Origin of the sequence: Pontibacter oryzae (assembly GCF_003576375.1) — a bacterium.
Lineage (GTDB): Bacteria > Bacteroidota > Bacteroidia > Cytophagales > Hymenobacteraceae > Pontibacter > Pontibacter oryzae.
In genome coordinates, this window is record NZ_QWGE01000002.1 from 346,029 (window position 1) to 403,699 (window position 57,671).

Genomic DNA, 57,671 nt, shown 5'->3' on the forward strand with positions numbered 1-57,671 from the left:
CTCGGGTTGCTTTGGATTACTTTTCCGGCTTCTACAATCATAGCTGCTTCAACACCCTTTGACTGTTGCTCCGGCGTAATGCCGAATACAATGCCATACATGGTGGTGCAGGCTCCCCGCCAACGATGGAACGCGAATTTCAGCTTGCCCCATAGGTTCATATTGCCATTTACATGCTTAAACAGCGTGTTTAATTCTGGGATGGCAATAAAAAAGCCCACTGGTTCCTCGTTGTAGTAAGCAAACCACATAATACGCTCATCAATTACGGGCTTAAGCGTGTTCATAATAATGGTGGCTTGCGCCTCGCTCATGGCCTTTACGCCTTCGTGCTTTGCCCAGCCTTTGTTATAAACCGTTCTAAAATCCTCTGTGTATTTTTTCAGGTCTGATTTATCCATGTGTTGGAACCGGTAGCCTGGGTCAGCCAGGATGCGTTTTGCCTTTTCGTTATACTTTTCAGGAAGCGGGTCATCCACTTTCCGGTAGTAAGTAAATTGGCGGAAGTATAACCCGAAGCCATAGTTCTCTAGCAGTTTTTGGTAGTACGGAAAGTTGTAGTGCATACCATAGGTTGGCGGGTAAAAACCGTCTACCAGCAGGCCCCACCACTTGTCGCGGTCCCCAAAGTTTATTGGGCCGTCCATGGCTTCCATGCCGCGCTCCTGCAGCCAGTTTCGGCACGCATCGAAAAGCATGTTGGCTGCTTCCTGGTTGTCTTCACAATCGAAAAAGCCCATGCCGCCGGTTGGCTGCTCAAAAGTGCGGGCCGTTTTTTTGTTGATGAACGCGGCGATGCGCCCAATCGTCCTTCCCTTGCCGTTTTGAAGAATCCAGCGTGTTGCCTCCCCATCGCGGAGCAGTTTGTTCTTTTTCGGGTCAAAAACGTTGTTGATGTCTTTGTCTAGCGGGCGGATATAATTCGGGTCTTTTTTGTACAGGCGCACCTGCATCATCAGGAACTCTTGCGCGAGTTCGGGGGTGGTTACCTCTATCAGTTTCATTGGTTATCTCTGGATCAGGACCGCTAAGTAAGTCATTATCCCCAAAAAAAGGAAGCGCATTTGCTGTCAGGTTACTAAAAGCCCGGTAAGTATGGCCAGCCCAAAGCTCATCAGTGTGCCGATCAGGATGTACTCCGTTAGCTGCATGTCGTGCTTGCCTCGCAGGTCGCCGAAGCGAAACACGGATTTAGCCGCCAGCAAAAAGCCTATGGCCTCCCAGTGCCCCTTCAGTATAAACGTGAGCACCAGCAACCGCTCTATTATGCCAATCCACATGCCGGCTTCTGCCAGGCTGGTTTTAGGCTGTGCTTCGCGATTGTCTTGCAAATGTGTTAGCGGGTTCGGCTTCCAATGGCTGATGAGGGTTTTGATGAGGATGGATGCCGGCTTGGTCACAAACAAGTACGCCGTGACAAGTTGCCAGGGCAGCACAATGTCGTTTAGCGCTTTCCACACCTGTATGCGTGAGAAAAGTACAGCGGTCACCACAAGTATAAGCAGGTGCAATGCCTGATCTAGCAGGAACCATACTTTGCTTTGTTGTGGATAGCGTTTCTGTAGGGCAGTTTTTGCGATGTCTATCAGCAGGTGCGTGCCTGCAATGGCCGCCGCAAAAGGCCAGAATGCAAATTGCCATACTACCAGCCAGGCCAGCAGGCCATGAACAAGGGCATGTGCATACATTAGCGGCGAGCGCCAGGTTTTTTGCTCTTTCTGTGCCACCCATTTGTTCGTTTGGAGCACAAAGTCTCCCATCAGGTGCACAAATACCAGTTTTAACAGAATTGGGCTACTCAGCATGGCACAGGGCTTTTAGCTGGTTTCTAAAGTATGATTCAAAGTTCAGAATAAGCTCTATGTGTGATTTGGCCAGGCGCCAGTTGATGGTAGGCTGCGTGAGCGACAATTGTTCTGCCAGTTCTTTCTGGGTCATCTCAGGGTGCATCATTCGGTAGTATGCAATCTCGTTTATGGGCTGGCTCCAGTCGTTCATCAGTGTTTCCACCAGGGGCAGGCTGGCGGCCATACTTTCATTCAGCGCTTCCCAGGCGGTGCTTATCTTTATTTTCTGGCCAGATTCGTTCAGCTGGTCTAGCGTGAGGCCCGACAGTTGGTATGCCTCGCCGTCAGATTCGCGCACTGAGTTGGTTTCATGGCCAGCTTGTCCAATACCTATAGCAATGCGCACGTCAGCTCCCTGCTTGTAGAACTCCGGAAGTGCCCTCAAACCCGACCGAATCAGTAGCGCAGCCCGCAGCACATGCTCTGGTTGCTGCCACTCTACCTGAAAGCTATCGCCCCGGTATACTTCCCACTTCAGCGGTTGCTGCTCCTCCTGGCTTAAAAAATGCAGGATCTCTTTCAGTCGCTCTAGCCACTGGGTTTTATCCTTTATTATCCGCGAGTTTACCACATCGCCTGTTAATACTGCTAATATATTTTTTTTGCGCATCAACTAATAGATATGAGCATCTATACTTTCCTAATATAGATTTATGAGTCTATAATTAATAAATATAGATGAAAGTGTCTATAAATGAAAGAATCAGGTTAGAAAAAAGCGGAAAAGGCTTAAAATAAAAAAGCCTCCAGATTTCTCTGAAGGCTTTCTCTTAAAATGAGCCCCCTGCCGGGATCGAACCAGCGACCTACTGATTACAAGTCAGTTGCTCTACCAGCTGAGCTAAGGAGGCTTGTACTTATGTTGAACTAAAAAGCAGATGCAGTACAAACATTTGCTTTTGGAGTTGAGCCCCCTGCCGGGATCGAACCAGCGACCTACTGATTACAAGTCAGTTGCTCTACCAGCTGAGCTAAGGAGGCTTAACCTTTATTTTTGAGCTGCTTTATTGTGTTAAAGCGTTGCAAAGGTAGGGCTAAGATTTAATTCTGCAAATACACCCCGCAAAATTTTTCGCCTGACTTTACTAAGCTTTTGAAAGTCAGGCGAAAAATTTTTAACCTCTAAAGGCGTCAAGCTGGTGTTGCAGTTGCGAAATGCGTTTTTGGGCATCGGCAATGCGACCCTCATATTCCTCACGCAACTTGTCGGCGTTTTTAGAACGGGCAAAAAACTCTATGTTGGTGCGCAATGTCTGTATATCATTTTGCAGTTGCGAAATCTCGCGGCGCAAAGTGTTCTCCCGTTGGTGCAGTTTATGGCCAGCATCCGGGCTGTGTTTGATGCGCTCAACCTGCAGCTTTACAAGCAACTCAGAGCGCTCTTCCGGGTTTAGCTCCGGTACGCACTCCAAGTATTTCTCCATCAGAGAAATAAACTTGTCTTCAGTTTTAGGGCTGGTGCGCTTAGAGCCTTTGTCTGTATCGCGCCATTGCTGTACAAAGCTGTTAAACTCATCAACAGAACCGGTAACATTTGGCTGCGACAGTTTTTCGGTGATCTTGTCGCAGATCTCCATTTTCTCGGCAGAGAGTTTTTCAAGTTCGGCGGAGCGTTCCTGCTCGTGTCCTTGCCTGCGATCGAAAAACTCGTTGCAGGCCGCCCTGAAGCGCTGCCAGATTTTATCGGAGTGCTTGTCGGGAACACGGCCAATGGTTTTCCACTTCTTCTGAAGCTGGATGAGTTTTTCCTTGGTGTTGTTCCAGTCGGTGCTGTCTTTTAAACTCTCTGCCTCTTCGCATAACTGCGTCTTTAGCTGCAGGTTTTGCATTTTCTGCTCATCAAGCGCTTTAAAGAACTGGTTCTTGTGCTGGAAGAATGCTTTATAGGTGCTCCAGAAGGTTTTGTTTACTTCTTCGGCATGCTCCTTTGGCACTAACCCGGCATTATCCCACTCTTCTTTCAGCTTCTGGATTTCATCAGTTTTATCTCGCCACTCGTTGATGCGATCCGTGTTAAAGCCAGAAAACGCTTGCAAACGCTCCAACAGGCCGCGCTTCACGGTGAGGTTCTGGAGCTCGCGTGTTGAGCGCTCCTCGTGGTAAGCGCGGCGGCGCTCATGCACTTTTTCAGAAGCCTGGATAAACTGGTCCCAGATAGGGTCGCGTTGTTCGTTTGGCACAGGGCCGATGTTTTTCCACTCTTCGTGCAAATGGCGCAGCTCCTGCAGGGCCTTGTTTATACTTGGCTCGCCCTGAAGCGCCTGCGCCCGCTCAATAAGTTGCAGCTTCGCCTCAAGGTTGCGCTTGCGGTCCAGCTCCTTCATCTCGAAGAACATGCTGCGGTTATTGTAGAAAATGTCGAGCAAGGCGTGATACGAGTTCCAAAGCTCCTGTGCTTCTCCGGAAGGTACCTGGCCAATGGATTTCCACTCCAACTGCAATTTTTTCAGCTCGTCGCCGCTGTTTTTTGTTTCGGCAGACTCTACGAGCTGGCGGAGTTGGCTTAACAACTCTTGTTTGCGCTCTAGGTTTCGCTGGCGTTGCTCTTCTTGGTTCTGGCGCTGCTGGTGGCGGGTGTCACGGTAAGAAGTAAGTAGTTTTTCAAGGTCCTGATGCTCGGGAGAAGTATGGTAATCGAAATCTTCCTCAGTACCTCCCTCCTCTTTAAACCGGTCCAGCGCTTCGTTGCGCTCGGCCTGAAATTTCTGGTCATAGGCCCGCTGCATCTCGTTTATAGTACGGAACTTACGCATGGCATCAGCACTCTTAAGCACGGATGTCATTTGCTGGCGCAGTTCGTTTAGGGGAAGTGCGCTGTAGTCCATGGCTTCATCATCTTCCTCCTCTTCGTCGTCATGCTGCTCGGTGGTAGAGTTCTTGTTTGCAGCCGGAGCCGCGGTTGCTTTCTCACCTTCCGATACATCGGTGTTGGCCTCAACAAAGGCTTTAGTTATTTTTTCGGAAGCGTCGCTTTCCGCTGGGGTGGCCAAATCAGGCTTTACCTCTGGCTGTTCTTCCTTTGATACCTCCTGGTTGTGGTTTTCAGGTGTATTGCCGTTCTCTGATACTGCCTCTGGCTTAGTGGCGGCAGTTTGATTCTCTGTTTTGTTAGCCTCAGCTCCGGTAGTGTCCATATGCTCTTTATCGGTTGTTATGTCTACTGTGTTTGGTAAAACGGTTAAGCGTTTTAGTTCAGGCGAGGATCGTCTGGATAGTTGCTCAGCACCTTAAACTTCCCACCCATCTCGCGCAGAATGCTGCGCCAAAGGGTTTCTGTGTCCAAATTAAATAATTTATTCGCAGCATTGTTGTTCACAATCCAAACATTTTTGTCAATCTCCTCCTGTAGTTGCCCGGGCGTCCAGCCGGAGTAGCCCAGAAAAAAACGGATATCGTCTTTTTTTACCTGGCCCGTATCGATCATGGTGCGGAGCATCTCAAAATCACCGCCCCAATATACGTCCTGAGCCAGTTTAACGGCCTGGTGCAGGCCGGGCAGGCGATGGATGTAGTGGAGCGTGTTGTATTGCACAGGCCCGCCTATCCCTAAAGTCATGTCAAAATCATCACTGAACACATCCAGCACATCAGATAGGTTAAGGTTGGAGGCGCGGTTGAGCACCAGGCCAAAGGATCCCTCATCTTCTACATGGCTGCACAGAAGCACTACGCTGCGTTCAAAGTTCGGGTCGCCCAGGTAGGGTTCCGAAATAAGTATGCTGCCATTTTGCGGTTTTATCTCCCTATTATCCGTCATCAATCTATCCTCACGTTATAACTGTTGCAGGTAATTAAATTTGGGCAGGATGCCCTCAAGCTTTAATTTAAGCGTTTTATACTTCTTACGCAAAGCATTTAATATAGTAACAAACGGGTGCCAGATACCTAAACGAATGCAGCCTGTTTAAGTGGCAACCACAATTGCCAACACATGGCCTGGCAGTGTGCAAGTATAAAACTTTAAGAGCAGCGGATATTTTTTTAATTTTGACCAAAACCAGAACCTATGGCACTTTCACAGAACATTGCGGATATCCGAATAAACTATTCACGGCAGGAACTGACAGAAGCTTCCGTGTCGCAAAACCCGACGCAGCAGTTTCAGCAGTGGTTGCAGGAAGCCCTGGACGCTGAAGTGGATGAGCCTACGGCTATGGTGCTTTCTACCGTAAGCGGTACTGGCAAACCATCTGCCCGCGTGGTACTGTTAAAAGGCCTGGATGAGCAGGGATATACGTTTTTCACAAATTATGACAGTCGTAAGGGCCACGACTTGGAAGAGAACCCGTACGCCAGCCTGACGTTTTTCTGGCCTGCGCTGGAGCGGCAGGTGCGCATTGAGGGCAAAATCGTGAAAGTGGCTGCCGCTGAATCCGACACATATTTCCAGAGCCGGCCAAAAGGGAGCCAGATTGGGGCCTGGGCCTCGCCGCAAAGCCAGGTTATTGAAGCCCGAGAGGTTTTGGAGCAGCGCGAGCAGGAGTTCAGCGAGAAATTTGCCAACCAGAATGTGGTGCCGCGCCCTGCGCACTGGGGTGGCTACCGCTTGCAGCCCGATCGCCTAGAGTTTTGGCAAGGGCGCCCAAGCAGGCTGCACGACCGCATCATGTATGTGTTAGAAGGCCACAATTGGGAGATCAAGCGCCTGGCTCCCTGATCTGAAGTATAAACAATCGGGCTTCAGACAGATTTATACTTTGTAAAACGACTACATGGCAGAGATACTACCACTGCGTGCCTGGCGCTATAACCGCAGGCTAAACGATAATATCGACCAACTTACCTCACCGCTGTTTGATGTGGTGTCGGAGAAGCAACGGGAGGCGCTGTACCGCAACCCCATCAACAGCATCCACTTGTCGGTGCCGCGCGGCAAAACACCATCAGAAAGCGCGGCCGCACTGTTGCAAGTCTGGAAAGATAAGGGCGTTTTGCTGCAGGACGAGCTGCCGGGGATTTATGTATACTACCAATACTTCCGGTTGCCTGGCAGCGATAAAGAGTATGTACGCAAAGGCTTTATCTGCAATATAAAAGCCTATGATTGGCATGAGCGCGTGCTGCTTCGCCATGAGAACACGATCCCGAGCGCCGTTAACGACCGCATTGAGCTGCTGGTCAAAACAGAGCTTAACTCGAGCCCCACGCACGGTCTGTATACAGATACTACGTTTGCCCTGGAGCCATACATGGATGAAAGCATCAGGATCCCTATTTACGAAACAGAGGATTACCAGGGTGTGCGCGATGTGCTGGCGGTAATCCATGACCATGAAGTGATTCGCTTGTTCGTGGAAACTATAAAGAGCAAGCAGATATTGTTGGCCGACGGGCACCACCGCTACGAAGGTTCGCTGGAGCACCGCCGAAGTATGATGGCGCAGAACCCGAACCATACCGGTTTCGAGCCATACAACTACCACCTCATGTACCTGACCAACTCCGAGCACGATGATTTACGCATTTTGCCCACGCACCGCCTCTTGCAGCAACTGCCCATGCCAGAGGAGGATTTCCTAGGGCGCTTAGAGGAGTACTTTGTGGTAACGCCAAAGGAAGACCCATACGAACTGAACGAGGTGATTATGGGTAAGCCGTGGGCCTTTGGGCTGTACCTGAATGGCAATGCCTTTAAACTTCGCCTGAAGCCGGAGCAGCATCAAACCATCGACTGGAATTTTCCGGAGGAAGTGAAGCAGTTGGACTTAACAGTGATGCATTACTTTATCTTTGAAAAGATACTGGGCATTTACCGCCAGGAGCAGCGCGACTACAAGGGCCTGAGTTACGAAAGAAATTTTACCGCCTGCATCCGGAAAGTAGATAAGGGCGAGGCGCAAGTGGCATTGATTACCAACGAGGTTACCATGGAGCAGGTCAAGCGCGTCTGCAACAGCGGCGCCATTATGCCCCAGAAATCAACCTTTTTCTACCCGAAAGTTATCTGCGGATTTTTGTTTAGCTCAATCAAAGAAAATGAATTTACAACGGCCACTGCTGCTTGCCTCTAACTCCCCGCGCCGCAAGGAATTGCTGTCTGGGTTAGGCCTGACGTATGAATTATTGCTAAAGGAAGTACACGAAGATTTTCCGGAGCACCTGAAACGCGAGCAGGTTGCCGAGTACCTTGCTTCGCACAAAGCGGATGCTTACAAGGAAGATGTTACAAATGAAGCGCTGATAACGGCAGATACCATTGTTTGCCTCGGCGACAGGGTGATGAACAAGCCAGCCACGTATGAGGAGGCGCGCGAAATGCTGAAAGCCCTCTCCGGCCAGACCCACGAGGTGATCACGGGTGTTTGCATCCTCACCAAAGAGAAAAAAACGGTGTTTCATGATAGTACTAAAGTATACTTTAAGCCGCTATCCGATGCAGAGATCCATCACTATATAACGCATTATAAGCCCTATGATAAAGCCGGGGCCTACGGCATACAGGAGTGGATTGGCATGGTCGGTATTGACCACATCGAGGGCTCATACTTTAATGTGGTGGGCTTGCCGGTGCAAAAACTATATCAGAAACTGGTAGAACTGGGCATTCTTGCAATAACATAGCGCGCGTTTTAAAAAGAAAGGCCAATACAGGCGAAATACCTACCTTTGCAAAAAAATCATACTTGCTCATGTTTAAAAGTATAAACATGCGGCAGTTCTTAAGCAATTACGATGTCACTTACCAAATTATACTTAGCGCCGGGCAAGGAGCACTCGCTGAAGCGCCAACACCCTTGGGTTTTTTCCGGGGCAATCAGAAAAGCGGACGGAGAGCCGGCCGAGGGCGATGTGGTGGAAGTATACTCCAGCAAGCGTGAGTTTTTGGGCATGGGCCATTATGCGCCTGGCTCCATTGCCGTGCGTATCTTTTCGTTTGAGCAGGCCGAGCCGGATTATACTTTCTGGAAAGGCAAGGTTCAAAAAGCCTATGACTACCGCCAGCGCCTAGGCCTGGTAGATAACCCTAACACAAACGTGTACCGCTTAGTGTATGCCGAAGGTGATGGCGTGCCCGGCCTGATCGTTGACTTTTATAAGGATACCGCCGTAGTGCAGACGCATACTGTTGGTATGTATGGCGTGCGCGAGCATGTGTCTAAAGCACTGCAAGAGATATATGGCGGCAGGCTGCGTGCCGTGTATGACAAAAGTGCTGAGTCGTTGCCGGCCAAAGGTCCGGTGCAGGCGCAAAATGGGTACCTATATGGCGAGTCTGAAGGCGGTGTGGTGGTAACCGAGAATGGCAACCAGTTTTTCATTGATTGGGAAACCGGACAGAAAACGGGCTTCTTTATTGATCAGCGTGAGAACCGCGACTTACTGGCGCGCTACGTAAAGGATAAAGCCGTTTTGAACACTTTCTGCTATACAGGCGGCTTCTCGGTGTATGCCCTGAACGCAGGTGCTACGCTCGTGCATTCCGTGGATGTGTCTAAAAGAGCGATCGAACTGACGGTGAAAAACGGCGAGCTGAGCCAGGCACCAGAAAAACACGAAGCTTTCGCTGTGGACACCTTTGAGTTTCTGAAGGGTAAGGAAGATATGTATGATGTGATCGTGCTGGACCCTCCTGCCTTTGCCAAAAGCCAGAAAGTGCGCCACAATGCGCTTATGGGCTACAAGCGCCTGAACGCCGAAGCAATGAAAAGAATTAAGCCGGGCGGTATACTGTTCACCTTCTCCTGCTCGCAGGTAGTAGACAAGTACCTTTTTAACAACACCGTAATGGCTGCTGCGATTGAGGCGGGGCGCAACATTAAAATCATGCACCATCTCTCCCAGCCTGCCGATCACCCGATCTCTATCTTCCATCCCGAAGGTGAGTACCTGAAAGGTTTGGTGTTATTTGTGGAGTAGTATTTTAAAGATACCAAGTATAAAAAGAAGGCCGACCTTAATTAAGGTCGGCCTTCTTTTTATACTTGGTATGAGGGGTATTACGCGTTAAATTTCAGCACACCTTCAGGCAAATCAGTAGGCAGCTCCATACGGATGCGCCATTCTTTCGGGTAATAGTTGTTCATGCGGTTGCCAATCTGCTTTGCCCAGCCAAGTGGTAAGCCGTTGTACTGCAGCAAAAGCCAGTCGTTGCCGTTTGTGCCCAGGTTAATGTCCTCTTTGCGTAGATAACGGAGCGCCTGATCCAGGTTAAGATCCGCCACCTCAAAAGCATCTTTATTTAAATGCTGCGAAAGCGCCAGACCCTGCAGTGGTTTCAGTTTTTTTCCTTTCACTTCTGCCAGTTCAATTCCGGCGTACAGCACATATAGGTTTTGGTATACTTCGTCAGCAGCTTCGAAAAGGTTTTCAGGCAAAGCAGAGATTACCTCGCCGTACTGCAGGAAAGTATACTGCTCAGGTTGCTCCAGCCAGTTCTCTACCAACGTTTTCTCTTTTTTTCCGGCCGGAGTAAGTTTATACTTCTTCTTTCTGCTTTTCCCATGTATAACCTCTTCTGCATCTCCTTGTTTGCGCATTACGGCCATGAAAAAGCCCTCACCCTGTACACGGTGCGGGTAAAACCTGTACCCTTTCACGCCCTGCAGTTCGGTTTGCTCCACGCCCCAGCTTGGGTCAAATTGAAGATTTATACTTTCAGCGCCTTCCTGTTGTGCCAGCCAGGCTATGTTCTCCTCATTTTCTTGCTCGTTCCAGGTGCAGGTGCTGTAAATTAGCAGGCCGCCAGGTTTCAGGGCGTCCCAAACATCCATCAGAATACGCTGCTGGCGCTGGGCGCAAAGCTTTACGTTTTCCTCGGACCACTCTACCACGGCTTGCGGATCTTTACGGAACATGCCTTCGCCACTGCAGGGCGCATCTACAACCATTACGTCAAAAAAATCGGGAAGCCTGCTAAAGTCACGCGGGTCGTTGCTGGTTACTAGTGCATTGCCGCTTCCCCATTTGGCAACGTTTTCGGCTAGTATAGATGCTCGGCTACGAATAACCTCATTCGCCACCAAAAGACTGTCATCGGATATAAGGCTGGCCAGGTGCGTTGATTTACCGCCTGGCGCGCCGCACAAATCCAATACGTGGATTGGTTGTGTGAGGTCTACGCATTGCTTCAGGGCCTGCTCCACAAACATAGAGCTTGCCTCTTGCACATAGTAAGCACCAGCATGTATGGCTGGGTCCAGAGTGAAGAGCGGGCGCTCGGGTAGGTAATAGCCGGCTTCAGCCCACGGCACAGGCATTAATTCTGGCTTAAGCGAAGTTTTGGCCTTGTTTACACGAATACTGACTGGCGGCGCTTGTTGCAGCGCATTCAGGAAATCAGGATAAGCCGAGCCTAGCAGGCGCTGCATGCGCGCGGTAAAAGAATCAGGGAATTGCATGCTGCAAAGGTAGGGCTAAAAAGCAGCTTCTGAAAGTATGGTAAAATGCTAATGCCCTTTTAGCTGGAGCAACTCCTCTACGATAGGAACATCAGCTGGGCACCAGTCATACTGCGTCAGATCCGAGTACTGAGCCCATTGGTAGGCGGTATGCTCAACCAAATTAATTGCCCCATGATGGTACTTGCAGATATAAGGAATGAGCTCGATCGGCCCGCTGGAAGACGTGTAGCGGACTGGGGTTAACCGTTGCAATGGCTGCACATCCAAACTAAGTTCCTCTTTAATCTCTCGGATAAGGCACTCAACTTCGGTTTCGCCGGGTTCTAGCTTCCCTCCCGGAAATTCCCAACGAGAAGGCTCCGGCATTGAATCGCTGCGCTGTGTTACCAACACACGATCATATTGCTCCATAATAGCACAAACAACTTTTATCACAGGCTTGTTTTCTTTAGCGAGTATCTAAAGCTAATAAAATACTGCTAATATATGTGCCTCTTATTACAATAATTCCGCATGTTAAGCGATGCACTTCATAGCTGCCATTTTTTCTCTGCTCTAAAAAAACTATACCCTACAATAATGCAAATAGCCACATTAGTGAGTAGCGGGTAATCCTGCTGTGCCAGCCCAAAATATATTACTTGCACCAGGAAAATGTGGTATGAGGCCTTGCCTAGCTCTGCCAGAAGCCGCAACGGAACTTTGCCGGAGGATGATGGCAACACACGTATGGTGAGCCAGACAAGAAAAGCTGCGTAACCATACGTAAAAACTTGCTGCAATTCCCATGCTGGCCTGAACACTGCCGACAGATCAAGGTTTCCGTAGGCTAAAAACCAAAGCATGGCTATTGAGGAAACGGCTAGCATGGCCAGAATTAGAAAGTAAGGCTGTCTCAACGGTAATTTAACTATCCGCGATAACCAAAGCCCATAAACAATTGCCGTAAAGTATCTCGGGAAAGCTGCATCATGCAGATAGTTGTTCTCATCGAAAAAGCTAAACTCTGTGGCCCAAACATGATACGCAAGCTCGGCGGCAAGCAGTAGAACCGAAGTCACAATCGGTTTTCTACTGAAAGCATAACCAATAATGGGGAGCAACACTATGGACTGCAGTAAAAGCGTGATGAAATAGTTGCCTCTGCCTGTTACAGGGAGCACGCCTACCCATGTATAGCTGTCGAAGGTGAGCACTTCTTCTTCCTGAATCCACTCCCAAGCCAGCCCGATCGGTACGCACAAAAGAAAAACGATAAAGTATGGGGTTAGAATACGGGTAGCTTTTTTGAGGAAGTATATTCTTGTGTACAGTTCATTTGCTTGTGGAGATTTGGCGTGCACACTTAAGCCCAGGTTTAAGCCCATCACAATCATAAATAGCGGAACAGCCTGCCAGATATGGTAAATGGCATAGCTGTCTAGCAAATCCTTGCGGGTAAGCGAGTGCAGAAGCAAAACCATTATGATGGCCAGGCCTTTGATGACATCTATCTGCTGCAGGTGCTGCTTCATGAAATGGTTAATTTGAGCGTATTGCAATGCGCTGAACCGATCGGCAAATTGCCAGTATTTATACTTCCAGTGTATTTAAAACCTTCTGGAGCGTAAACAAAGTATAAACAGGTGTTACAGATACAGACTTACAACATGCAAATTAGCCTGAATTACCGATTCCTGATTGCCCTGGCAAGTGTGCTCGCTGCGTTTTCAGCAGTGCTGAACTTTGCGTTGGTGCAACTGTTATGGGCTAAAAGCAGTTACGTGCCGCTGTGGGGGCCACATAGTATCGCCATGCACTTCATGGCGTTCAGCATTCTATATGGGTTTATTCTTAGCTGGCTGGCTACAAAAGCTACGCGCAAGGCTTTGCAAACGCAACGCGTGTTACCCTTGCATTGGCACCTTAAAAGCCAAACAGTGATAGACCGGCTTCCCTCCAGTACCTTTAGCCGTTCGTTTATGCTAGGGTTGTATGGAGCAGCCATCTCGGGTATTATGCTTTACCTAATGGACCTTAAGGCCCTATACTTTCTTAACAGCAAAGAGTTTTTGATACTATCCAGCTTATATGCCATCTGCTTTTCCGTAGCTATTACCACGATGGCCGTTTACCGAGCACTCGGCGACCGGGTATTCCAGAAGGCTAAAGTATAAAAAGCACATCCTTTAGAGGATGTGCTTTTTATGTAAGTTGATGTTTGTTGTCCTTATTTAAACTTATCCTTTAGTATCTCAAACTCCACAGCAGGGGAAATACGCTCGTAAAGTATAAGGTATACCGCATTGGTGATAGGCATATCCACGTGCAGTGTTTTATTGAGTTCGTAAATGCTTTGAGCGGCATAATATCCTTCTGCCACCATATTCATCTCAATCTGTGCTGATTTAACAGTGTAGCCATGCCCGATCATGTTGCCAAATGTACGGTTGCGGCTGAATTGCGAATAAGCCGTAACCAGTAGATCTCCCAGGTAGGCCGAGCCATTCAGGCTGCGGTGCATCGGCATGATGGTGTCCAGGAATCGCTCAATCTCAAACATGGCATTGGATACCAGCACCGCCTGAAAGTTATCGCCAAAGTTTAGCCCACGGGCTATGCCACAGGCTAGCGCAATAATGTTTTTCATCACGGCACAGTACTCAATCCCGTCCAGGTCATCGAGCGGGTTGGCCTTTACGTAGCGGTTGCGCAGCAACTCGCAGAAGCGCTCTGCCGTGGGAAGGTCGTGCGAACCAATTGTCAGATATGATTGCTTTTCGAGCGCCACTTCTTCTGCATGGCAAGGGCCAGCAATAACCAGTTGGTGCGAGTTAGGCACTTCAAACTCCCGCTCCACATAAGACGTGATCAAGATATTCTCCTGCGGGATCATCCCCTTGATTGCGGAAACAACCACTTTGCCTCTTAAAGCATCTGCCGGTAAATTGGCAAGTGCCAGCTGCACGAATGCGGCTGGCACTGCAAGTATAACCCAGTCTGATGACGCAACAACGTCCTTTATATCAGTAGAGGGCTTTACAAAATTCAAGTCAAACGAAACCTGGCTAAGGTAGCGCGGATTATGTTTGTAATTGATCAGGTGCTGGACGTCGTTTTCGTTGCGCATCCACCAGTTTACCTGCGATTTGTTTTCGGAGAGGATTTTAACCAGCGCTGTGGCCCAGCTTCCACCTCCTAATACTGCTACTTTTTCCAATACGCTTAGTCTTCGTTAGTATCTGCGGCGATGGCTTGTTTGTTTAAAGACGCCTCATCCTTTACCGCTACTTTTGCACCGTCTTTCAGCAACTTAGACACGGCTCTAAACGGACCTGACACCACTTTTTGGCCAGGCTTTAAACCGCTTACGATCTGGATATTCTCAAAATCGCTGATGCCTGTTTTTACTTTAACCGTTTTTACGCTGTTTGTGGCTTCGTCGTATACAAATACAACTTCTTCTACCTGTGCCGCTGGCGCAGCTGCTTCCTGCTGCTCGCCTTCATCTTCAGGTTTCTCGCCACCCTGCGGCTCAGCAGAGCGTGTAGTTACCGCAGACAAAGGTACGGATAAAACGTTAGATTTTCTTTCTGTGATAATGTCCACGGAAGCGGTCATGCCTGGGCGGAACGGACGGGAAGTAGTTTCGCGAAGGTGATCGTAAGAGCGGTTGATTAAGCGGATGCGTACTTCAAATTCAGTTACTGCCTCCAATGTAGTTGCATCTTTAGCAGTGTTGGCAATAGAAGTAACCACACCTTTAAACTTCTCGTCGCGGCTGGTGTAGGAATCAACCTCTACAATAACTGAGTCTCCGAGGGCTACGCGGATAATGTCGTTCTCGTTCACGTTTACGCGTACCTCCATGTTGTTCAGGTTAGCAATGCGCATAATCTCGGTACCGGCCATTTGAGAGGTGCCAACCACGCGCTCGCCCTGCTCTACGTTCAGTTTAGAAACAATACCGCTAACCGGTGCGTAAATGGTGGTTTTGTTCAGGTTTTCGCGCGCATCTTTTAAAGATGCCTGCGCGTTTTGCACGTTATACTCGGAGGCGCGAACGCTTTGGCGGGCCGACTCAACTTCTTGCTTTGTGGCCAGGTAGTTTGCCTCAATTTGCTGCCACTCCGACTGCGAAATCACTTTCTGTGCGAAAAGCGGTTTGTTGCGCTGGAAGTTCTGCTCTACCTGTGCAAAGTTTGCCTGTGCCTGTGCCAGTCGTGCCTTTGCCTGCGCTAGGTTGGCGCGCATGGTGTTAACAGAAGCTTGCTGTGCATCCACCATCGACTGGTAGTTATCAGGGCGGATACGGAGTAGAAGTTGACCTTTTACAACGGAGTCGCCTTCTTCAACATTCAATTCAATGATTTCTCCAGAAACGTCCGGGCTGATCTTCACCTCGGTTTCGGGCTGAATCTTGCCGGAGGCGCTCACTTTTTCTACAATGTCTGCGGATTTAGCTTCGGCGAGCACTACTTCGGTGCCTTCCTCCTTGCCTATCCAGCCCTGCATTTTAGCCACAATGATAAATACCAGGAATACCAGCAGTACGCCGATCAGAATGGGGATTAGCTTTGATTTTTTCTTAGCCATAGTTTTTAGAAAGATATGTCTTTGCCTTGGTAAAAGTCTAGAACTTTGAGTTTGAAGATATAATCATACTTAGCCTGCAGTAGCTCAGACTGAGCGCTACGGAATGTATTGGCCACAATAACATACTCCACGGAGTTTATGACGCCAGCGTTCAGGCGAAGCTCGGCATTCCGGACGTTTCTCTCCGAAGCCCTCACCTGCTCTGCTGCGGCTGTATACTTGCGCCTAGCGGCCACCGCGTCTACATATGCCTGTTCTATAGTCTGGCGCAGGTTGTTGCGTGCAATATCCGCGTTCAGGTCAGCGTTTTCCTGGGCAAGTATGGCTCGTTGTACGCTATTGCGTACCTGGAAACCATTGAAAACTGGAACTGACAGCGATAAGCCGACGTTTTTACCTACGTTATCCTTCGCTTGGTCAAAGAAGGAATAGTCGCCGTAAACGGGTGCCTGCTGCTGCACATAAAACGTTTGCGGCTGGGTGCCTTGTGGGTCAGTAAAGAGTGTTTGCTTTATAAAGACATTCTCACGGCCCAGCAAAAAGTCGGACGTACTGGCATAACGGGTATTGATTCCTGCTCCCAAACTTAAACGTGGATAGTAGTTACCTTTCGCAGCATCCACGCCTTTTTGCGCGCTTTCAACCCGCAGGTCAACGGCCTTAATGGCTGGGAGCGTTTGCAAGGCAACATCATATACTTGTGCTGCATCGGCTACGATTGGGTTTTGCCCCGGCTCTGGCAGCTCAGGTATCTCTATCTGAAACTCCGTGTTAGCCTGAATATTCAACAATTGCATCAGGTTTAACCTGGCAATGTCGCGCTGGTTCATGGCATTGATCACATTCAGTTCATCAGTAGCGAACTGAGACTCCAGGTCAAGCACGGAGTTCTCGGCTACGCTGCCGGCGTCAAACAGTATGCGGGTCCTGTCCAACTGCTGCTTTGTAGCATCGCGCTGCAGTTCTGAGGTTTTAATCAGTTCATCAGAGAAAAGAACATTAAGGTATGATGTTACAATTTGTATGATGATGTCGTTTTGTGTCGAAAGCACATCCTGCTTGCTCGCCTCCAGCTCAAGCTTGTTTTGCTTGATTAGGTTGTTGAGTCTGAAGCCTTGAAATAAGGGAACAGAAGCATTGGCAGAGAAATTTGCAGTTTGCGCTTCCTGTGTCTGAACGGTGAAAGTAACCGGGTCCTGAAAAGAACCGCTGTTAAAAAAATAGCTGCCGCTGGCATTTAAATTAGGCAGCCTATCCATCCGCGACTGTTTGTAGTCTATTTCGTTAATTTGTTTGTTTAAGGTGCTTTGCCTTACCTGCAGGTTATGGGTTTTGGCATACTCCACGGCCTCCTGCAAAGTCCAGACGCCATCGCCGTTTGGGTCTTGCTGTTGTTGTGCCATAGCCGCCGGCGCACTTGCCGCAGCCAGGCCTAACGCCAGCAGTAAGTTCTTTGATGTTTTTTTCATAGTAGGTATACTTATTATAGATCAATGTTAGGGATATAGACCACATGCTTCACCCAGGCAAGCTGCTTCAGGTACTCCAGCGTGATAGGCTTTATGCCCGAGTCCATTTCAATAAACTGGCGCGCCCGGTCGTTCTTACCCTTGCGCGATACGTTCATGGTGGCAATATTGCATTCGTCGTGGGCCAGAACCGAAGCGATAAAGGCGATACTTCCTTTCACGTCGTCAGCATCAATAATCAACGTATGGAGTGTGGCGGAGAAGTTGGCTGAAAAGCCATCTACTTCAACTATTTTTATCACGCCACCCCCCCGGCTTTGCCCTATTACTTCAACCTCGCGCTCTCCTGCTTTCAGGTTTAGCTTAATGGTATTGGGGTGCATGGTGGATGCATTGCCCACCGAACGAAACGTATACTTTAAGCCACGCTCTTTTGCGAAATCAAAAGCTTCTTTAATGCGCTTATCATCAGTTTTAAAGTCGAGCAGGCCAGCCACTATGGCGCGGTCGCTGCCATGGCCCTCATAAGTGCGGGCAAAGGAGTTATAAAAGGTAATGGTTGCCTCCTGTGGTGCGGCCCCCAAAATGCGAATAGCCGCTCTGGCAATCCGAACCACCCCAGCCGTATGCGAGCTGGATGGCCCTATCATCACTGGCCCGATCATATCAAAAACGCTGCTTTTCTCAGCCATACTTTATAATATCGTAAAAATCAAATTTAGCAATTAAGTAGCAGCTTTGCGCTATTCCGTGGTTAATTTAGCTTTATTTCTACAAACCCGCTTTTTCTATCTACAAAACTTGCCCAACCTTCCATAAAGCCAGAGCTTAAGTAAGGATAATATGGTTAAATGCTTTTCTGAAAACCTAATAGCTCCGTAAAAAGAGAATAGATGTCTTATGTTACTGCATTCCATTCGCGGGCTCAACAATTTTCGTATTTTTGCCACAATTCACCCTCAAATAAATAACTCTCTCGGCATGAAGCATGCATTTAAACCCGAAGTGCTTGAACAGCTAAAGCGGCTGGAGGAAAAGTATGTACCCCTAGGGCAGGACCTGGCAGCTTACCTGGAAGGGCTCTTCCATACTAATTTTCTATCCTATTGGGATTATATCCATCTGGATGCCCTGCTGAGCCTGCAGAACCCGCGCACCGATATTCCGGATGAAAAGATCTTTATCATGTATCACCAGATTACGGAGTTATACTTTAAGCTTTGCCTGGAGGAGTTTAAGCAAATCGGTGAGACAAAGGATATTACAGTGGATGAGCTATTGCTTCGCTTGAAGCGCATAAACCGATACTTTGATAATTTGGTTAGCTCTTTCGATGTGATGGTGGATGGCATGGACCCCAAACAGTTCCTGCAGTTCAGGATGGCGCTGATGCCTGCCAGTGGGTTTCAATCGGTGCAGTACCGCATGATAGAGATTGCCTCCACAGACCTGCGCAACCTGGTGGATAAAGCCAAGCGCGCCGCACTGGGCCTAGAGAGCACGCACGAGGAGATGATAGGCTGTATTTACTGGAAAGAAGGCGCCACCGAGGTTGCCTCCGGCGCTAAAACCCTTACGCTGCTGCAGTTCGAGGAAAAGTATACCGACCAGCTTATCCGGTTTGCCAAGGAATACACGCATAAAAACGTGTGGTATGTCTATAAAAACTTGCCAGAGGAGGACCAGCAAAACCCAAAGCTGAAGGAAGCCCTGCGCAACCTCGATAGCAACGTGAATGTGAACTGGCCGCTGATGCACTACAAGTCTGCAGTGCGTTACCTGCAGCGCGACCCTGAGGTAATTGCTGCCACCGGCGGCACTAACTGGCAAAAGTATTTGCCTCCGCGTTTTCAGAAACGAATATTTTACCCTGAGCTCTGGAGTGAGCAAGAACTGGGAGAATGGGGCAAAGGCTGGGTAGACAGAGTGCTGAAAGATCTGTAAATCTAATGCCCGGAGCCTACACTGGTTCAAGAAGTCATACTATTTTTTCAACCATTGAATTAGTGCGCCTCTTGCGTTGTTACAGTCCAGCTGTGGCTGATTTTTTATAGTGCATAACTATATCACCATCAATTAAAATTTAATCAAAGAGTTTAAGGCTAACTACCTTACCTGTTAGTAATGAGAAAGAAAGAATTAGAACTGGTGCTTCCGCCAGAGCTCGCGTTTGATGCGCAGCAGCTAGACAGGGAGATCCTGAAAAGCGCACAGGTGCAGCCAGAAGATGTGAAATTCCTGCACCGTGTGAAGCGCTCCATCGATGCCCGCGGGCGAAGCGTACAAGTGCTAGTGCGGGCAGATGTATACCTGGATAACCCGCCGTCAGACATTATCTCCCCGAAGTATACTTACCCTGATGTTTCCAAGGCTAAGCAAGTTGTGATTGTCGGTGCCGGCCCGGCCGGGCTCTTCGCTGCGTTGCGCTGTATTGAACTTGGCCTGAAACCCGTGGTATTGGAGCGTGGCAAAGATGTGAGAAGCCGGCGCCGGGATTTGGCCGCCATCAACAAGGAGCATACCGTTAACCCTGACTCTAACTATTGCTTTGGCGAGGGCGGAGCAGGAACATACTCTGACGGAAAGCTCTACACCCGTTCCAAAAAGCGCGGCGATGTGCAGCGGGTGCTCCAGATACTTGTGCAGCACGGTGCCACTCCTGATATACTATTTGATGCCCATCCGCATATCGGCACAAACAAATTGCCTAAGATCATCGAGGCGATCCGGGAAACAGTGCGCGAGGCGGGCGGTGAAGTGCTGTTTGATAAGCGCGTGAGCGATTTTATACTTGAGCATGGCGAGATGCGTGGCGTAGTAACACAAGACGGCCAGGAATACCTGGGTGAGTCGGTTATACTTGCCACAGGCCACAGTGCCCGCGATATATTTGAGCTGCTGCACCACAAAGGCGTAACCGTGGAGGCGAAGCCTTTTGCCATGGGTGTGCGCGTAGAGCATCAGCAGAGCCTGATCGACAGTATACAGTATAAGTGCGAGGACCGTGGGCCTTATTTGCCGGCATCGTCTTACGCGCTGGTGCATCAAACACATTATAACAACAAGAAGCGTGGCATCTTTTCGTTTTGTATGTGCCCGGGCGGTTTTATTGTGCCATCGGCAACGGCTCCCGGCGAGGTAGTTGTAAATGGTATGTCGCCGAGCCGCCGCGATTCAAAGTTCTCTAACTCAGGCATTGTGGTAGCCATTGAGCTGGAAGATATGGATCTTAGAAAGTATGGCGCGCTGGCTGGCCTGCGCATGCAGCAGCAGTTGGAGCAGAAGGCTTGCCAAATGGCTGGCGGCACACAGGCCGCGCCGGCGCAGCTGCTCCAAGATTTTACCCGGTCCAAAGCTGGCGGCGAATTGCTGGATACATCGTACCAACCCGGTCTGGTGCCAGTGGATATGAATACCCTTTTTTCTGATGAGATGAGCTATCGCCTGCGGGAAGGCTTCAAAGCATTTGGAAACAAAATGCGTGGTTACCTAACAAATGATGCACAGATCGTAGGTGTTGAAAGCCGAACCTCCTCACCTGTGCGCATCCCCCGCGACCGTGAAACGCTAGAGCATGTGCATGTAAAGCGCCTGTTCCCTTGCGGTGAGGGAGCTGGTTATGCGGGTGGCATTGTTTCTGCGGCTATGGACGGAGAGCGTTGCGCTGAAATGGCCGCTATGAAAGCCGGTGTTCGATCTGTTTAAAGATAATTGTACCAGACATGTTAATGTAAAACCTCTCTGCATATTTATGCGGCGAGGTTTTACTTTTTAAAGCGGTCGAGGATCATCAACTTTTTAATTGCACACAAAGTACACTACTTATACTATGTGTTGAACTTAATACTTAAACGATATGAAAAAAACTGTTGTACTGGGAGCCTCAGATAACCCCACGCGTTACGCTTATAAAGCGTTTCACCGCTTGCGTGCACATGGGTATGAGGCGGTGCCAGTTGGGATAAAAAAAGCTGAACTGGATGGTGAGCCAATTATTACAGACAAAAGCCAGCCTATCGAGGAAGTTGATACAGTAACGCTATATGTTGGGCCGCGCAACCAGCCCGTATGGTATGATTATATATTAGGGCTAAAACCGAAGCGCATTATCTTCAACCCTGGCACTGAAAATCAGGAACTTGAACGGATGGCCCAGGAAGCAGGCATTGATACCATGCACCATTGCACCTTAGTGATGCTCGCCTCAAATAGTTATTAGAAGATAAAAAAACTTGACTCAGAATAAACTTAGATATTATAGATGCGTATAGGATAATATAAAGAGCAGATGGCATTTGTTGTCTATGCTCAAAATAAGCAGGGGCCTTGTATAAAGGCCCCTGCTTTGTTTTTATACTAGCACGAGTTATAGTTTACTCTCCGGGTTCAGTTCCTCATTTTCCTCTTCCATCAGGTGGCGCATTGTTGCGGCAAGTGCCTTATCAGGTATTACGTTTGAACCTGTTGCCTGTAGCTTGTTAGCCAGCCCTGGTACCACGCGTACCTCTCCATGCATTAGTGCATTATAACCTTCTCTGGCAACTTCTTCGGGTTCTGACAGGCTTCCGTGCGCTGCGCGCGTATGGGCAGCCCCCGCCCTCCTGAAAAACATTGTATTGCTAGCACCCGGGCATAGCGCAGTTACAGTAACGTCCGTATCTTTTAATTCATTGGCAATAGCCTCCGAGAAAGACAGTAAAAACGCTTTAGTAGCCCCATATATAGCCATTAGCGGCGAAGGCATGAAAGAAACCACGGATCCAAGGTTTAAGATTTTACCCTCGTTTCGTTTTTTCATATCCTTCAGAAAGAGCTTGGTTAGCTCCACCGGCGTAGTCACGTTTAGTTGAATAATCGCTTTTTCGCGTTCTAAATCAGTTTCGAAGAAAAAGCCATGCACGCCGGCACCAGCGTTGTTAACCAGCACGTCCACATCAATGCCTTGCTGCACAACTTGGTCGTAAACTTCTCTAGGAGCCTCTGGGCGTGTTAAATCTGCTGTAATGATGCATACTTTTTCCAAGCCATACTCATCTTGCAACTCGTAGCCCAGCTTCTTCATTCTGTCCGTACTCCTGGCAACCAGGATGAGGTTATAGCCATCTTTGGCAAATAGCCGAGCGAATTCCATCCCAAATCCATTTGAGGCCCCGGTGATAAGTGCGGTTTTTTCTTTGTTCTGTTCTTTCATAGCATTTAGTTAAAATTAATTCTGCAGGCAGATTTGTTTCTTTCCGTTTTACCAGCATCCAGGTGTTTTGGTTTCCTGCGTTTACGAGCGATGGGCGTAAGCTATAATAAAAGAGCGCCCGTGATACAATACCACGGGCGCTCTTTTATTACCTTCCGGTTGTTTTAAGCCTCTCTTCTTAAGACTTCTAGAGGTGGTCTGTTCAGGATGCCACGGCTGTTAAGCATACCTATAAAAACTGTCAGCAGCGTTATGCCCAAGAAAACTGGTAATAGCGGCGACAGGTCTGGCACAAACGCAACCTCAAAGCTAAAGATCGCCAGCGCCCAACTAGCGCCCACGGCAAGTATGATTCCGGTGCCAGCAGCCAGGGTGCCCAGAAGTAAATATTCAAAGGCGTTTATACTTAGTATTTGCCGACGACTGGCTCCAAGTGTGCGCAGCAGCACGCTTTCCTGTATCCGTTGGTATTTACTGTTGTTGATCGAGCCTATCAAAACAAGTAAGCCAGTGGTTATACTGAATAACGCCATAAACCGAATTACGAAGGAGATTTTGCCAAGGATGTCATCCAGCGTCTCCAGAATAAGGCCAAGGTCAATAGCGGATACGTTAGGGAATTGCTGCACAAGCGTCTGCTGAAAACTTGCTGCCTGCTGGTCGGTTTCGGTGCGCGTCATGAGTACATGGAACTGCGGAGCCTCTTCAAGCACGCCTTTCGGAAACACAACCAGGAAATTGCTTTGCACCCGGTTCCATTCTACTTCGCGCAGGTTAGCCACTACAGTGGGTAGTAAGGCTCCCTGCACATTAAACAAAAGGGTGTCTCCAAGCGCTACTTTTAGGCGCTCGGCGTATCTGTCTTCTAAAGAGATAGGTATAGGCCCGGTAGTGTCTGCTATTTTATTTTGCCAATCCCCTGCAATGCTGGTTTCAGAACTGATGAGCGAATCACGGTAGGTTACGCGGTACTCGCGGGTATAAGCCCAGTCCGGTATGCCGAGCGTGGTGTCTTTGCGCACGTCTGCGGCCGTGAGACCGCCAATCTCCTCCAAGCGCATAGTTACCACCGGCACGTACTGCAACACCGGTAGGCCTTGCGCTTTTGTAAGTTGAGCCACTTGGTCTTTTTGCGCGTTCTGAATATCAAACAGGACCAGGTTTGGCTGGTTTTCGCTACCGGCAAAGGCTACTTCGCTCAGCAGTATGCGCTGCATCAGGAAAAGCGTCGCGATGAGTGCAGTGCCCAAACCGATGGACACAGTTAGCAGTAACGTCTGGTTATTTGGCCGGTAGAGGTTGGCCAGGCTTTGACGCCATACATAGCCCCAACCCACCGGAAAAAAGCGTTTAACCAGCCACATCATTAATTTAGCAATGAGGGCAAGTATAAAGAACGACACAAACACCCCGGCTGTAAATGCCAACGCCTGAAGCCAGGTGCCAAGCTGCAGGTAAGAAAACACAAAGATGAATGCTACAATCAGGAAGTATACGGCCCATCGCAATTTGTCTTTACTACCGGAAGTATGCTCTACGCCTGCACGCAGCGTAATCAACGGCGACACGTTACGAATAGAAAGCAAAGGCAACAGCGCAAATAGCACAGATATAATCACGCCGATAGCAATTCCTTGAAATATGGCAGCCCAAGAAACCGCTACTGTAACCTCTACAGGTAAAAATGTCTTGAAAAGCTCAGGCAAGTATAATTGTATCAGGCTGCCAAGTATGGCTCCAACTATGGAGCCTATTAAACCCATCGCCATCACTTGGAAAAGGTAGATCAGAAAAGCCTGTGTGCCGCTTACGCCCAAACAACGCAGCACACCGATGCTCGGAAGTTTCTCTCGGATGTACACATGCACTGCACTGGCAACACCTACACAACCTAAAAGTAACGCCACAAAGCCAACTAAGGCTAGAAAACGGGCAAGGTCTTCGTATGCCTTTCCGGTGCTTTCCTTCCTTGTCTCGATGGTGTCGAAACCAAAGCCCGCTTCTTCCAAGCGTGGTTCCAATTTTTTCACCAGCTTATCAGGGTCGGTTGAGGCAGGTAGTTTATAATATTGGTAATAGCTGATGCGGCTGCCACGTTGCAGCAGCCCGGTTTCTTCGAGGTAGCGGCGCGGAATGTAGACAGCCGGGGCAATGGTTGCCGTCATGGCCGTTTGGCCCGGGATTTTATTCAGCGCACCTGCAATCTCAAAGGTCTGGTTTCCTACTTTAATGCTGTCGCCGGGTTTGGTATTGTATTGTAGCAGCAAGGTATGGTCTACAAGAGCTTGCCTGCCGCTGCTTCTAAAGGTGCTGCTAGCGCTTGCGGGTTCAGTTTCGATGGCGCCATAGTATGGAAAGCCGCCTTGCTCCAGTGCCCTTACCTGCACCAGACGTGTTCCGCCAGTGGATTTAAATAGCACCATTGATACAAAGCGCACCTCATCGGAACGGTCGCCGCCCGTACCAATAGAATCCAATAGCTGCTGCATCTCAGGTTCAATCTCTTTATTTGCGGCAATGACCAGATCGGCCCCTATAAGCGATTTTGCCTGGCTGTCGATGTCGGTGCGCAGGTTATCAGAGAATGAGTTAATGGCCACAAGTGCGGCGATGCCCAACACGATGGAGGATATAAACAGCGCCAACCGGCTGCGGTTTCGCCTGCTGTCGCGCCAAGCCATTTTTAGGAGCCAGCGTAAGTTTAGTGGGCGTTCGGGTATATTAGGGAGAATTGATTCTGACACAGCGTGCTAATGTAAATTGCGTTGAAAGTGAAACGGCTGTATTTGTTGCTTACGATTGGCTTACTGCGGATGTAACCTCATCGGAAACAATGGCTCCGCCTTTAATGCGGATGATTCTGTCGGTTTTGCCGGCAAGTTCCAGATCGTGGGTTACCAGCACAAGCGTAGTGCCTGCTTCGCGGTTCAGGTCAAAGAGCAGCCGCTCTACCTTTTCGCCGGTTTCCTCGTCCAGGTTTCCGGTAGGCTCATCGGCAAAAAGTATAGCTGGTTTGTTAGAGAAAGCCCTGGCCAGCGACACGCGTTGCTGCTCGCCACCGGATAGCTGCGTTGGGTAATGGTCGTGGCGTTCGGCAAGGCCTACCCGGCCCAGCAGTTCCATAGCTTGTTGCTGCACATTGCGCTCGCCACGCAGCTCCATGGGCACCATCACGTTTTCGAGGGCAGTAAGCGTTGGTATCAGCTGGAAGTTTTGGAAGATAAAGCCCACGTATTGATTGCGAACCTGCGCGCGCTGGTCCTCTGAAAGCTTATCCAGTGTGACGCCGTTAAGTATGACGGAGCCGGATGAAGCACGGTCCAGGCCTGCGCAAAGGCCAAGCAACGTTGTTTTGCCACTGCCCGATGGCCCTACTATGGCGCATACATCGCCGGCCTCTAATGAAAAGTTTATACCTTGCAGTACCGTCAGGTGGCGGTCGCCGCTGTTGTAGGTTTTAGTCAGATTCTGGATATCAAGGATAGTAGACACGTTTGAGAACAGTTTTTTTAAAGTATACGCAGCCGTATGTGCTGCATTAATTGATCGGACGCAGACCTGCGTGCCACAGAACAAAATAACTGATACGGCACGTTATAGGTTTAGAATAGCCCAAGTATAAATGTATTAAATTAAATTTTATGAATATAAAAAATAAGGTTTTAGCAATTGCATGTGCAACTGTGGTTGGCCTGGTTGCTTGCAATGAGGTTGACTCTACTAGTGAAACAGAAAGCGCAGATAGAACTGAAACAGCAGAAAATACTGAACCATCCACTCAGAAATCATCTGAAACGCAGACTATACTTTTCTTTGGCAACAGCCTCACTGCCGGTTATGGTCTTGAGCCAGACCAGGCGTTTCCGGCACTTATACAGCAACGCATCGACTCACTAAACTTGCCTTACAAGGTTGTAAACGCAGGCGTAAGCGGAGAAACAACAGCTGGTGGCAAAAGCCGTGTCGACTGGCTGCTGAAAAAACCTGTTGATATTTTTATACTTGAGCTAGGCGCCAATGACGGCTTGCGCGGCATAAATCTCTCCGAATCGTACGCAAACCTGAAGACGATTATTGAGAAAGTACGGGCCAAGAACCCCGATGTGAAAATTGTTCTGGCAGGCATGCAGATTCCGCCAAGTATGGGCCAAAAGTATACTTCTGAGTTTAAGGAAATGTATACGCGCATAGCAGCGGAAGAGAATGTGCTGCTGATTCCGTTTTTACTAGAAGGCGTTGCCGGAGACCCCGAACTTAACCAAGCCGATGGCATACATCCTACGGTTGAGGGCCAAAAGATCTTGGCTGATAATGTCTGGGAAGTGCTGGAGCCTGCGCTACTGGCTGAAGAGGCCGCTTAGACCGGTTTATTGCCCTACCTCGAAAAAAAGTTAGAAATTTTCACTGATTTAATAACCTTCTTAAACCAGTGGCGTAATAAAGTATGGCTAAAAGTTGAAAATTTGATTTTCACAAAACAAAAAACGACTCCTATTTTGGAGTCGTTTTTTGTTTCTGCCCTATCCTTTTTAGCCTTCTCTATTTCTAAATCAGATTTAATAGCTATCTCAAGCACTGTAATAATAACTGTGCTTCACATGACTGTTCTGCCTTTTCTTAAATTGCACCTATTCTAATAGCTTTTACAATTGCTAAGTCGTTTATTTTTCAGAATTTATAGTTGATGCACAGGTATTTATAGTTTCTGGATTTGTTGTGCCGAAAAAAAGATTAAAATTTATACTTCCTCAGGCAACCTAACGCGGGGCACCTTACATCTAAGGTGTAAAGAGCAGGCAATGCTCCGGGCATAAAACGGAAATTGTATAGCAAAACTTTTACAAGCGTGACAGAAGCAGAACTGATAGCAGGATGCCAACAGGCAGATGCAAAGGCGCAAAAGCTCCTTTACGAGCGATTCGCCGCGCAGATGTATGGTGTGTGCCTGCGCTATCTAAAAAACGAGATGGATGCCGAAGAAGCGCTGCTCAACGGGTTTATGAAAATCTATCAATACATAAACCGCTTTGAGGCTAAAGGAAGTTTTGAAGGTTGGGTAAGGCGCATAATGGTAAACGAAGCGCTCGCGTTTCTCCGCAAAAAAGAGCCGCTATACATGGGCATCGAGGAGAACCACATACAGGTTGCCGGCAATACTTCTGCAGATCAGGATTTGGCAGAGGGCGAGTTGATGGCACTGCTGCACACGCTCCCGGCCGGATACAGGGCTGTTTTTAACCTATACGCCATAGAAGGTTACTCTCACAAGGAAATAGCTGATATGCTCGGGATAACCGAGGGAACATCGAAGTCGCAGTTAAGTAAGGCCCGTGGCATGTTGCAGCGCCGCCTGGAAGGCCACAAGGCTATTGCCATTTAACAAGGAGGAAAAATCATGAAACCAGAAAACATAGATAACCTATTCAAAGAGCGATTGGGCAACAGCACCCCCACTCCTCCCGCCGACCTGTGGGCGCGCCTGCAGGAACGCATGGAAGCAGAGGAATTGACTGCCGCCGCTCCACAGCCACAAGCTGAAAAGCCCGTAAAACAACGCTTTTTTTGGATGTACTCTTCTGTAGCGGCTACTCTCTCGTTACTGCTCACGGTAGGCGTGGTGTTCTACAACATTGATTCGGGCACACCGGAGATACAGGAAACACTTACCAAGCACGATTCAAAGCAGCCGCAGGAGTTGCCTCTTTCTGCACCTGACTATACTTCGGCAGCAACTGAAGAGGTGCTGTCAAAGCAGGTAGAGCCGGAAGCAGTAGACGCAACGCAGCTGTCCGAAGAAAAAAAATCAAGCAACCAGGCAACCGCTGCCAACCAGCTCGCATCTAACATTACAAAGGCAACAGAAACTCAGAAAGCCTCAGCCAGAAAAAATACAAATGCTGTACAGCGACAAACACTGGCTAAATCTACTCCTGTTTCTGATGTTGCCAAGGTGGATGCGCAGCCGGCCATTGCCTCTTCTAAAAAGCCAGTAACAGAGTACACAGTGCCAACCGCCGCAACCGTAGACGTTGTGCCTGCCACTTTAGCTGCTGCCAAGTCTGATGCTAACATGAATGCCGAACCTGTCGAGATTATTATCAAGCGCTCGGTTGCCGCTCAAACTGCCATGGCTGAGAGCAACCCGCAAACTGATGGAAACAAGAAGGTGGCGCTGGCCAAAAACATCTTTAAGCAGGTGCGCAACCTGGCCTCCGGCGAAGGTGTGGAACTGGCTGACCTGGGTATCCGAGCCGATCGGGTAGCGCTGGAAACTAAAATCGGCAAACAGAAAATCTCAAAAGTGATCAATCTCTAAATTTAAAACCATGAAACGAATACTGCTACTCATCATGGCCATTTGCATGGCCGCCGCTACCGGTGTGTCTGCTAAAAGTGGCAATACCCTTAAGAATAGACTCCATACTGCCGACCAGGATACCATTGTGGTACGCATGGCCAACGGTGCAACCATGATCCTGCACCTGCAGAACATACAGCAACTACAAGCTTTCCAGAACTATAGCCTCGACTCACTTATGCGCGAACTAAACAAGTATGTGGAGCGCGTGGATAAGATGGAGAGCTCCAACAAGGAGTCGAAGGAGATGACGGTTACTTTCAACAAATCGCAGGCTCAGGACGGAAAAGCGGAGCAGGTAACTATTACCGTGCAGGAGGAAGACCCGAAAACCGGAAAGGTAAGCAAGGAAACGCATGAGGTAGTCATCAACAAAAACTTTAAAATTAAAGTGGATGTGGAGGAAGACGGCGAGAACACGCGTGTAAACGTGGACCTACCAAGCAAGCAGGAGCGTGATAGCCTGAAGCAGGTAAAAGAAGAGCAGAATTATAAGGCTACCAACTTTGGCTTCGACGTTGACTTGGGCTTCAATACCTTTACCGACCTGGATAACACACCGGACCTGAAAGCCTGGGGGTCGCGTTACGTAAGCCTGAACTGGCGCCTACGCTCGCAGATTGGTAGCCGCAAAAGCCCTGTTTACTTGCTCTCTGGTTTAGAGTTTGCCTTTAATAACTACATGTTCGAGGATAATATTGTGGTACAGGATGTGGATGGTGTGACCGTTTTTGAGAAGATGCCAGAACAGAACTTCGACAAGAGCAAACTGACCCATTCGTCAGTTAACCTCCCTCTAATGGCCCTGTTGCAGTTTGAGCGTGAGAATGGCAAAGATGGTTTCACGATTGGTGCCGGTCCGTTTGTGGGGTACCGCCTGGGCAGCCACAGTAAACTGAAGTTTGACGGCGATAAGGAAAAAGACCGAGACAGCTTTAACCTGAGCGACGTGCAGTACGGTATGGAAGGTGTGCTGGGGTATGGTGGCTTGAAACTGTTCGGCAAGTATAACATGAACGACCTGTTTAAAGACAACCGCGGCCCGCAAACGAGTGTGGTAAGCTTTGGGGTACGATTGTTCTTGTAGCCATCACAATAAGTATAAATAAAAAGAGGGGAGCCTTATAAGGCTCCCCTCTTTTTATTTTGCGTTTCGCATAAAGTTGTCGACAATGATAGCTGTGGCTGTAGCAACGTTCAGCGACTCTGCCCCCCCGAAAGCCGGGATCTTTATTAGCTGGTTCACCTGGGCTGCTACCTCTGGCCGTATACCTTTTGCCTCGTTTCCTAGTACAAGTATGCCTTCGGGCTTAGGCTGCATCCGGTGTAGGTTGTCGCCATTAAGGGCGGCACCGTAAATTTTATACTTCTCTGTATGCTGCTGCAGCCAGGCCGGCAGATCCAGGTAGTATACTTTTACGCGGGTAAAGGAGCCCATGGTAGAAGAAATAACCTTGGGGTTATAAAAATCAGCGCATGTTTCTGAGCAAATAACCTTATATATGCCATACCAATCAGCAATGCGTATGATAGTGCCAAGGTTGCCTGGGTCACGGATATCGTCGAGGGCGATGGCGAAATCTGATTGGCTGAGTTGCAATGGGGGTAGTTGCCGCATACGCGCCACTGCCAAGGCAGCGTTATTAGTGGCAAAGGTGCCGGCTTTTACAAGGTCTTCCTCCTTTACCACCTCATAAGTATAACCTTTGCCGAGCAGCGCGGTATGTTCTCGCAGGAAAGCATCGGTTACAAAAAGGTGCTGCAGCTCAAAGCCAGACTGTAGCAGCTCAAGTACGCTTTTAGCTCCCTCCACCACAAAGGCTTGGTGTTGGTTGCGGTATTTTTTTACTTGCAATGATTTAATGTACTTAACGACTGCTTTCGACAACATAGCTTGAATATACGTTTGAGATCACGATTATACATAACTGCCCTGATTTTTACAATGTCGGGCCTGGCGGCATGCGTGCCTACCAAGTATCTGGGCGAGAACGAGGAGCTGCTTGTAAGTATAGAGCCACAGGGGTTGCAAACCGTTGAGCCTGCTGCTATTCAGAACCTTTACCAGCAAGAGCCCAACCGTATGGTGTTAGGCTCAACGCCTTATCTGGCGCTATATAATTTTGGTAAAAAGTTTTACGACCCTCAGAAAATACAGGAGCGCATTGAGAAGCAGGAAGCGAAGCAAGTGCGCAAAATTGAGGAAGCTGGCACCGATTCCACAAAAATCGTGAAACTGCGGGAGAAGTATGACAGCCGCATTGAGCGTTTAAAGAACAAGAAAAAAGAAGGCAACTTTCTAATGCAGCTCGGCGAGCCGCCAGCTATTTACGACTCCCTGGAGATGGAACGAACCATGGAGCAGATTGACATTTTCCTCAACTCCAAAGGGTACTTTAACCATACTGCTTCTTACACCAAGGATACCCGCAAGGAGAAGCTCGCTTTTATCAAAATCAATATAAACGAAAACGAACCATATCGCTACAGCGAGCTCACTTACGATATAAAGGACCCGCGGATTCTCCGGATCGTAAAGTCACGGGATAACCGCTCTTTGCTACAGCCCGGTAATAAGTATGACGAGGATGAACTTACCCAGGAGCGCGACCGCTTGTACACGTTGCTGAAAAACCGGGGCTACTATGATTTCGTGCGCGCTTACATCGAGTTTGAGGTTGATACAAGTTATGCTGGCAACACGGCACGCATCAAAACGATCATTGAAAACCCGGAGCAGGATTCCGTTCACAAAGTATACACCATCAAAAACGTTTACTTCAAAACCGACCCCGACCGCTTTGGTGTCCCGCGCGACACAATGGTTTACAATGGCGTAAAGTATGTGGCGTATAACCATAAGTACTCTCCGCTTATTCTTGATAAGAAAGTGGATGTGTACCCAGGCCAGCGTTACAGCCAGCTGCGCACTTCCACTACCCAGCGCAAACTCGCCGACCTGGATGTATTTCAGTTTAACAATATACTTTACAGCAAGCTTTCCACCCCAAACGACTCCACCTTTGAGCTAAATGCTTTGGTGAATGCCTTGCCTGCCAAAAAATTTCAGGAGACAGCCGAGCTCGGGGTTAACTTTACCGAAAGGCGGCCCGGGCCTTTCTCCAGCCTTACCCTGCGCGTGCGAAACGTTTTTGGCGGCGCAGAAAACCTTGATCTAGGTATCCGCGGTGGTCTGGAGTACCAGGTGAGCCTCAGCGACCCTGACCAAACCGTGCAGATAAAAGAGTTTGGCATAAATGCCGCCTTGTCTTTTCCGGTTATACTTGTGCCTTTCACCCAAAACAGCCTGCTATCGGATTTTAGCCCGCGCACCAGGTTTTATACCGGTTATAACAGCGAGGATCGCCAAGAGTATGTGCGATCCACCTACGAGCTGGGCCTTGACTATATCTGGCAACGCTCCCGAAGCCCCTTGCAGCCCCCTGTTATGCAGTTTATACTTTCACCGGTTAACTTCAACATCGTTCAGGGTGAAATTCTGGATGATGAGTTCAGAACCAACCTAGAGAATAACAGCACGGGAAGCAGATCACTGCTGCAAAGCTTCGATGACGGTATTATCTCTTTTATCGGTTTTAATTTTATCTACAACACCAACGACTTCACGCAAACGCGCAATGCCCGTTATTTCAGGACTTTAATTGAACTAGGCGGCCTTACAAAAGAGCTGGGGCTAAACCTTAATATTAAGAACCTGCGCACTTACCAGTATGGCCGTATTAACCCTGATTACAGAAGGTACATCCCGTTAGGCCAGGAGCGTTATTTTGTTTACCGTCTGAATACAGGTGTTGTCTCGCCTATGTTTGGCGGAAATGCCATTCCTTATGATAAGTTCTTTTTTGGGGGCGGGGCATCCAGCGTGCGTGCCTGGCAGTCGCGTCGGTTGGGTTTGGGCTCGTATGCATCGCTTAGCATTGAGGAAGATGATGAAGGAAACCCTATCGGTATAGAGCGTGACTACAGTATAGAGCAACCCGGTGAGGTGCTTTTGGAGGCTAATTTAGAATATCGCTTTAATATGTTCAGCTTTATTAACGGCGCTTTTTTTGTTGATGCCGGCAATGTGTGGCTGCTCAACCCTGACGAAACGAAGCCCGGAGCAGATTTTCAGTTTAACAGATTTTACCGTGAGTTGGCAGTGGGCACGGGCTTCGGTATCAGGTTCGATCTTTCTGTGCTGATACTACGTTTTGACCTGGCTACTAAAGTTTATGACCCAGCTGAATGGAAAGAAAGTAAGTTTGTGCTGCCGAACTTTAAGCCGAGCGACTTCTTCTCCCGAAATAACAGAAGCACCAGCACCCTACAGGTTGGAATCGGCTATCCGTTCTAATTTTAAGAATTTCACTTAAGCAGTTTTTGAGCTTTAAACGGCCATTATTTTCCAAAAAAAGTTTAACGCAGGCTTTGTTTTTCCACTAATGGGAAAACAAGGCCTGCGTCTTTATTTTTTGGATTTGGATTTAAAATTAATCGCTGTGATGGATGTTAATTTTTACACCGCCAAACTATTAGCGTTATAATATATAACTGCTTGATCCTTATTTCCATTCTGTCCAACACAAGGGAATGCCATACATGTAAAATTACCTCTATGTGTAGAATAACATAAAAATACTGTTAATAAAGTATGACAAAATTAATATCGAACTGATTAGGCATTTGCTTTGACTAAAGACGATTAGCTTTCCGAGGAACGGGTAACTGGTAGCGGCGAGCAAATAATCAACTTTTCGTCAAATACATGAAAACACTATTACAAGCTCTACTTGCCCTTTGCCTCCTGCTGCCTCTACAAATCTTGGCCGAAGGATCAAAGCAATTAACGCCAAATAATTCTACGTTGGCTTTAACTGACCCTGGGAATGATAGATCAGGCTATCTGGCACACGATGCAAACTACGCCGTTGGAACAGGCGTAGCTCCTACCTCGCTAGGCTTCCTAAAGCCGTATGGTTTCACCAGAAATGGATCTACCTATTCTGAAGACCATCGCCTGTATGTGCGCCTGAAACCTAACGAAACCCTATATTATGGAGTGCGTCGGGCGCAGCATGATCAAGGTTCTGGCAACCATGCAGACCTAACTATCGATTTAAGGTATATAACAGCTGCCTCCGGTAGAACTGGTGCTTTGGCTAGCTCCAAAACGCTAACCGCAGATATAAACTCCACAAGACATATGGGGTTAGTGGCTGGTGCTGGTGTAATAGGTAATAAAACACAGGTGAATAATGGTCCTAACAGGCCCGCAAGAGGCACTTTTGCAGCTGTTACGAACGGATATTCGCCTTTAAGCTATACAAACACTACAGGTTCAACTCAAGATTTCTTCATTGAGTTTACACAAGCTGGCGAAGCCAATATGACCGATGGCCAGCGATTCTCTGTATACGACCTTTGGGACTTTACTGTAATCGGTACGGACGGCTCAGAAAAACCAGGCCGCCTGCATGCTAAGCTTTGGTCTTTCTCGGCAGGTGGAACTGATAACGTTTTCTCGAAAAACTTTAGCATGTACCCGCTGATTCCTTCGGAGCAATCCGGCAAATATTTTGTAAAGAAGCTAGACTTAGCCGGTATTGCCCCGCAGAACTTTTTCCGTTTTGTTACCAATAGCAAGGGTACAAGTGTAGGCTCAACTACCGAGCTAAAGCGTAAAAGCCAAACAACCCAAACTGACTACCCTGAGTATTTTAACTTTATTAATAACCCTGATGAGGAGTTTTGGCCAACTGCCTCAGCTCCTTCTTTTACAGTTGGCATTAACACCGTTTGCGATCCGTCTACGAACACGGGTAAGGTTACTTTCACCGCCAACAGCTCTGAGAGCAGCACATTCATTGTGCTAATTGACTTGAACGGAACTGATGGTTACCAAACAAACTCTAAAGACGTTTTGCTTGAGAAAACCGGCCCTGCCGGTGTGAAAACTATTACCTGGGATGGTAAAGATGGTTTGGGAGCCAACGTTGCCCCAGGCACAAGTATAAAATACTATTTCAAGAATGGTAGTGGCCAAATCAACTTCCCGGTGTATGACGCTGAGAAAAACCTGTATGGTTTTAAAGTGTTTGATGTGCGCCCGACAACTGGTGCCGCAAGTAGCTCCTTATATTGGGACGACACTAACCTTAGCACATCTCGTTTTCCTGCACCACAAACAGAACTTTGGGGCGTTGCCTCTGGTAGTGGCGTTCACAAATGGGGTTCTTTAGGCACGGGTGGTGACTTGTACACAGTAAATACATGGACTTACGGCTACACTAACGAAACAAACCAGTCACTTAACTATGCATATGACTGCTCTGCTGATATTGCCGTAACCCAATCCGTGGTTGCCGGGCCATACTATAATGGTAGAGATATCACCTACACTGTTTCGGTGAAAAACAATGGGCCAATGGATGCAGTTAACTCTACCATTCAGTATACGCTGCCAGCCGGCTTAACACGCATCAGTGCAACACCTGCAACTGGTTCTTACAATACTACTTCCAATATTTGGACAATACCTTCGCTTGCTAACGGGGCAACAACTACGCTAACCCTAGTGGCGCGCCCAACTACTACTGGGTCGCTAACCTCAACGGCAGCCAGAAGTGGTGGTAGTACGGTTGACAATGTATCAACAAACAACTCCGCATCAACAACTGTAACTGTAAGCCCTAGCGCCGACATCGCCGTGACCAATGCCGTGTCGGCTGGCCCCTACTACGTTGGCAACAATGTGACTTACACGGTGACGGCGACCAACAACGGCCCGAACAGCGTGAGCGACGTTACGGTGACTGACAAGCTGCCTGCCGGCGTGACGTTCGTGTCTTCGAGCGCGGGCGCCAGCTACAATGCCACGACTGGCGTTTGGACGATCCCGACGCTAAACAGTGGCGCCAGCACAACAATGACCCTTACAGGCACGCTCAATCAGGCTGGTACAATAAGCACCACGGCCGCGGTGAATACTTCGTCTGCCTACTACGACTCGAACAGCGCCAACAACTCAGCCTCCAACAGCATCACGGTGGAGGGCCAGAGCGACGTGCAAGTAATCGGATCGGTATCTAATGCCAACCCGGACCTGGGCGAGACCATCACCTACACCTTCCAGGTGAAGAACAACGGGCCGAGCAGCGCGACCAACGTGGTGCTGGCTAACCGTATCCCGGCAACGCTGACAGTGGTAAGCACCAGCGCCTCGCAGGGTTCCGTGAGTAACAACACCTGGTCAGTTGGCACATTGGCCAGCGGCGCTACTCAGACACTTACCATTACGGCTAAGCCTAATACCTCTAACACCACAATTAGCCTGACGGGCACGCAGACGCACACTGAGTACGATGCCGTTGATTCTAACAACTCTGCCACGGTAACGGTTAACGTAAGAGCCGCTGCTGACATCGCGGTAAGCAACGCCGTATCGACGGGCCCCTACTATGTTGGCAATAATGTGACTTACACGGTAACGGCGACCAACAACGGCCCGAACAGCGTGAGCAACGTTACGGTGACTGACAAGCTGCCTGCCGGCGTGACGTTCGTGTCGTCGAGCGCGGGCGCCAGTTACAACGCCACGACTGGCGTTTGGACGATCCCGGCGCTAAACAGTGGCGCCAGCACGACAATGACCCTTACAGGCACGCTGAATCAGGCTGGTACAATAAGCACTACTGCCGCGGTGAATACTTCTTCTGCCTACTATGACTCGAACAGCGCCAACAACTCAGCCAGCAACAGCATCACGGTGGAGGGCCAGAGCGACGTGCAGGTAACCGGTAGCGTATCTAACGCCAACCCGGAGTTTAATGAAGTAATCACTTATACTTTCCAGGTGAAGAACAATGGCCCGAGCAGCGCGACTAACGTGGTGTTGACTAACCAGATCCCGGCAACGCTGACAGTGGTAAGCACCAGCGCCTCGCAAGGTTCCGTGAGTAACAACACGTGGTCGGTGGGCTCCCTGGCCAGTGGCGCTACCCAGACGCTGACCATTACGGCAAAGCCAAACACTGGTAACACGGCCATTAGCGTAACAGGCACCCAAACACACACCGAGTATGATGCTGTTGCCTCTAACAACGCGGCCACAGTCAATGTTAACGTAAGAACTGCAGCAGACATTGCAGTGGCAAACGTGGTTTCTACGGCTGGCCCCTACTACGTTGGCAACAATGTGACTTACACGGTGACGGCGACCAACAACGGCCCGAACAGCGTGAGCGACGTTACGGTGACTGACAAGCTGCCTGCCGGCGTGACGTTCGTGTCTTCGAGCGCGGGCGCCAGCTACAACGCCACGACTGGCGTTTGGACGATCCCGGCGCTAAACAGTGGCGCCAGCACGACAATGACCCTTACAGGCACGCTCAATCAGGCTGGTACAATAAGCACCACGGCCGCGGTGAATACTTCGTCTGCCTACTACGACTCGAACAGCGCCAACAACTCGGCCTCCAACAGCATCACGGTGGAGGGCCAGAGCGACGTGCAGGTGACTGGATCGGTATCGAATGCCAACCCGGACCTGGGCGAGACCATCACTTATACGTTCCAGGTGAAGAACAACGGGCCGAGCAGCGCGACCAACGTGGTGCTGGCTAACCGTATCCCGGCAACGCTGACCGTGTTGAGCACCAGCGCCTCGCAGGGTTCTGTGAGTAACAACACGTGGTCGGTGGGCTCCCTGGCCAGCGGCGCTACCCAGACGCTGACCATTGTGGCCAGGCCTAATACATCCAACACAAGCATTAGCCTGACGGGCACGCAGACGCACACCGAGTACGACGCAGTTGCCTCTAACAACGCGGCAACTGTTACTGTAAATGTGAAACCTGCCGCCGATATCGCTGTTACCAACACTGTTTCAGCAGGGCCATACTATGTTGGCAATAATGTGACTTACACGGTGACGGCGACCAACAACGGCCCGAACAGCGTGAGCGACGTTACGGTGACTGACAAGCTGCCTGCCGGCGTGACGTTCGTGTCGTCGAGCGCGGGCGCCAGCTACAACGCCACGACTGGCGTTTGGACGATCCCGACGCTAAACAGTGGCGCCAGCACGACAATGACCCTTACAGGCACGCTCAATCAGGCTGGTACAATAAGCACCACGGCCGCGGTGAATACTTCTTCTGCCTACTATGACTCGAACAGCGCCAACAACTCAGCCAGCAACAGCATCACGGTGGAGGGCCAGAGCGACGTGCAGGTGACTGGATCGGTATCTAATGCCAACCCGGACCTGGGCGAGACCATCACTTATACCTTCCAGGTGAAGAACAACGGGCCGAGCAGCGCGACCAACGTGGTGCTGTCAGGCCAGATCCCGGCAACGCTGACCGTGTTGAGCGTGAATACAACCCAAGGCAGCTTTAGCAATAACGCCTGGTCGGTAGGCACCCTGGCCAGCGGCGCTACCCAGACGCTGACCATTGTGGCCAGGCCTAATACATCCAACACAAGCATCAGCCTGACGGGCACGCAGACGCACACCGAGTACGACGCTGTTGACTCTAATAATGCTGCTACGATTTTAGTGAATGTGAAAGCTTCTGCCGATATCGCAGTAAGCAATGCTGTTTCAGCACCTCAGAATGGCAAGTATCGTGTTGGTGATATAGTTACCTATACTGTTATAGTTTCTAACCTTGGTCCGGACGCTACTACGAATCAAAGGGTAAGTTATGTGCTGCCAACAGGTTTGGAGCTTGTGTCTCAGTCTACTACTAAAGGCACTTATAATACTACAAATGGCCTGTGGCAAGTAGGCAGACTGACCAATGCAGAACAACAAACGCTAACAATTACCGCTCGTATTGTTGCAGAAGGTACTATTACAACAAATGCAGTTAAAAACGGAGGCTCGGTAACAGACCCTAATAGCAGCAACAACTCTGCTTCTGTTACAATAAATAGTGATAAAGCAGATATAGCTGCAGTGTATGTGGTTGCCCCTGCTAAACACTTTTATGATTATACTAACGGTAACGTACTTGCAACTGTAACTGATGATGACGGCGCAATAGTAGCTGCTAAATTGGTGTCAGGCACATTGCCAGCAGGCTCTGTTCTGAACGCAGATGGCAGCATCACAGTGTCCGACTTCCGTTACCTGCGCCCAGGCTCATACCCTGTAAGCATTGCTACAACCGATGCAAACGCTGGAGTTACTACCCAGACTATTACACTTGTAATAAATGGTGACCGTGATGGAGATGGCGTAAACGATTTCACCGACATCGATAACAACAATGATGGCATCACAAACATAGATTCAAGTAAAGGTGCTGATCCGTTCGGAGACGACGACAAGGATGGCTTGCTGAACTACACAGACCCGGATTATGTGCATCCTTTCTATGGCGCTTTCAGAGACAAGAACAAAGATGGCATCAACGACTGGTTCGATATCGACATGGATGGCATCATAAATAGCTTTGACATTGACATTGATAATGATGGCATCACAAACGTAATTGAAGCAAATAGTGGAGTTTTACCTTCGGAAGATGTGTACGATGCAATGAATGGGATAATCCGAGGCAGCGTGAGCACCAATGGTATGCCTGTTATCATTCAAACAGCTTCAAACTCGGGTAAAACCATTCTGGCAATGCCTGATACCGATAGCGACAGGCTTCCTGATTTCCTTGACCTGGATTCTGACAACGATGGTTTGCCTGATTTACTGGAAGGACAGACGACTAAAAAGTATACCGTACTGGCTAATGCTGATGCTGATGGAGATGGTTTGGATGACGCCCTAGACCCAACCTGCGGATGCGAGAAAAACGGTTATGCGGTTGTACCTGTAAACCACGACTTCGACACAATCCCGGATTATCTAGACTTGGATAGTGACGATGACTACACCCCAGACTTTGACGAAACCTTTGACGAAAATAAAGACGGAGATTATATAAGCGAAATGAAAACCCGTGGTACAAATTTCTCGAACGCATCTAGGCTTAACTACTACTCTCCTAACGACATAACCCCGGATGGCAGACCAAAATGGTTAGCGCTAAACGCAAACGACGTTCCTCTGTTGCTGGTATACGGAAGTGGCCACTACTACGACACAGATAAAGATGGTATGATCGACCTGTTCGACACGGATAACTTTGGTGCGCCAATGGTTCGCATTGTAAACGCAACCGGCGAAATGAGCTTCCGCGAAGACCCGATAGTTACGCCATTGCCAGTAACGCTGATGAAGTTTATGGCCAAAGTTAACCATAACGGCGTGCAGCTAACCTGGTCTACGGCCACCGAAATCAACAACGACCGTTTCATTATAGAGCGCAGCCAGGATGGTAAAACGTTCACCGCCATCGCTTCGGTGAAAGGTGCCGGAAACAGCAGCGTTACATTGAACTACAGCTTCGTGGATGCAAAAGCTCCGGTAGGCACATCATACTACCGCTTGAAGCAAGTGGATTTTGATGGCAAGTATGAATACAGTACTGTAGTAGCAGCAACACTGACTAATACCCTGAATGGGCAGCAGCCAAAAGCAACGCTCTACCCTAACCCAACTAATGGTTATGCCAAGCTTAACATGGCTGCCTTGCCTTCAGGCACCTATTCAGTGGCCATCATTAGCATGGACGGCCGCTTAGTGAAGCAAGTACAGGTAAACAGCGAACTTGAGCAGGAACTTGACTTGAGTACGCTGGCAAACGGCAAGTATGTGCTGCGCCTGCAAGGCCAAAACGTGCAGCAGAACATCAACTTCCTGAAAAATTAAATTCACACAAACAATCACTAATCTAACAGTTAAGGCCCTGCCATTTTGGTAGGGCCTTTCTTTTTTATTATTTGATTAACCTGTGAAGAATAAAAAAAGCAAGTATGGAAAAGGACAATAAGCCTTTCCCATACTTGCTTACAAATTGACTGAATTAAAAGCTAACTCAGGTTTATACTTGCATGATTAGTAATTAAGTAGCTCCTCCATATTTGCTGCAACCTTCCCCGGGTTCGGAAGCATCATTTTTTCCAACTCCACATTAAGAGGAATGGCTGGTAAGTTTGCGGCACCCAACGTGTAAATCGGGGCATCTAACTTCTGAAAGCAGTCTTTAGACAAGCGGCCAGCCAAGGACTCAGCGAAGGAATTCATGAGCGGTTCCTCAGTTAGCACAAGCGCTTTGCCGTGGCGTTCCACAGATGCTTTCACGGTTTCGTAGTCGAGCGGGTTCAGCGTGCGCAGGTCCACGATCTCAATACTTCCCGGGAATTGCTTTGAGGCAGTCTTGGCCCAGTACACGCCCATGCCGTAAGTTATAACCGTCATGCTGTTGCCCATGCGTACCTCCTTCTCATCGGCCTGCTGCACAATATTGGCTTTACCCAATGGCAGGATGTAGTTTTCGTCTGGCTCAATAGTTTTGGCGTCTTCTGTTCCCGGCACTTTAGACCAGTAAATGCCTTTGTGCTCCAGCATTACAACTGGGTTCGGGTCAAGGAAGGCAGCCTTCATCAGGCCTTTCATGTCGGCGGCGTTGCTCGGGAAAACTACTTTTATGCCTCTAATATTCAGGAGCGTGGATTCTATACTTCCGGAGTGGTACGGGCCGCCTCCGCCATATGCGCCAATCGGTACCCGGATAACAGACTGGATCGGAAACTTGCCGTTGCTCAGATAACAGCTTTTAGATAACTCCTCGACCAACTGGTTTATGCCCGGCCAGATATAATCTGCAAATTGAATCTCAACGATGGCTTTAGCGCCAACGGCAGACATGCCTGCAGTAGAGCCAACTATGTAAGCTTCCTGAATCGGGGTATTAAACACACGGGCATCGCCATACTTCTTGGCAAGCAACGCCGCCTCTCGGAAAACACCACCTAGTTCACCGCCAACATCCTGGCCATAAAATAGCGCTTCCGGGTATGTGCGCAAGATGTCATCCACGGCATGCAGGGCGGCGTCCACCATAATGGCCTTTTCGGCACCTGCCGGGCTGCGCTCGCCTTTTTCCTCTGTAACGGGTGTGGGTGCAAACTCATGCGTATCAAAAGTGGCTGGCTCAGGATTTGGAGCGTTCAGGGCGCGCTCATAGTCCTGAGCTACCGTATTCTTGGCATCCTGCTCCAGAAGCTTCACCTCATCCACAGCAACGCCGGCCTCCAGCAACAGTTCACGCAGCTTCGGGATCGGGTCGTCGATGGCGTGCTGGTTCAAGTTGTCGCCGCGGTACCACTCCCGGCGAACCCCGGAAGTATGATGGCCGAGTAACGGAACTTTGGCGTGCACCAATATCGGGCGGCGGACCTTACGCGCATACTCAATGGCTACGCGCATGCCTTCGTACGATTCCTCGAAATCGGAGCCGTTTACGCGCAGGCGCTCCATGCCTTTAAAACCGGCGGCAAACTCAAAGGCATCCATGGCGCGCATTTCTTTACCCGTAGCCGATATTCCCCAATCGTTATCCTGAATAAGGTAAACGATCGGCAGGTTTTTCAGCACAGCCATCTGGAATGCCTCAGACACTTCGCCTTCAGTTACCGATCCATCACCCAAAGAGCAAATTACAATCGGCTTTTCATCGCCATTCAGCAAGCCCTGGCTCTCAAGGTATGCTAAGCCATGCGCCATACCTGTTGCCGGAATAGCCTGCATGCCCGTGGCAGAGCTTTGGTGCGGAATCGTTGGGAAGCCATCGCGCCTCAGCGACGGGTGTCCATAGTATGTTCGGCCGCCACTGAATGGGTCATCGGCTTTGGCCATCAGTTGCAGCATAAGCTCGTAGGGCTGTAACCCCATGCCAAGCAGCATCGAGTCGTCGCGGTAGTAGAGCGAGGCATAGTCGTAGGGCTTTAACTGCATGGCGGCAGCCAGCTGTATGGCCTCGTGTCCGCGCGAGGTGCTATGGACATACTTGCTGCAAATGGCTTTATTTTCTTCGTAAGTATCTGCCAGGGTTTTGGCAATTATCATGAGTCGGTAAGCCTTCTTAAGTAATTCCAGATCAAGTTTTATGGCTTCCAGGGTATCTTTTGACATAAGACGTTTTAAGGTTTGCCCCAATTTACGAATTTTCGGGTTTTAAGTAAAACAGAGATTGTGTTCGGCAAAACGGCAGATATTAGGTAATTTTGCACTCCGATGGCGTATCACGTAGCACGATACACGTATCAGGGTATTCTGAAAACAGAAACTGAATACGAGGTCGTGCTACATGATACGTGCTACATGATACCAAATTAAGAAAATGTTTAGAGAAGAAGTTGAGGCGTTTATGCGCCAGTTCCAGACAGACCTTTGCCAGGCACTTGAAACTTGCGATGGCGGGGCCACTTTTAGCTCCGATGTATGGCAGCACGAAGGCGGCGGCGGCGGTAACTCCCGCGTGATTGAAGGCGGTGATGTGCTGGAGAAAGGTGGCGTCAACTTCTCGGCGGTGCAGGGCGAGCTTTCTCCCCAGTTCCTGAAAATGCTCCAAATGCCCGATCCGGCATACTTTGCCACCGGTGTTTCTGTGGTGATGCACCCACACAGCCCCATGGTACCCATCACACACATGAACGTGCGCTATTTTGAAGCCGGCAACGGGCAGGCGTGGTTTGGCGGCGGCATCGACCTAACACCCATCTACCTGGATGTAAACCAAGCCCGTGAGTTCCATGAGCAGATGAAGGCTGTGTGCGACAAGCACCACCCAAGCTATTACCCCACGTTTAAGAAATGGGCCGATGACTATTTTTACAACGAGCACCGCGAGGAAACGCGCGGCGTAGGCGGCATCTTCTTCGACCGCTTAATGGCCACCGACGAGTTTACACTAGAGGACCGCTTTGCCTTTGTGCGCGACGTGGCTTATGCGTTCGCGCCTTTCTATACTTCCATCATCAACCAGAACCGCAACTTGCCTTTTGGTGAGCGCGAAAAGCAGTGGCAGCTTATGCGCCGTGGCCGCTACGTAGAGTTTAACTTGGTTTACGACCGGGGCACAAAGTTCGGCTTACTTACAAAAGGCCGCATCGAATCTATTCTGATGAGTTTGCCAACGCATGCCTCATGGGTCTACAATTTTACACCCGAGCCTGGCAGCCCCGAAGAGCAAACGCAAGCGCACCTGAAAAAAGACATCGACTGGCTTAACGCAGGCAAGTAATGCTGGAAACGCTGGAGCAACTTGATAAGGAGGCTTTTCTGTACCTGAACAACATGCACAGCCCGTTCTGGGATGCCGTGATGATTTTTGTATCGGAAAAACTTGTTTGGATACCCTTTTACCTCGGCTTGATAGGCTACCTAATATGGCGTTATAAGCGTGTAAGTATACTGATGCTGCTCTTGGTTATAGTGGCCATTGGGTTATCGGATTTCATTGCCTCGGGCCTCATGAAACCATACTTTATGCGCCTTCGCCCCTGCCATGATCCGTCCTTGTCTGAGTTCATTAACATTGTTTCAGGTTGCGGAGGCAGGTTCGGGTTTATTTCCTCTCATGCCGCCAATACCTTTGCCTTAGCCGTTTTCTTCAACCTGATACTTTCAGATCGTTACTTCATCTTCAAAGTGATACTTGTTTGCTGGGCAGTGGTAGTAACTTATAGCCGCGTTTACCTAGGTGTACATTTTCCGGGGGACGTGCTTTTAGGCGCTTTGCTGGGCTCATTTATGGCTTACCTTTGCTCCCTTGCTTTTACAATCCTGCTTAAAAAATATCCATACTTTAGTCGCTAAACCTTTAGCAAGTACTGTTGTTGTGTCACTAACTATCCAACAGAACCAAGGTTTGCCAAATCATATCTATACTTTCCTGCTCCTGCTGGGGCTGCTCGTTGGCTTTATCCCTGCTGCCTATGCGCAGCCTGCCTATACCTTGTCTGGTCGTGTTACTGATGCTGAAACCGGACTTCCGCTGGCAGGTGCTACTGTTTTCTTACAAGAACTGCAAAGCGCCGGGGCAATTACCGATGCTTCTGGCACGTATAGTTTTAATGCAAGAAGCGGCATGTATACCCTTGTGGCTAAGTATATTGGCTATGAGATACAGCAAGAGCCGGTGCAGTTAACTAAAAGTATAGTAGTTGATGTTAAGCTTGTGGCATCTACGTATGCCGTTCGGGAAGTAGAAGTCACAGCACAGCGAAAACCGCCGATCACCGAGACAGCAGTGATGGGCCAACTGGAACTGCCACTGGAGACTATTAAAACCTTGCCGGTGCTTTTTGGGGAAGTCGATATCCTTAAAGCTGTGCAGCTTTTACCGGGCGTGCAGGCTGCCGGTGAGGGAGGCACAGGATTTTATGTGCGAGGCGGCGGTGCCGACCAGAACCTGGTGCTGCTGGACAAAGCCATTGTTTACAACCCCGGCCACCTTTTCAATTTCTTTTCGGTTTTTAATAGCGATGCCATTGACAACACAACGCTAATTAAAGGCAATATGCCAGCACATTATGGTGGCAGGCTGTCCTCCGTGCTGGATATTGGAATGAAAGAGGGTAACCTGAACGATACAGAAGTGAGCGGTGGCATTGGCCTGATTTCCTCACGCCTTTCTGTGCAAGGGCCTATCAAAGCAGAAAAATCATCCTTTATACTTTCCGGGAGGCGCACCTATGCCGATGCGCTCTTTAACCCTTTCCTTAAAAACACAGATCAGGGCGGCGTGCCCTACTATTTCTACGACCTCAATGGCAAGATTATATTCATACTTTCAGAGTCAGACAAGGTATACTTTAGTGGCTATTATGGGCGCGACGTTGGCAGCCTGACCCTATCCGACGGCCGTTTTGATGCTGAGTTCAGCTGGGGAAACGCCAGTGCCACCGCCCATTGGGAGCATACTTTTAACGATAAGCTGAAAGCAGACTTTTCTGGCATACTTACAAACTATAACTTTCAATTCGATTGGGATTTTGGTGGCTTTAAAACCCTGGTTAAAACTGGTGTCCAGGATTACAGCCTGCACCTCGATTTTGACTATCAGCCTTCGGCGCTACATCACCTGCAATATGGCGTGCAGTATACGTATCATACTCTAAAGCCGAGGAGTGGTACAGCACAGAACTCGGAAGGCGATAATTTTGACACTGACAAGTTGCGCAATAAGTATGGCCACGAAACTGCCTTATATATTTCTGATGATGTATACCTCTCAGATAAACTGCTTTTTAGCTTAGGCCTGCGTAATAGCTACTTTAACCAGGTAGGGCCTTATACCTTATATCAATTCAATGAAAACCAGCAGGCCACGGACTCAACGCATTACACAAGTGGAGAGAATGTAGCTACCTATAGCGCCTGGGAACCGCGTGTGTCTGTAAAGTATGAGCTAAGCAAAACTGCCTCGGTGAAGGCGGCATTTACAAAGTCGGCGCAATACCTGCATTTGGTTTCGAATGCCTATACTACGTTGCCTTTGGATGTGTGGGTGCCAAGCTCTGCAGTAGTTGAGCCGCAGCGGGCCACGCAGTATGCACTCGGTTATTTTAAAAGTATAAAGCAGAACCAGTACGAGGGCTCTGTGGAAATATACTATAAAGACCTGAAAAACCAACTGGAATACAGGCAAGGCTATGCGCCGGGCCCAAGTAACCGCGACCTGGACTACGAGTTTGTAAGCGGCAATGGTAAATCCTATGGTATAGAGCTGTTTGCCCGCAAAAACTATGGAAAGCTGCAGGGCTGGCTTGGTTATACATTGTCGCGAACTACCCGCACTTTCCCGGATTTGAACGAAGGCAAGATGTTTCCTGCACGCTACGACCGGCGCCACGACCTATCGGTAGTCGGGAGCTATACCTATAACGATCGCTGGACATTTGGCGGAAGCTTTGTGTACGGCACCGGCGAGGCTACCACGCTTCCCGTGCGGCGATACTATATAGAAGGAACTGTAAATTACCAATATGGCAGCCGCAACAGTTTCCGGATGGAGCCAACGCACCGCCTCGACCTATCCGCAACCTTGCAGGCCAAGAAATGGAGGAACATAGAAAGTAGCTGGACTTTTTCGATCTACAATGTGTATGGCCGGCGCAACCCGTTCCTATATTACATTGATAACGAGGGCGAGGCCTACGGAAATACAGTAAAGTTGCAAGCAAAGAAAACATCTATTGTGCCGTTTCCGCTGCCATCGGTTACCTGGAACTTTACCTGGAAATAAGTATGAAAAAGCTGCCCCTCATAGTTTTCTTTCTATTTCTGCTAACAAGCTGCGAAGAAGATATCACTATTGATTTGCCAGCCGGCGATGAATTGCTGGTAGTGGAAGGCCATATAGAGCAGGATGCTCCGCCAATCGTGCTGCTAACGCGTACGGTGCCGGTTTTTTCTGAGGTTTCTGCTAAAAGCCTAGCTGAGAGTTTTGTGCATGGCGCAGAGGTTAAAGTAACGAATAACGGTAAAAGCTATACTTTAAAAGAATTGCCCCTTGGAGCCTTGCCAGATGCTGTGAAGCAAATAGTTGCCATTCAATTTGGCTTACAACCTGAGTTATTGTCTGGTGTGGGAGGTTTTGAGTTTTATATTTATACTTCGGAGGAGTTGCGCGGAGAAGTTGGCCAGCAGTATAATCTTGAAATTAACTACCAGCGTAAATCATTGACTGCCACAACCACCATACCGCAGCTTAACCCACTGGATTCGCTGTGGACCGCTCCGCACCCAAGCCCTGCACAGGACAGCTTGCGCATACTGTATTATCGCTACTCCGACCCCGACACGCTCGGCAACAGCATCCGGTACTTCACAAAGCGTAATAGTGAGCCATTTTATCCCGGCCTTTTTGGATCGGTTTTTAACGATGAACTGATAAATGGCGGGAGCATCAGTTTCCCGCTAGACCGCGGCGAACCCAAAGGACAGGCTGAGGTTGACGAGGATTTGTACAGCTATTTTGGGAAAGGAGATACAGTAACGGTGCGCTGGGCTGCCATTGACCTACCGCATTACCGGTTTTGGAGCAGCCTGGAGAATGAGCAAAACAGCAATGGCAGCCCAATCGGGGCTCCTAACATCACGCAGTCAAATATTAAAGGCGGGCTTGGGGTCTGGGGAGGCTATGGCGTAACATACCATCGGCTAATAATACGATAAACAGCCTTTTAGCGGTGAAACTCGTAGCCGCAGTTATAACAGAAGTATGCGTTTTCTGGGTGCCCTTCCTGGTGGCAGTTAGGGCATACTTTAGTAGTGGCCATTTTCTTATCCGTCCGCGACATTTCAACAGTTACAATACCAGTAGGCACGGCAATTATCCCATACCCCATAATCATCACAAGGCTAGCCAAAACCTGGCCCAAAGCTGTCTGGGGAGCAATATCGCCGTATCCAACAGTGGTTAGTGTAACGATGGTCCAATAAATGCTTGTCGGGATGCTAGTAAAGCCACTGGCAGTGCCCTCCACAATATACATAATGGACCCAATGATGACCACCAACGTAAGCACAGTGCCTAGAAACACAGATATTTTGGTAAGGCTAGCCCGAATGGCGTTAGAAAGCTGCTGTCCTTCGTTAATAAAGCGCGTCAGTTTGAAAATTCGTGCAATTCTGAGCAGGCGCAATACCCTCACAACCAACAAGTACTGCGATCCCAGAACAATCAGGCTCATGTATGTTGGGATGATGGACAATAAATCCACTAGACCGAAAAAAGAAAAAATATACTTAAGCGGTTTGGGCGTGCTATACACTCTGATGAAATATTCGATGGTGAAAAGTATGGTGAATATCCACTCGAGTGTTAAGAAAAGATTTAAATAATTGCGCCGGAGTTCCACCACACTTTCCAAAGACACAACTGTTACGCTAGCGATAATCAGGATAAGTATAGTAACATCGAATGCCTTGCCGGCCGGAGTTTCGGCTTCGAAGATGATTGTATATAGCTTGTGTTTTAAGGAGCTACGGCTTGGCATGCTGTTGTTTGATAAAGTTGTTTAGCTATACGGAAATTAGCCTTCCGTGCTGAATTTACAAGTTTCTAGCTTAGACCCATACTTTGCTGATTAGTATATAAACAGCTAATGCATCGTTTAAAATGTAGAGACAACCTGAATAGAATCGCGTTGCAATTTGTGGCTTAGGTACCCTTTAATGCGGTTTTCGTACTCTTTAACCTGGGCTGTCTGCAATTTAGGTTTAACCTGCTTTTTACTTGTCGTATTCTTTTTTAAGGATGCCTGTTGCTCACGCCAGTCTATCATTACCATTGTTACGGTATCAGGTTTGACTGGGTCGGTTGTGCTGATCATCTCTCCTACCTGTACTTTCTTTATTTCCGGGAAAAGAAGTTGAAGGTCCTGCGTGGCAATACCGGTATTCTGAAGGGCTTGCTGTTTTTTAAGACTATCGGCGTGTTGTTCCTGCAGCTTCTGCAACTCCATGGTTTTCAGGAAGTCCTGGGTTAGGTTATTCGTTATGTCGTAGGCTATCTGCTGCACCTCTTCCTGCGAGATGTCCAACTGTACCAACTTTACACGGTATTTTTGCAGGTTATTCTCTGCAAGTACCTGATCGTAATGGGCTACTAATTGCTCATCCACTTGTTTGCCCACGCTATAGATTTTGATATAGTTCATGGTATCGGCAGCCTGTAATTCCCATTTCAGAATCTCATTGTTACGGTCTGTAAAATCCGCAATTACCAGGTTTTCGATCTTTTTCTTTGTTTTAACCCCCACATACACATTGTACAGGAAGTAAACGCTAGGCAGTACCACGATAACAAGCATGATAGCCATGATTTGCGCCACGCGTTTCTGTTTTGCTTGGTCAACGTATGATTTAGTGTGAAACTTCAGATATTTCACAATCATGTAGGTGGCTAAGCTGATAAAGACGGCGTTGATAAAGAAGAGGTAAAAGCCTCCGAAAAAGAAGTCGAAGCGGCCCAACGCAAGGCCATACCCTGCCGTACAGAGCGGCGGCATTAGTGCTGTGGCAATGGCAACCCCCGGAATAGCATTGGAGCGATCAGCCCTAGAAATGGAAACAATGCCGGCCACACCACCAAAAATCGCCACCATCACGTCCAGTAGCGTAGGCTGTGTGCGGGCAAGCAACTCGTTGGTTGGTTCTCCGAGTGGTGTGATGCTAAAGTATAACGTGCTTACCACAAGCCCCGCAGCGGCAGCCAGTGTAAGGTTTTTAAGTGCATCCACAAGCATTTCCCGGTCGTTGATTCCCACCGATAGCCCGAGTCCAAGTATAGGCGACATGAGTGGTGAGATAAGCATGGCACCGATAATTACGGCACCCGAACCCGTGTCTAAACCAATAGAGGCCAACATGGCTGAGCAAATCAGCATCCAGGTGTTGTTGCCCCGGATCGGAATCTTATCATTAATCTCCCGGATAGTACCGGCTTCGTCGGTTTCGTGCTGGATGTTAAGAATGTGCCCCAGCGCATTTTTGAGGGCTTTAAATAGCATAGAATGGAATGTAAGCTATGCGCAAAATTAAGAAAAAATGCGAGCCTATCTACTCCGAAACCTCAAGCAAGGGCAAGCTTTTATCCAGCACGTTCATCTTGTTAAGTTCCTCCAGCATGGATCTGATTTTCTGGCGATCGCCAGGATTCAGGATGCTTGCATCTGCGTCATGGATAAGTAATTGCGCTTCGCGATAAAGTATGCCATTGAGGTGTGGGTATGGTTTAACCTTATGTAGCAGGCTCTTGAGTAAATATAGCAAACGCAACACGATGACACTGCTGCTTTTGCCATAAAGACGTATTGGGCTAAGCGTCAGGGTGTACAGGTCCTCGAAGGTTTCATGGTCAAAGCGGATGCGTCCAGCGCCGTCTTTGTCATACAGCACTTTTTCGTCGGTTAACTCCATGCGCAAGGCAAATAGTGCCGTCAGGTAATCAATGGCTTTAATGGCGGTGCCAGGGTCATTAATGCCAGGGCTCAACGCTTTTACAGCACTCTCAGCAATGTGCTTAAAGCCAAAAATGTAATTTACATCCGGGCGCTCCTCCCGGTAAAAACTCATGTATCCAAAAAGCTTTTCAATAAAGCCCTCTAGCGTGTCAATGGGCTTGTTTGTGCGCGCAAACGGAATCCCCTTTATCAAAAAGCTACCCAAGGGTTGATCAAAGTAAAGCACCACATCATGCTGCCGGCAAAGCTCTAACACCGACTCCTTATCCAGGTTCTGGATATAGCCGGTTTCAGGGCTATCCAGCATATGCCAGTCGGTTTGGTCGCCGAAAATATTGGGAAGCCCAGCATCAGTATCAGACTTTATTTCCTGAAGAAGTTTATCGCGAGTTACGCCAAATATACTCTCGAGTATACTCTCTATCTGGATGGATTGAGAAATAGAATGGATGAAGTATACGAAAAACGCCAAACAGACAATGGTGAGGCACATGGCCAGAAAAATGGCAAATCCTGGTAGCTTATTGCCAAAGTACTCTGACCGTATATTTACCATAATCACAAGTGTGTAGATCAGTACACCCAAGTACAAACCCAGCACACGTTGGTTGGATTTATAAGAAATCAAACCTGGAATAACGCGGGGAGTAAAGTTGGCGCTAGCCTGGTTTAAAACTAGCATAACCATTGTGAAGCTAAATACCGTGAGCGAGATGATGCCGGTAGTAATAGAGCTCAGGATTAGCCGCGCCGTAGCACCGTTAGTGATAATCATGAACTGCATGTTGTCTTTTAAGGCATTGCTCAGGCCTAACGCTTCAAAGTACAGCATGAAGAGTGCGAGCACAAAGAAAAACAAGGAAATCAGCGTTGGGTAAAAGCCAATACTATTGATAATATATTTGTAGGCAAACTTAAATTTGCTTAAAAAAAGGTCCATATAAAGTGCAAAAAGTAAATAGCAAAATTTCCAGTAATTGCTATGCCAATGTACTCTTACTTCTCGCGGTAGGTTATAAAAAATCCGCCCTGCAGCGCGTGTGCACTACAGGGCGGATTTTTTAAGAAATTGTTTGAGGTTGGTTTTCTACTGAAAACTTAACTCTCAGAGTTAGGGCTGTAATGCGTTAGTTAGCATAAACGGGAAAAGACTTTAGTTCTGGTTTAAGGTCAGTTTCCGGTTTTCTCTTCGCACAATTGGTACAGCTTCCGGAGCACGGCTTCTGCTTCTCCTGCCTGAACGTGACAATAGGAATCTGGGTATGGTAGGCCATGGTTTTAGAATAAGTCCTGCTAAGTAGATTCCTTGGCAGAAAGTTATCCTGGGTAGTTAGAATAAGCATATCTGCGTTTTCCTTCTCCACAAACTCGCCGATGCCATCTACCAGCCCATCATCTTCCAATAGCACTAGCTTTATGCTATTGTTGTTTAACAACTCCCTCGTCTTTCGCATGGCTTGATGCAGGTTACTGCGCTGCCAGCGTTGGTCTGGAGTATAAACGTGCACTAGCGTTAGCTTGGCTTTTAGCTGCTCGGCAAAACGGGTAATGCGCTGAAGTACTGATGGGTCACGGTCGGTGAAGTCAGTGGCGCATACAAGGTGGCTTAGTGGTGCATAAGCTTGCTGCAGAGGCATTAGCATCACGGGGAAATCAGTATGCCCAGCCAGAGAGGCGGCATGGCCTTTATTGTAAAATGCATCAGCAGGCAGTAAACTGTCGGCCATTAGCAGGTCGGTACGTAAATTTGTCTCTGTGGATTCCAGGTTTTCCTGTAGCGCACGCGGACGCACGATACACTCAAACCTTACAAAGTTGCCGCTTACCAAGAGGTTGTTACTTAAAACTCGTTGGGCAAATGCCCGTAGCGCCTGAGTGAGCCTACTTTTTTGTGTATATGTAACATCTGGTTGCCCGGTGCAGTGCAGTAGTATCAGTTGCGCGCCTGTTACTTGCGCAAAGAAGCCAGCATAACGAATGAGCGCCTCGCCTGACTCTGTAAACGTAACAGGCACCAACACCCGCTTTATCTCTTGTACCTTTCTCATAGTCTTTTCTTTACAAACCAAAGTTGACAGGTTTTGACAAGCAGGAAAATGACGCACATCAGTTTTTAAGAAAAAATGGCTAGACTATGGTTAGTTAGCTCTGCTGCAACAAGTAATAGTTGTAGTATGATTTGTAGTTTCAGCGATTTTAGGGCTGATATACGGAATGCCGAGGTTTAAGCCGCGCATGATGAAAAGTATAGCCAGCGCCATGCCCACGTAGGGCACCAGGCGGTTAAAAGTATGGCGCAACTTCAGGGTGATAAACTTGCCGGAAAGCGACACGGCAAACATCAACGGAAAAGTGCCGAAACCGAAGAGCAGCATGTACAACATGGCGCCCGATATGCCAGGGGCGCTGATAGCACCGGCCAGGGCAATGTACACAAATCCGCAGGGCAGTAGCCCGTTTAGCAAACCTACCATAAATAAGGCGCGCAGATTTTTCTGCCCGAAGAATTTGCCTAACAATTGCCGCAGGCCTGCCATTAGTTTATCCGTACCTAATGCGTTGCCTGTTTTGCCTTTAAGTGCGCTAGGTAAAACCAAAAGTATAAGTATGAGCGCCCCCGATACCACAGATACAACCTGCTGCAAACCGGCCAACTGCAACGAGGCTCCAAAAGCCCCGGCCAGAGCACCCAGTAAGGCGTAGGTTACCAGGCGCCCCCCATTGTACAGGAGCCGGCCGGCATAGAAATGCCAGCCCTTGCTCCCGCCCAATGGTAAGGCCACGGCAATCGGGCCGCACATCCCGATGCAATGGAAACTGCCTAGTAAGCCAAAAAGAAATCCTGCCCAAATCATCGTGCTATTGTATGGTGATTGAATTTTCTGCGAAGTATGCTTGCTGGTTGGCGCTAAAATTAACGCGCACGCGCCAATGGCCCGGCTTCAGGGCTTCGATGCTCACTTGCTGGCTTTGGTCGCGGCCCAATTGCAGGGGCACTTCCACGTCCAGGGTCTCATCCGAAGGCCGGAAAAAACTGATGGTGCCGTTTATTTTCTGGCCTCTAAAGCCTGCCGGGAGTTGCATAAGTATGGCCTGCTTGCCGGGTTGATAGTCAACGTCCACGTCTCCGACAGCTGCTGTGCGCCGCACTTTGTTAATCTGGTCCTGGTAAGCGATTTCCTGTGCGTAGTAGTCTTTGCTAACCAGGTCCACATCCTGGCGCATGGCTTTGGTAACGAAGAAAATAATATAGCCAGCAAAAAGTATGATTGCCGCCACGATGCCGTAAGGCCAAAGGGTTTGGGTGTGATGTGTTGTAGCCATGGTGTTGGGTTGAGTATATTAAAGTATTTTTTAATGAGCAGGCGCCAGAAATTTTGTTGCCTGGGTGGTGATGCGCCTGCCGTGAAAGTATAACCCTACCTCTATCCTGGCATTCATGCTTTCGAGCTCCTGCAGCGGGATTTCGGTAAAGAAAACGCCCTCGGCAATGCCCTGCGCTGGCAAAAGTACTTGGTCGCCACCTACCACGTCTATTGTGCCTTTATGGCTCAGGAGTTTCAGCGTGAGCGGCATGGCCTGATTGGTTTTATTGATCACGCTTATGTTGTATAAGTTCCTGACAGTGCCCTTTTCTGTTTGCTGGTATAGTTGGCCCGGAGTGCGCAGGATAGTGGCCTCGGCGTCGTCGCGGGTAAGCAGTAGGGTTGTGAGCGCTGTCAGAAGTATGGTAAGCACTGCTGAGTAACCCAACACGCGCGGTGTGAAGAATTTCCACTGGCTTCCGGTTTCAATCCCTTCCTCCGACTCTATCTGGATCAGTCCTTCGGGTTTATTGATCATCCGCATGATGTCGTTACACGCGTCGATGCAGGCTGTGCAGTTAATGCATTCCAGTTGGGTACCGTTGCGGATGTCGATGCCAGTGGGGCACACGTGCACACACTGCTTGCAGTCGATGCAGTCGCCTTGTGTTCGCTCTTCGTTTCTCCTCTGCTTCCTGCGCGGTTCTCCCCGCTTATAGTCATAGGCCACCACCAGTGTTTTCTTATCCAACATAACGCCTTGCAACCGTCCGTAAGGGCAGGCAATGGTGCACACCTGCTCCCTGAACCAGGCGAAAACACCGTAAAATATCCCGGTGAAAAACACGATCGTTCCTAAGCCGGACAGGTGGTTAAGTGGGTTATCTGTAATGATTTGAAGCAGCGCATCTGCACCAATAATGTAAGCCAAAAACGTGTTGGATATCAGAAATGAGATAAATATGAACAGGATGGTTTTGCTGCCCTTTTTCAAAAGTTTCTCGACATTCCAGGGCATCTTATTCAGGGCCTTCTGCCTGGTGTAATCGCCCTCAATGGCATACTCTATCCTCCTGAAAACCATTTCCAGGAAAATGGTTTGGGGGCAAACCCATCCGCAGAAAACACGCCCGTATACCACCGTAAAAAGTATAACGAACAGCGCCATCGCCAGAAATGCCAGTACCAGCAGAAAGAAATCCTGGGGCCAGAACAGCACGCCAAGAATCACGAACTTCCGCTCTACCAGGTTAAGCATGAGCAGCGGCAATCCATTGACTTTGATGTATGGCCCGGCAAACAGCAGTGCCAGCAACAGGTAGCTAACATACTTGCGGTACGTATAAAGCTTGCCCTTCGGCTTTTTAGGGTAGACCCATACTCGTTTGCTTTCCGGATCCACTGTAGAGAGGTGGTCGCGAAATTCATCAGGCGGGTTTTGTTTGGTTATACTTGGCATGGCAGCGATTTTTTGTGCGGATGGTTATCCTGCCGGGTTCTCAAATTTTGAATAACTGAGTTTTGAATGATTGAATGTGCCTATTCAAATTCTTATCGGTCTTAAGATTTATAGCTTCTCCCCTTGCGGTTCTTTGGCGTTTGGCGGGTTAGAGCCCTGCAGACTCAGGATGTAACTGGACACCTCCAGGATCTGGTCTTTGCTGAGCTTGCCTTGCCAGGGCACCATGCCTTTGGCGGGCACCCCAAACTTTATGGTTTTGAAGATGTCGTTCACGTCGCCGCCGTGCAGCCAGTACGCGTCTGTCAGGTTTGGGCCCACTGAGCCTTGCGCCTGCTGGCCGTGGCATGCCGCACAGTTCGTGAGGAAAGTGGCATTGCCTGCTTCCAGGGCAGCGGCACCTGTCAGTACCTGGTAGTTTGTCACGGCGTTGGGGTCGTTCTCAGCGCTGGCTGCAAAGAGGGCCGCCTGTTGCATCTCTCGTTCATACTCTTCGTGTTGCAGGGCGCCGTTATGCAGCACGTGGTAGTTCAGCAGGTAAGCGATGGCAAACACAATGGAGGCGTAGAACATATACTTCCACCAGGGCGGCAGATCGTTATCATACTCCTGAATGCCGTCGAAATCGTGGTTAGAGTGGATCTCGTCTTTTGCCTTCCCGGTTACCACGGTGGCATCACCGCGCATCAGAAACAGTACGCGGCCCGCGAAGGAATTCCTAAAATCCTCCTCGTAAATGGAGTTGTCCAGCATCGGCACAAACAACCTGAAAAGCATGATAACGGTGGCAATAACCAGCAGCACCACCATGCCGGACAGCGCCAGCGTAATATGCACGATCAGTGGAAGCTCCGAGAAAGGCACATCCGTGGCAGCGGTGGTTCCAGTTTCGGATCTGGATGGTTGGCCGGCTGCAGTTGTCGTGGCTTCAGCGGGTTTTTCACTCTCCTGGGCAACATACGCGATCACATTGTCAATGTCCTCATCTGAAAGCTGCCCGGCAAAACTTGCCATCTGCACCTTGCCATACTTTTCAAAAACCTCCTTTGCCACCGGGTCGCCGGACTGGATGAGTTCGGTTGAGTTTTTAACGAACTTTCTAATCCAGGCGGAATCGCGGCGTTTATGCACGTCTTTCAGTGCGGGCCCAACTACATCGGCCTGTATGCTATGGCAGGCAGTGCAGTTGGCTTTAAAGGTTTTTTCCCCGGCTACGGCATCCTGCGCCTGCGCGGAGAAGGCGGCTGTTGCCAGGCATACGGCAAGGCTCAGCTTACGCAGTAGAAGCATACATTTGGTTTGTGCAATCATGGTCTTACTTCTTCGGTAAATGGCTCTTCTTCATCGGTTCCGCAGGCAATGCCGCTCATAAGCGTTACATGTTTTTTATCGAGCAAAAACACGTGAAGCAATAAGCCCAGAAAAAATAGGAAGAAGATGCCAAACGAGATGAGCGGGTATATTTCGATGCCGTCAATGGCTTGTAACACGTTTTTGTACATTTCTTTAGATATTAGATGTTAGTATCTAGATGCTAGATTTTCACAGTAGTTTTTTAGGTCTAATGTCTAAAATCTAGCGTCTAGCATCTTATTCTTCATTCTTCACCTTTATATCAGTGCCTAGGCGCTGTAGGTAGGCGATCAGGGCTACGATCTCTTTTTCTGGGGCAACATTCAGCCCTTCTTTGGCCAGGTCTACCGCAATGCCCTGCGCTTGCGACATCAGCTCTTCGTTTGCATTGGAGATGTATTCGTCCTCGTAAGGCACGCCTAGCTTTTTAAGCGTTTGGAGCTTTGCTTGCGTGGTGCTGAGGTCAATCTCCTGCTCAAACAGCCACGGGTAGGATGGCATAATAGAGCCCGGCGACATGGAGGTTGGGTCGAGCATGTGGTGGTAATGCCACGAATGGGGGTACTTGCCTCCTATTCGGTGCAAATCCGGGCCGGTACGCTTAGAGCCCCACAGAAAGTTATGGTCATATACAAACTCGCCGGCTTTGGAGTACTCGCCGTAACGCTCGGTTTCAAACCTGAACGGGCGCACCATTTGCGTGTGGCAATTTACGCAGTCTTCTTTAATATATAAGTCGCGGCCCTGCAGCTCCAGCGAAGTATAAGGCTTCACGCTGGCAATAGTAGGCACATTTGATTTGATCACAAAGGTTGGGATGAACTCTACCAGGCCACCGATAAGTATGGCAACCGTAGCGAATATGGCAAGCTGTGTCGGGCGTTTCTCTAT

Annotated in this window: 45 protein-coding genes and 2 tRNA genes (2 of these 47 cut by a window edge); 18 read left to right on the top strand and 29 right to left on the bottom strand. The window is 48.9% G+C overall.

The window, feature by feature from the left end; all coding sequences use genetic code 11:
• From D1627_RS06315 to D1627_RS06345, 7 genes are all read right to left on the bottom strand, one after another.
• On the bottom strand, window positions 1–1,004 hold the 5' portion of the coding sequence (locus D1627_RS06315; protein ID WP_119431389.1) for a hypothetical protein. The gene continues 163 nt to the left of window position 1, outside the view; the window shows 1,004 of its 1,167 coding nt (coding positions 1–1,004); the start codon lies at window positions 1,002–1,004; the stop codon falls past the left edge of the window.
• Between the two features lie 66 nt (window positions 1,005–1,070).
• Window positions 1,071–1,805, bottom strand: a complete 735-nt coding sequence (locus tag D1627_RS06320) for a DUF3307 domain-containing protein (RefSeq protein WP_119431390.1) — start codon at window positions 1,803–1,805, stop codon at window positions 1,071–1,073.
• A complete protein-coding gene (locus tag D1627_RS06325) occupies window positions 1,795–2,457 on the bottom strand; it encodes a SatD family protein (protein ID WP_119431391.1) in 663 nt (220 codons plus the stop codon). The genes D1627_RS06320 and D1627_RS06325 overlap by 11 nt, the downstream gene beginning before the upstream one ends.
• 168 nt (window positions 2,458–2,625) lie before the next feature.
• Window positions 2,626–2,698: transfer RNA gene (locus D1627_RS06330), tRNA-Thr, on the bottom strand.
• 57 nt (window positions 2,699–2,755) lie between these two features.
• Window positions 2,756–2,828: transfer RNA gene (locus tag D1627_RS06335), tRNA-Thr, on the bottom strand.
• Between the two features lie 134 nt (window positions 2,829–2,962).
• Complete coding sequence (locus tag D1627_RS06340; protein WP_233555529.1) at window positions 2,963–4,981, bottom strand: DUF349 domain-containing protein; 2,019 nt, start codon at window positions 4,979–4,981, stop codon at window positions 2,963–2,965.
• Between the two features lie 53 nt (window positions 4,982–5,034).
• Window positions 5,035–5,604 carry a YqgE/AlgH family protein gene (locus D1627_RS06345; protein WP_119431393.1) on the bottom strand — a complete coding sequence of 190 codons (570 nt, stop codon included), beginning with the start codon at window positions 5,602–5,604 and terminating at the stop codon, window positions 5,035–5,037.
• Between the two features lie 249 nt (window positions 5,605–5,853).
• Here D1627_RS06345 and pdxH point away from each other — a divergent pair, with 249 nt between their 5' ends.
• From pdxH to D1627_RS06365, 4 genes are all read left to right on the top strand, one after another.
• Window positions 5,854–6,504 (top strand): pyridoxamine 5'-phosphate oxidase, encoded by a 651-nt coding sequence (gene pdxH, locus D1627_RS06350; protein WP_119431394.1) that lies wholly within the window; start codon window positions 5,854–5,856, stop codon window positions 6,502–6,504.
• A gap of 55 nt (window positions 6,505–6,559) precedes the next feature.
• The gene (locus tag D1627_RS06355; RefSeq protein WP_119431395.1) at window positions 6,560–7,858 is read left to right on the top strand and encodes a DUF1015 domain-containing protein; all 1,299 of its coding nucleotides are present in this window, start codon (window positions 6,560–6,562) and stop codon (window positions 7,856–7,858) included.
• Window positions 7,824–8,408 carry a Maf family nucleotide pyrophosphatase gene (locus D1627_RS06360; RefSeq protein ID WP_119431396.1) on the top strand — a complete coding sequence of 195 codons (585 nt, stop codon included), beginning with the start codon at window positions 7,824–7,826 and terminating at the stop codon, window positions 8,406–8,408. The genes D1627_RS06355 and D1627_RS06360 overlap by 35 nt, the downstream gene beginning before the upstream one ends.
• Before the next feature lie 111 nt (window positions 8,409–8,519).
• Complete coding sequence (locus D1627_RS06365) at window positions 8,520–9,704, top strand: class I SAM-dependent rRNA methyltransferase (RefSeq protein ID WP_119431397.1); 1,185 nt, start codon at window positions 8,520–8,522, stop codon at window positions 9,702–9,704.
• 80 nt (window positions 9,705–9,784) lie between these two features.
• Here the strand turns inward: D1627_RS06365 and D1627_RS06370 are convergent, their stop codons facing one another.
• The 3 genes from D1627_RS06370 to D1627_RS06380 form a co-directional block, all read right to left on the bottom strand.
• Window positions 9,785–11,185, bottom strand: coding sequence for a methyltransferase RsmF C-terminal domain-like protein (locus tag D1627_RS06370; protein ID WP_119431398.1), 1,401 nt, complete (start codon window positions 11,183–11,185; stop codon window positions 9,785–9,787).
• A 48-nt stretch (window positions 11,186–11,233) separates the two neighbouring features.
• Window positions 11,234–11,623 carry a (deoxy)nucleoside triphosphate pyrophosphohydrolase gene (locus D1627_RS06375; protein WP_262697019.1) on the bottom strand — a complete coding sequence of 130 codons (390 nt, stop codon included), beginning with the start codon at window positions 11,621–11,623 and terminating at the stop codon, window positions 11,234–11,236.
• Between the two features lie 95 nt (window positions 11,624–11,718).
• Window positions 11,719–12,702, bottom strand: a complete 984-nt coding sequence (locus tag D1627_RS06380) for an acyltransferase family protein (RefSeq protein WP_119431399.1) — start codon at window positions 12,700–12,702, stop codon at window positions 11,719–11,721.
• A 135-nt stretch (window positions 12,703–12,837) separates the two neighbouring features.
• On the opposite strand from D1627_RS06380, the gene D1627_RS06385 reads away from it, so the two are divergent.
• Entirely contained in the window at window positions 12,838–13,344 is a 507-nt protein-coding gene (locus tag D1627_RS06385) for a hypothetical protein (RefSeq protein WP_119431400.1), read from the top strand.
• A 53-nt stretch (window positions 13,345–13,397) separates the two neighbouring features.
• Here the strand turns inward: D1627_RS06385 and D1627_RS06390 are convergent, their stop codons facing one another.
• The 4 genes from D1627_RS06390 to sdaAB are packed head-to-tail and all read right to left on the bottom strand — an operon-like array spanning window position 13,398 to window position 17,924.
• Window positions 13,398–14,387, bottom strand: coding sequence for an NAD(P)H-dependent glycerol-3-phosphate dehydrogenase (locus tag D1627_RS06390; RefSeq protein WP_119431401.1), 990 nt, complete (start codon window positions 14,385–14,387; stop codon window positions 13,398–13,400).
• A gap of 5 nt (window positions 14,388–14,392) precedes the next feature.
• Entirely contained in the window at window positions 14,393–15,763 is a 1,371-nt protein-coding gene (locus D1627_RS06395) for an efflux RND transporter periplasmic adaptor subunit (RefSeq protein ID WP_119431402.1), read from the bottom strand.
• A gap of 5 nt (window positions 15,764–15,768) precedes the next feature.
• Window positions 15,769–17,232, bottom strand: a complete 1,464-nt coding sequence (locus D1627_RS06400) for a TolC family protein (protein ID WP_119431403.1) — start codon at window positions 17,230–17,232, stop codon at window positions 15,769–15,771.
• Window positions 17,233–17,246: 14 nt separating this feature from the next.
• Entirely contained in the window at window positions 17,247–17,924 is a 678-nt protein-coding gene (sdaAB, locus tag D1627_RS06405) for an L-serine ammonia-lyase, iron-sulfur-dependent subunit beta (protein WP_119431404.1), read from the bottom strand.
• Between the two features lie 289 nt (window positions 17,925–18,213).
• Between sdaAB and D1627_RS06410 the strand changes: the two genes are divergently transcribed.
• From D1627_RS06410 to D1627_RS06420, 3 genes are all read left to right on the top strand, one after another.
• Entirely contained in the window at window positions 18,214–19,176 is a 963-nt protein-coding gene (locus D1627_RS06410) for a tryptophan 2,3-dioxygenase family protein (RefSeq protein WP_119431405.1), read from the top strand.
• A 180-nt stretch (window positions 19,177–19,356) separates the two neighbouring features.
• Window positions 19,357–20,937, top strand: coding sequence for an NAD(P)/FAD-dependent oxidoreductase (locus D1627_RS06415; RefSeq protein WP_119431406.1), 1,581 nt, complete (start codon window positions 19,357–19,359; stop codon window positions 20,935–20,937).
• Window positions 20,938–21,088: 151 nt separating this feature from the next.
• Window positions 21,089–21,451, top strand: coding sequence for a CoA-binding protein (locus D1627_RS06420; RefSeq protein ID WP_119431407.1), 363 nt, complete (start codon window positions 21,089–21,091; stop codon window positions 21,449–21,451).
• Between the two features lie 147 nt (window positions 21,452–21,598).
• Here the strand turns inward: D1627_RS06420 and D1627_RS06425 are convergent, their stop codons facing one another.
• The 3 genes from D1627_RS06425 to D1627_RS06435 all read right to left on the bottom strand — a co-directional run bounded on the left by D1627_RS06425 (window position 21,599) and on the right by D1627_RS06435 (window position 25,915).
• Window positions 21,599–22,423, bottom strand: coding sequence for an SDR family NAD(P)-dependent oxidoreductase (locus tag D1627_RS06425; RefSeq protein WP_119431408.1), 825 nt, complete (start codon window positions 22,421–22,423; stop codon window positions 21,599–21,601).
• Between the two features lie 164 nt (window positions 22,424–22,587).
• On the bottom strand, window positions 22,588–25,167 hold the full coding sequence (locus tag D1627_RS06430; protein ID WP_317125196.1) for an ABC transporter permease: 2,580 nt from the start codon (window positions 25,165–25,167) through the stop codon (window positions 22,588–22,590).
• Window positions 25,168–25,216: 49 nt separating this feature from the next.
• Complete coding sequence (locus D1627_RS06435) at window positions 25,217–25,915, bottom strand: ABC transporter ATP-binding protein (protein ID WP_119431410.1); 699 nt, start codon at window positions 25,913–25,915, stop codon at window positions 25,217–25,219.
• Between the two features lie 149 nt (window positions 25,916–26,064).
• Here D1627_RS06435 and D1627_RS06440 point away from each other — a divergent pair, with 149 nt between their 5' ends.
• From D1627_RS06440 to D1627_RS06455, 4 genes are all read left to right on the top strand, one after another.
• On the top strand, window positions 26,065–26,784 hold the full coding sequence (locus D1627_RS06440) for an arylesterase (RefSeq protein WP_119431411.1): 720 nt from the start codon (window positions 26,065–26,067) through the stop codon (window positions 26,782–26,784).
• A 485-nt stretch (window positions 26,785–27,269) separates the two neighbouring features.
• Window positions 27,270–27,803, top strand: coding sequence for an RNA polymerase sigma factor (locus tag D1627_RS06445; protein ID WP_119431412.1), 534 nt, complete (start codon window positions 27,270–27,272; stop codon window positions 27,801–27,803).
• A gap of 15 nt (window positions 27,804–27,818) precedes the next feature.
• Window positions 27,819–28,739 (top strand): hypothetical protein, encoded by a 921-nt coding sequence (locus D1627_RS06450; RefSeq protein ID WP_119431413.1) that lies wholly within the window; start codon window positions 27,819–27,821, stop codon window positions 28,737–28,739.
• A 10-nt stretch (window positions 28,740–28,749) separates the two neighbouring features.
• Window positions 28,750–29,868: an outer membrane beta-barrel protein gene (locus D1627_RS06455; RefSeq protein WP_119431414.1), complete on the top strand. Its 1,119-nt coding sequence runs from the start codon at window positions 28,750–28,752 to the stop codon at window positions 29,866–29,868.
• A 54-nt stretch (window positions 29,869–29,922) separates the two neighbouring features.
• On the opposite strand, the gene D1627_RS06460 is transcribed toward D1627_RS06455, so the two are convergent.
• Window positions 29,923–30,672 carry a TrmH family RNA methyltransferase gene (locus D1627_RS06460; protein WP_119431415.1) on the bottom strand — a complete coding sequence of 250 codons (750 nt, stop codon included), beginning with the start codon at window positions 30,670–30,672 and terminating at the stop codon, window positions 29,923–29,925.
• A 15-nt stretch (window positions 30,673–30,687) separates the two neighbouring features.
• Here D1627_RS06460 and tamL point away from each other — a divergent pair, with 15 nt between their 5' ends.
• Together tamL and D1627_RS06470 are read left to right on the top strand one after the other, a co-directional pair.
• Window positions 30,688–33,138 carry a translocation and assembly module lipoprotein TamL gene (gene tamL, locus D1627_RS06465; RefSeq protein WP_119431416.1) on the top strand — a complete coding sequence of 817 codons (2,451 nt, stop codon included), beginning with the start codon at window positions 30,688–30,690 and terminating at the stop codon, window positions 33,136–33,138.
• Between the two features lie 411 nt (window positions 33,139–33,549).
• On the top strand, window positions 33,550–40,557 hold the full coding sequence (locus D1627_RS06470) for a CARDB domain-containing protein (protein ID WP_119431417.1): 7,008 nt from the start codon (window positions 33,550–33,552) through the stop codon (window positions 40,555–40,557).
• Window positions 40,558–40,743: 186 nt separating this feature from the next.
• Here D1627_RS06470 and D1627_RS06475 read toward each other — a convergent pair whose 3' ends face one another.
• Complete coding sequence (locus D1627_RS06475; RefSeq protein WP_119431418.1) at window positions 40,744–42,822, bottom strand: alpha-ketoacid dehydrogenase subunit alpha/beta; 2,079 nt, start codon at window positions 42,820–42,822, stop codon at window positions 40,744–40,746.
• Window positions 42,823–43,030: 208 nt separating this feature from the next.
• Here D1627_RS06475 and hemF point away from each other — a divergent pair, with 208 nt between their 5' ends.
• Genes hemF through D1627_RS06495 form a run of 4 tightly spaced genes read left to right on the top strand, consistent with a single transcriptional unit; the run spans window position 43,031 to window position 47,871 of the window.
• Window positions 43,031–43,933, top strand: coding sequence for an oxygen-dependent coproporphyrinogen oxidase (hemF, locus tag D1627_RS06480; RefSeq protein ID WP_119431419.1), 903 nt, complete (start codon window positions 43,031–43,033; stop codon window positions 43,931–43,933).
• A complete protein-coding gene (locus D1627_RS06485; protein ID WP_119431420.1) occupies window positions 43,933–44,508 on the top strand; it encodes a phosphatase PAP2 family protein in 576 nt (191 codons plus the stop codon). The genes hemF and D1627_RS06485 overlap by 1 nt, the downstream gene beginning before the upstream one ends.
• A 22-nt stretch (window positions 44,509–44,530) precedes the next feature.
• Entirely contained in the window at window positions 44,531–46,939 is a 2,409-nt protein-coding gene (locus tag D1627_RS06490) for a TonB-dependent receptor (RefSeq protein ID WP_233555530.1), read from the top strand.
• Window positions 46,940–46,941: 2 nt separating this feature from the next.
• On the top strand, window positions 46,942–47,871 hold the full coding sequence (locus D1627_RS06495; protein ID WP_119431421.1) for a DUF4249 family protein: 930 nt from the start codon (window positions 46,942–46,944) through the stop codon (window positions 47,869–47,871).
• A gap of 8 nt (window positions 47,872–47,879) precedes the next feature.
• Here the strand turns inward: D1627_RS06495 and D1627_RS06500 are convergent, their stop codons facing one another.
• From D1627_RS06500 to ccoN, 10 genes are all read right to left on the bottom strand, one after another.
• Window positions 47,880–48,695, bottom strand: a complete 816-nt coding sequence (locus tag D1627_RS06500) for an ion transporter (RefSeq protein ID WP_119431422.1) — start codon at window positions 48,693–48,695, stop codon at window positions 47,880–47,882.
• Between the two features lie 117 nt (window positions 48,696–48,812).
• A complete protein-coding gene (locus D1627_RS06505) occupies window positions 48,813–50,210 on the bottom strand; it encodes a TIGR00341 family protein (protein ID WP_119431423.1) in 1,398 nt (465 codons plus the stop codon).
• A gap of 49 nt (window positions 50,211–50,259) precedes the next feature.
• Window positions 50,260–51,603, bottom strand: a complete 1,344-nt coding sequence (locus D1627_RS06510) for a DUF2254 domain-containing protein (protein ID WP_119431424.1) — start codon at window positions 51,601–51,603, stop codon at window positions 50,260–50,262.
• A 187-nt stretch (window positions 51,604–51,790) separates the two neighbouring features.
• Window positions 51,791–52,711, bottom strand: coding sequence for a universal stress protein (locus D1627_RS06515; protein ID WP_119431425.1), 921 nt, complete (start codon window positions 52,709–52,711; stop codon window positions 51,791–51,793).
• Between the two features lie 90 nt (window positions 52,712–52,801).
• A complete protein-coding gene (locus D1627_RS06520) occupies window positions 52,802–53,518 on the bottom strand; it encodes a sulfite exporter TauE/SafE family protein (RefSeq protein WP_119431426.1) in 717 nt (238 codons plus the stop codon).
• A gap of 4 nt (window positions 53,519–53,522) precedes the next feature.
• Window positions 53,523–53,987: a FixH family protein gene (locus D1627_RS06525; RefSeq protein ID WP_119431427.1), complete on the bottom strand. Its 465-nt coding sequence runs from the start codon at window positions 53,985–53,987 to the stop codon at window positions 53,523–53,525.
• A gap of 30 nt (window positions 53,988–54,017) precedes the next feature.
• A complete protein-coding gene (gene ccoG / locus D1627_RS06530; protein ID WP_119431428.1) occupies window positions 54,018–55,427 on the bottom strand; it encodes a cytochrome c oxidase accessory protein CcoG in 1,410 nt (469 codons plus the stop codon).
• A 108-nt stretch (window positions 55,428–55,535) separates the two neighbouring features.
• Window positions 55,536–56,717, bottom strand: a complete 1,182-nt coding sequence (locus tag D1627_RS06535) for a c-type cytochrome (RefSeq protein ID WP_119431833.1) — start codon at window positions 56,715–56,717, stop codon at window positions 55,536–55,538.
• Between the two features lie 17 nt (window positions 56,718–56,734).
• Complete coding sequence (locus D1627_RS06540; protein WP_119431429.1) at window positions 56,735–56,929, bottom strand: hypothetical protein; 195 nt, start codon at window positions 56,927–56,929, stop codon at window positions 56,735–56,737.
• A gap of 88 nt (window positions 56,930–57,017) precedes the next feature.
• Window positions 57,018–57,671 carry the end of a cytochrome-c oxidase, cbb3-type subunit I gene (ccoN, locus tag D1627_RS06545; protein WP_119431430.1) on the bottom strand. It continues 1,533 nt past the right edge of the window, so 654 of the gene's 2,187 nt are visible here — the last part of the coding sequence; the start codon falls outside the window, past its right edge — the gene reads right to left on this strand; the stop codon is at window positions 57,018–57,020.

Excerpts from the sequence above, each read along its gene's own strand:
- D1627_RS06320 (WP_119431390.1), bottom strand. The coding sequence starts at position 1,805 with ATGCTGAGTAGCCCAATTCTGTTAAAACTGGTATTTGTGCACCTGATG.
- D1627_RS06325 (WP_119431391.1), bottom strand. The coding sequence starts at position 2,457 with ATGCGCAAAAAAAATATATTAGCAGTATTAACAGGCGATGTGGTAAAC.
- D1627_RS06340 (WP_233555529.1), bottom strand. The coding sequence starts at position 4,981 with ATGGACACTACCGGAGCTGAGGCTAACAAAACAGAGAATCAAACTGCC.
- D1627_RS06345 (WP_119431393.1), bottom strand. The coding sequence starts at position 5,604 with ATGACGGATAATAGGGAGATAAAACCGCAAAATGGCAGCATACTTATT.
- pdxH (WP_119431394.1), top strand. The coding sequence starts at position 5,854 with ATGGCACTTTCACAGAACATTGCGGATATCCGAATAAACTATTCACGG.
- D1627_RS06355 (WP_119431395.1), top strand. The coding sequence starts at position 6,560 with ATGGCAGAGATACTACCACTGCGTGCCTGGCGCTATAACCGCAGGCTA.
- D1627_RS06360 (WP_119431396.1), top strand. The coding sequence starts at position 7,824 with ATGAATTTACAACGGCCACTGCTGCTTGCCTCTAACTCCCCGCGCCGC.
- D1627_RS06365 (WP_119431397.1), top strand. The coding sequence starts at position 8,520 with ATGTCACTTACCAAATTATACTTAGCGCCGGGCAAGGAGCACTCGCTG.
- D1627_RS06370 (WP_119431398.1), bottom strand. The coding sequence starts at position 11,185 with ATGCAATTCCCTGATTCTTTTACCGCGCGCATGCAGCGCCTGCTAGGC.
- D1627_RS06380 (WP_119431399.1), bottom strand. The coding sequence starts at position 12,702 with ATGAAGCAGCACCTGCAGCAGATAGATGTCATCAAAGGCCTGGCCATC.
- D1627_RS06385 (WP_119431400.1), top strand. The coding sequence starts at position 12,838 with ATGCAAATTAGCCTGAATTACCGATTCCTGATTGCCCTGGCAAGTGTG.
- D1627_RS06395 (WP_119431402.1), bottom strand. The coding sequence starts at position 15,763 with ATGGCTAAGAAAAAATCAAAGCTAATCCCCATTCTGATCGGCGTACTG.
- D1627_RS06400 (WP_119431403.1), bottom strand. The coding sequence starts at position 17,232 with ATGAAAAAAACATCAAAGAACTTACTGCTGGCGTTAGGCCTGGCTGCG.
- sdaAB (WP_119431404.1), bottom strand. The coding sequence starts at position 17,924 with ATGGCTGAGAAAAGCAGCGTTTTTGATATGATCGGGCCAGTGATGATA.
- D1627_RS06410 (WP_119431405.1), top strand. The coding sequence starts at position 18,214 with ATGAAGCATGCATTTAAACCCGAAGTGCTTGAACAGCTAAAGCGGCTG.
- D1627_RS06415 (WP_119431406.1), top strand. The coding sequence starts at position 19,357 with ATGAGAAAGAAAGAATTAGAACTGGTGCTTCCGCCAGAGCTCGCGTTT.
- D1627_RS06420 (WP_119431407.1), top strand. The coding sequence starts at position 21,089 with ATGAAAAAAACTGTTGTACTGGGAGCCTCAGATAACCCCACGCGTTAC.
- D1627_RS06425 (WP_119431408.1), bottom strand. The coding sequence starts at position 22,423 with ATGAAAGAACAGAACAAAGAAAAAACCGCACTTATCACCGGGGCCTCA.
- D1627_RS06440 (WP_119431411.1), top strand. The coding sequence starts at position 26,065 with ATGAATATAAAAAATAAGGTTTTAGCAATTGCATGTGCAACTGTGGTT.
- D1627_RS06450 (WP_119431413.1), top strand. The coding sequence starts at position 27,819 with ATGAAACCAGAAAACATAGATAACCTATTCAAAGAGCGATTGGGCAAC.
- D1627_RS06455 (WP_119431414.1), top strand. The coding sequence starts at position 28,750 with ATGAAACGAATACTGCTACTCATCATGGCCATTTGCATGGCCGCCGCT.
- D1627_RS06460 (WP_119431415.1), bottom strand. The coding sequence starts at position 30,672 with ATGTTGTCGAAAGCAGTCGTTAAGTACATTAAATCATTGCAAGTAAAA.
- D1627_RS06470 (WP_119431417.1), top strand. The coding sequence starts at position 33,550 with ATGAAAACACTATTACAAGCTCTACTTGCCCTTTGCCTCCTGCTGCCT.
- D1627_RS06475 (WP_119431418.1), bottom strand. The coding sequence starts at position 42,822 with ATGTCAAAAGATACCCTGGAAGCCATAAAACTTGATCTGGAATTACTT.
- hemF (WP_119431419.1), top strand. The coding sequence starts at position 43,031 with ATGTTTAGAGAAGAAGTTGAGGCGTTTATGCGCCAGTTCCAGACAGAC.
- D1627_RS06485 (WP_119431420.1), top strand. The coding sequence starts at position 43,933 with ATGCTGGAAACGCTGGAGCAACTTGATAAGGAGGCTTTTCTGTACCTG.
- D1627_RS06495 (WP_119431421.1), top strand. The coding sequence starts at position 46,942 with ATGAAAAAGCTGCCCCTCATAGTTTTCTTTCTATTTCTGCTAACAAGC.
- D1627_RS06500 (WP_119431422.1), bottom strand. The coding sequence starts at position 48,695 with ATGCCAAGCCGTAGCTCCTTAAAACACAAGCTATATACAATCATCTTC.
- D1627_RS06505 (WP_119431423.1), bottom strand. The coding sequence starts at position 50,210 with ATGCTATTTAAAGCCCTCAAAAATGCGCTGGGGCACATTCTTAACATC.
- D1627_RS06510 (WP_119431424.1), bottom strand. The coding sequence starts at position 51,603 with ATGGACCTTTTTTTAAGCAAATTTAAGTTTGCCTACAAATATATTATC.
- D1627_RS06515 (WP_119431425.1), bottom strand. The coding sequence starts at position 52,711 with ATGAGAAAGGTACAAGAGATAAAGCGGGTGTTGGTGCCTGTTACGTTT.
- D1627_RS06520 (WP_119431426.1), bottom strand. The coding sequence starts at position 53,518 with ATGATTTGGGCAGGATTTCTTTTTGGCTTACTAGGCAGTTTCCATTGC.
- D1627_RS06525 (WP_119431427.1), bottom strand. The coding sequence starts at position 53,987 with ATGGCTACAACACATCACACCCAAACCCTTTGGCCTTACGGCATCGTG.
- ccoG (WP_119431428.1), bottom strand. The coding sequence starts at position 55,427 with ATGCCAAGTATAACCAAACAAAACCCGCCTGATGAATTTCGCGACCAC.
- D1627_RS06535 (WP_119431833.1), bottom strand. The coding sequence starts at position 56,717 with ATGCTTCTACTGCGTAAGCTGAGCCTTGCCGTATGCCTGGCAACAGCC.
- D1627_RS06540 (WP_119431429.1), bottom strand. The coding sequence starts at position 56,929 with ATGTACAAAAACGTGTTACAAGCCATTGACGGCATCGAAATATACCCG.